The following is a 43,164-nucleotide window of genomic DNA, read 5'->3' as shown; positions in this document are numbered from 1 at the left end:
CATGGACTCCCTCCTCCGCCTTGCGATGCACGCACCCCAACGCCGCCCCGCCCGCCCTCCGGGCGGACGACGGGGGTTTGAAGACGGACCCTAGCTCTTGCAGGCGGGTTGGGCCGACAGCCAGGCGGTGGCGGCGTCCAGGGTGGGGTCGGTGCCCTTGCGGGCAGGGGTGTCTATCTCCTCGTCGGGGTGGATCGGGCCGTCGTGGACATGGCCGGTGCGGTCCGTCTCGGCGGCGCCGGTGAGGACGATGACGGCGCCGTCGGACAGGCGGTGGGGGGCGTTGCCGGTGGGCACCCCGAAGGTCTGCTGGCCGAAGCTTCGGGTGGCCGGTCGGCCGATGAACGCAATGGTGACGGCCTCGCCCGCGCTGCCGGTCCTCCGGGCGGTGAGCACGGCGACCGGCGGGTTGGGGACGGTGAGCGGGGTGACGCCCTCGGCGGAGGCCTGCGGGGTGTCGTCCTGGTAGGGCACACCGCCGCGGATCGACCACACGGCCCGCTTGCCGTCCGGGGTGACGAAGCCGCCGACCGGGCCGTCCCCGAGGATCGGCCCCGCCACCGCGAGCGGCGCCCACATCCCGCCGCCGGTCTCGTCGCGCAGGTCCACCACCCACCCGCAGGCGCCCGCCCGGTCGGTCGCGGCGGCCGCAGCGCGACCTTGCCGAACGTACTCGGCGTAGGTGCGGTCCGAGCCCTTCACCGAGGGAAGCGCCAGGTAGCCGATCCGGTTGGGGAGTTGGCGTGCCGGCGGTGCGTCGACGACGTCGGGGTCGCCGTCGACCTCGCCGGCCTCGGCAGGTGGAAAGAAGTGGCTGTGGCGGTCGCCGAGTGCGCCCAGGGCGCCGTTGATGGCGGGATATGTCTCGGCAGGGGTGCGGGCCTCGCCGACGCGGTCGAAGGCCTGGGCGCGGACTGTCTTCCAGTCCACCTCGGCCCTGTGCAGCGATTGCTGCTGTATGAGGTCCAGGGCCTCGGTGAGGTAGTCGCGAGCCTCGGGCGACAGGCGGGCGCCCTCCTGCGGCGACGGCGTCGAGGCGCAGCCGACGAGCAGTACTGCGGTGCAGGTGGCTATCGCCCAGCGGTGTTGTGACCTCATGCGTTCCCCTGATCGGTTCGTGTGTCCGCTGATTCTTCCCCAGGGGGCGATTCTCAGGGAGTGTCGAACTCGGCCTTGGCCGGCACGGTTCCAGCCGGAGTTCCGCCCCGGCCCGGGAGGTGACGCACAGGCCCTACGCCCTATCTGCACGGCGTTGGGGCTGCCAGGGTTGCGGCCTGCTGGAGCGCCCGCGCCCGGTGGATGACCTGTCGGTGCCTGCGGAGCGGGAGCGGCTGCGCAAGGTCGGCGGGTTCAAGCAGGAGGACCTGGCGAAGGCTCTGACGACCCGGCGGGAGACGATCGTGCGGTGGGAGGTCGGGGCGACGGAGCCGCGGCGGCCGAAGTGCGAGGCCTACGTCGCCTTTCCCGCCCGGCTCGCGCTGCGGCATGGCACGGTCGAGCCGAGTGCGTGGCTGCGCTGGGCGCAGGCCGTCGCCGCGCCGGCCCTGGCTCCCGACCCGGCGTGGCCGTGGGTCGGGCACCGGGTGGCGGTGGGTCCCCGCCCGTCGCCGTAGCGCGGCGCGGGCGGGGACGGGCCGCCTACTTGATGCTCTTCACCAGCGGGACTGCCAGCTGCATGATGTTCGGCAGCCGGCCCAGGATGTCGTCGCCGCTGAGGAACAGTACCCGGTCGCCGATCCGGGTCACCACGATCTCATCGCTGCTGTACGGGCCGGTGGGAACCTTCTTCATGTCGAAGGCCTCGTCACCGAGCCCCGGCACGGGCTTCAACGTCACGGTCATCGGGATCGGTTTGCCGTCCACGCTCTTCCCGGTGAAGGTCTTGCAGCGCTCCGCGTACGCCCGCAGGTCGGTGAGCAGCTGGGCCGCGTCGCCGGGGCGGTAGGCGCCAAGGTAGACCTGGACCATGTGATCGGCGACGGCCGCTACCGCCTGCGGTTCGCCGACGGCAGGCTCCAGGAGGTGGACGGCGCGCAGGCGGCCGTCGAGGCGATCGTCGACGCCCTGCCCGACGACGCCGTCCCGGCCTGACGCCACGCCGGCCCGCCCCGGCGGCCGCGAAAGCGCCGCGACCCCGGATCGCCGGTTCTTGCACGTCAGCGCACCTCCGGCGGATCCTTGCTGCGGTGTCTCGAAGCCGCCAACCCCCGCATCCGGCGCCTCATCGAGGAGAACCAGCAACTCCGTGACCAACTCGCCCGCGCACTCGGTGAACAACGCGCCGGGACAACGCGCCGGGACAACTCGCATCAGCCCACTCAAGCAGCGTGCCTCGCAGCGACAGCTGTCACGTCGCAGTCCGAACCGTCACCGCGCGCCCGTTCGAGCGGATCGGAGCCCAGCGCCCGCTGTCCTGTCGCTTACCGCTGATGGGCAACTGGTTGCGCAAGAGTGAGTCCGGTCCACTGTTCCAGCGCCTGCGCGTGGCTGCCTACCGCCGTCGCCCGGGCAACCGTCGCAACTTCCTCCGGCGTCGGCTCACCGTTGCGGGAGAGCAGAGCCAGTGGCCAGGCCGGGGCTCCGGAATGCTGACCGTCGAAGGGGTGCCAGTCCCAGGCCGCATCGAACCGCCAGACGCGCCCGTTCCTGTCGGCTACCTCATCGCCCGGTGCAAGGAATGCGTACGGGCGGAAGAGCAGCTCGATGCGGATCGGTTCACCGCCGGCCGGATCGAGTGCGCAAGCCTGGTCCTCAAGCTCGGGGTCATAGGTGTCACCCTGCCGCAGGAGGTCGAGACAGGACGCGGGCCGCGGCAGCATGCCGGTGACCTGGGGCGGATCGAAGTGATAGACCGCCTGGACGTGCACCACGGTCGCGGGGATCCCTACGAGGCATGTGTCACCCGCCCTGACCACGGTCTCCGCCGGTTCCGTTCGGAAGATCTCCCACTCACCGGCCTCAGGCGTTGGAAGCGCCCGCTGGCCGTTCCACCTGATGTTCTTGGCCTGCGGGTCCACCTCCAACCACGGCCACCGTACGGAAACGTAGTAGCGGGAGACTTCAGTGACCGTGGCCTCGGTGAACGGGCACTCCAGCATCAGCACATCACCGGCCCGGTAGTCGTCGATCATGGACGCATTCTGCACGAGAGACACCGCTGAGACTCCGGTGCACTTCCCCAGGCCGAGCGCGATCCGCGGTGACGACTACCAGTGCGAGGCACAGGCGGTCGCGAGCGATCCCCGGTCGACAACGATCGGCCCGTGCTGAAAGGACTCCCGATGCACCGACCGCACCGACCGCCCCCGCAGCCGTCTGCTCTGGCTCCGCGGCGGCGACGCGACCGAGCTCCTGCAAGCCCCGGCCGCCGGCACCATCCCGCTGTCCCACGAAGGCCTGCAGGAAGCACCCGGCTGGCGAACAGCCACCCTGCTGCGGGATCTGCTGATGGACAGCGGTGTCCTCGCCCGCATCGACCGCCAGATCTTCCTCTACGAGCGGTGGCTGTCCGACCAGGCCCTCGGCTGCACCGAGGTCACCACCGCCTGCGTCGCCACCGAGGTCGGAGCTCTGTGGAGCCGGTATGCCTCCGGTGACCACACGCCGTGACACCAGTCCCAGCCTCGCAGATCACCGGATGCCGGCGGGGCGGCGCAAGGTGGCGGAGGGGTAGTCGGCAGGCCAGGATCAGCACCTCATCGCCGTCACGCAGCCTCGACGATGAGGGCGATGCCGTCGAGGAGCGGCTTGAGGCCGAACTCGAACAGCGTGTCCAGGTCGAGGTCGTAACCGTCCTTGCAACTGCTGGCGATCCTGGTGAACACGGGGTACCGGGTCGCTGTGGTGATCGCCGCGAGGGCGGGGGCCTGAAGGTCCATCCACTGGTCCTCGGACAGGCCGGTGGCAGCCTCGGCCTGGGCTTCCCGTTCGAGGTGCACGGCGATCCCCTGGATGTAGCTGTAGAGCAGGACGTGCAGGTCGAGCATGGTCTCCGGATCGAGGCCGTGGCCGTCGAGGGCGGCGAGCGCCCATTCCGCGTGGCCCATCAGGGCCGGAAGCATCAGGGGGCGGGTGAGGGAGCCGACCTGCGCGAGCCAGGGATGCCTGCGGTGGATCCTCCACAAGGTGCGTGCACCGAGTTCCAGGCGGGCCCGCCACCCCTCCGGTGGCTCGACCGGGTAGGTCTCCTCGCCGAACGCCGCGTCCGCCATCAGGAGAACCAGGTCGTCCTTGCTGTTGACGTACCGATAGGGGGACATGGCGGCGACACCGAGCCTGGCGGCGACGCTGCGCATCGACACCGCGCTCAGCCCTTCGGCATCTGCGATGTCCACCGCGGCGCGGACGATCCGGTCGCGGCTCAGTTCGTGATCGGAGAGGGCCATGGACGCAGAGCGGCGCTTGGACGGGGCACTATGCTCCACCGATGCCGGGTTCTCTCTGGCCGTTACCACGGTACCGACCCGGGGGCGGGCCTCGACCAGCCCTTCCAGGCGGAGCGTGGTGAGGGCCTTGGTGGCTGTGGCGAGCGCGACTCCCCATTCACGGGCGATCCGGCGTGTCGACGGCACGCGCTCGCCCGGGGCGAGCGCTCCCTCGGCGATGCGGCGGGCGATCTCGTCGGCGATGCGCCGAAACGGCGGGTCGGACTGCGAGGCCATGCTGTCGGCTCCCTGGAAAATTTCTTTTGCGCCACCGAATCTGTACTAGTTCAGACCCTACCGGCGAGGGAGGCCGAAATGACCCTGCTGTCCTAGATCAGAGCAGGGAAAATGACAGTTGGCAGCGCTGCGCATACGCCGTACATTCAGGGCGCGTACAGCGTATGAAGGAGCTTGCATGAAGACTGTTCTGATCTCCGGCGCCGGTGTCGCCGGTGCCGCGCTCGCCCGTTTGCTGCACCGGGACGGCGTCGCCGTGACGGTCGTGGAACACGCACCTGGCCTGCGGCCCGGCGGCCAGGCGGTGGACATCCGTGGCGTCGCACTCGATGTCGTCGGGCGGATGGGGCTGCTGGACCAAGCCCGGGCCCACCGCACCCGGATGCGCGGCATGTCGGTGCTGGACGGCGACGGCAGGGAGATCCACCGCTCCACCGAGACGACCTTCAGCAGCGGCAGGCTCGCCAACGACGACATCGAGCTGCTGCGTGAGGACCTGGTCCGCATCCTGCACGAACACGCCGGCGCCGACGTCGAGTTCATGTTCGCAGACCGCATCACCGCGCTCGACCAGGACGAGGACGGGGTACGGGTCGCCTTCGAGCGCGGCCGCCCCCGGACCTTCGACCTGGTCGTGGGAGCCGACGGCCTGCACTCGGCCGTGCGACGGCTGGGCTTCGGGCCCGAGGAGCAGTTCACCCGCCACCTGGGCATGCATCTGGCGATCTTCAGCGCGGACAACTTCCTCGCTCTGGACGACTGGCAGCTGTGGCTCAGGGACGACGAGGCCGGCTACGGCATCTACCCGGTGCGCGACAACACCGAGCTGAGGATCACGTTCGGCTTCGCAGGCGAACCGCTTCCCGCCGGCCCCCGTGACGCCGAACAGCACAAGCAATTCGTCGCCGATCGGATGACGACGCTGCGCTGGCAGACCCCGAGGCTGCTGAAGGCCCTGCGGGAGGCAGACGACTTCTACTTCGACGCGATGACGCAGGTCCACATGGACCGCTGGTCGAACGGCAGGACCGTCCTGCTCGGCGACGCGGGCTACTGCGCCTCTCCGCTGTCCGGCCAGGGGACCAGCCTCGCTCTCGTGGGAGCCTACGTCCTGGCCGACGCCCTGCGACGGGCGGACGGCGACCACCGAACGGCCTTCGCCTGCTACGACAAGCGCATGCGCCCCTTCGTCGAGCTCAACCAGGCGCTCGCCACCGAGAATCCTGGCGGACCGGCTGCCGAAGCTTCCGTCGAACGGGCCAAGAACGCGATCGCACTCGACGACTGACTTCTCCGGCAGCCTCGAAACCGCCACCGCCATGATGCCAACTGGCATGCTGTGGGACCCGCCTCCCCAGCCGACGTCTTCCACCTGGCCGGTTGCAGGGCGATTCCAGCGGCGAGCGGTCAAAGTCCGGTGAGAGTGCTCAAACTTCGTGGAGACGGGTCACGGCCGCCACGGCGGCGTCCGTCCACCGCACCAGCACCGGACGATGCTCGTCCGGTCAGCCCAGCGATGCGCTCGCCGCACGCAGTTCGTCCAGGGCCGCCAGGGTGTACCCGGCGAGCTCGTCCTCGGCGCCACGGTCGTCCTCGGCCCATTCGGCGTACCCCCGTTTGAAAGCGAGGACGCCCAGCTCGCCCGCGAGAGCCGCAGTCGGATCGGGTACGCCGCGGGCGACCAGAGCGGTTGTCATCGCGGCCGCGAGACTGACGGTCTTGAGGGCGTCACGCTCTTGAAGCTCGGCGCTGGCGGCGACGGCCGCCTTCAGTCGGGGGGCGAGCTCGCGACTCCCGGGGCCCATCGCGGTCGAGGCGCGCTCGAGACCGGCAGCGACTGCCTCGAGCGGGCTGGCGTTACCAGGCGCGTCGGCGATCCCCTCGGTCAGCAGCCGGCTCAGCGTCTCCTGCCCGGCGACCAGCAGCTCGCGCTTGTCGGGGAAGTGCCGGAAGAAGGTGCTCTTGGTGACCCCGGCACGCTCGGCGATCTGCGTGACCGTCGTGGCGTCATACCCCTGCTCCGTGAACAGGTCGACCGCAGCCACGACGAGGCGTTCACGCGCACCTGGTTCCCATCTACCCATGGGTTCAGCATACGCGATGGGACTCTTGTCCCATCACTCTGCTAGAGTGAGTGACGGGACAAGAGTCCCATCACTTCTGGGAGGGCTTCCATGCGCGTCTTCGTCACCGGCGGCACCGGTCTGATCGGTTCCGCCGTCGTCGCCGAACTCCTCGGCAACGGCCACACCGTCCTCGCACTCGCCCGCTCTGACGCCTCCGCACAGGCCGCCGAGGCAGCCGGCGCCGAGCCGTTGCGGGGAGGCCTCGCCGATCTGGACGTCCTGCGCTCCGGCGCCGCCCAGGCCGACGGGGTGATCCACCTGGCCTTCGGCAACGACTTCAGCAGCCCCGAGGCCCTCGCCCAGAACGTTGCCGAGGAGACCGCCGCCCTCACCACCCTCGGCGAGGAACTCGTCGGCAGCGACCGCCCCTTGGTCACCGTCTCGGGTACGCCCTGGGTGCCGGGCCGTGCCTCCACCGAGGCCGACCCGGTGCCGACCGACGGGCCGGTCGGCGGCCGCGGTCGCACGGTCACGGCGGTCCTGGGCCTGGCCTCGCGCGGGGTCCGGAGCACGTCCGTACGCATGCCGCGCACGGTTCACAACGAGGGCACGGGCGGGTTCGCCGGTCTGCTGACCAACATCGCACGCCAGAGCAGGATCTCCGGCTACCCCGGCGACGGCACGCAGCGCTGGCCCGCCGTCCACGCGCTCGACGCGGCCGTTCTCTTCCGGCTCGCCCTGGAGCGGGCGGAGGCCGGTACCGCCTGGCACGCCGTGGCCGACGAGGGGGACAAAGTACGGGACATCGCGGCCGTCATCGGCCGACGGCTGGGCCTGCCGGTCGAGTCGGTGCCGGAGGAGACCTACGGCCCGCTCGGCCCGATCTTCAAGGCCGACCAGCCCTCGTCCAGCACCCGCACCCGGCAGGCGCTCGGCTGGGAGCCGAAGCACCCCAGCCTTCTGGAGGACCTGGAGAACATCCAGCCCTGATCGGCGACCGACGATCGGGGCGGACCCGCTGCCGGCGCTCACGTCGGCAGCGGCCAACCCTCACCTACGTCACTCGCGACCGACCGTCTCGCCGCAGCGACATCTCGTACCCGCACATCCCGCGGTCGACGCGCTCCGGCTCCCGACGTGTTCCCCACACCATCGCCAACAACCAGGCCCGCCGGCGCCGGTCCGCCACCCGCGTGGCAGCGACACATCTCGCACCACCCGCGCCAATGCGGCAATTCATGTCCACAACAAACAGGAGGTTCCATCATGGTGGCAGTTGTCTTCGGCGCTCGCGGTAACGTCGGTCGTCATGTGGTCGACGGCCTGCTGGTCGCCGGTGAGCAGGTCAGAGCAGTCACCAGGACCCCAGCCGCGGGCTTGACGCCTGGGTGCGAAGCAGTCGTCGCCGACCTGGATCGTCCCGAGACGCTGCCCGCAGCGTTCGACGGTGCCGACAAGGTGTTCCTGTACGGAATGCTCGACCCCCAGAAGCCCTACGACATCGAGAAGGTCGCTGCGGCGGCCGCAGCTGCGGGGATCCGGCAGGTGGTTCTGCTCTCGTCGGTGTCGGTCGTCCTGGACCTCGACGCCGACCACCCGGTCGCCCGCCTGAACCGCACGATCGAGCAGACCGTCCAACGGTCCGGCATGGACTGGACGTTCCTCAGGCCGGGGACATTCGCGACCAACACCCGCACCTGGTGGGCCGAATCGATCCGCACGGACAACGTCGTCCGCCTTCCCTATCCGCTCGCACAGTCGGCACCGGTGAACGAGAAGGACATCGCGGCGCTGGCGGTGACCGCCCTGACCGAACCGGGCCACTCGCACCAGGCCTACACCATCCACGGGGCCGAGTCCCTGACCCTGCAACGCCAGGTCGAGCACATCGGCGAGGCCATCGGCCGTCACATCCGGGTCGAACACGTCTCCGCCGAGCAGGCTCGCGCGGAAGTCGCCAGGACGATGCATCCGGTCGTGGCCGAGGCGATCGTGAGTCAGTGGGCCGCCACCGACGGCGTCGCGGCCGTGACCTCCGTCATCGCCGAGAAGATCACCGGCGCTCCGGCACACACCTACGCCCAGTGGGCCGTCGACCACGCCGACGACTTCCGCTGAGCTTGTCGTGCTGACCAGCCATACGGGGCCCGGTCTGCCCGGCACTCCGGCTTCTCCGCCCCAGCTGTTCTGACCCGCCCGGCCGCGCGACCTGCCACCCGATCAGGTGAACCCTGCTGTCGCCGTCCGCCGAGGCGTCGGAACCGGCCGGGTGGCAGGCCGTGCCGGCGGACGCGGCCGGACTGCCGGGATCCCTCGCCCGCCCCACCAGGGCGGACGAGGGATCCCGGGGGAACCTGCTAGCAGCCGATCAGAGACCGTCGCCCGGCTGCACCGTAAGGTCCGCCGTCAACGGCTCGACCATGCCCACAAGACCGCCCTCGGTTTGGTCCGCGCGCATGATCTGATCGCGCACGAGGACCTCAGGATCCGTAGCATGGTCAGGGCTCCCGCGCCGAGGCCTGACCCCGAGCGGCCGGGTGCCTTTCTCCCCAACGGGGCCGCGGCCAAGGCCGGACTCAACCGCTCGATATCGGATGCCGGATGGGGGGTGTTCCTTGCGATCCTGCGTGCCAAGGCTGAAAGCGCCGGGCGGGAAGTGATCGCTGTGGCCCCCCGCAACACCTCCCGGACATGCCCCACATGTGGGCATGTTGCGGCGGAGAACCGGCCCCCCAGGACATCTTCCACTGCACCGGCTGCGGCCACCGGGCACACGCCGACACGGTGGGAGCCGTCAACGTCCTCCGGGCCGGGCAGGCCCGTCGCAACACCCGGAAGGGCTAGCGAGAAGCCCCCGGCATCAGCCGGGGGAGGAGTCACTGCCCTACTGGTCCCTCCCCTCAGCCGTCTGCTCCGTTCCGCCCGGCTCGGTCGGCGCCTCGGACGCGCGCGTGCCGTCCAGGCGGATGCCGCGTGTCGAGGCCCACATCACCAGGGCGCTGCCGCACACCACGCCACAGTCGGCGAGGTTGAAGACCGGCCAGTGCGGCAGTTGGATCCAGTCCACGACGCGTCCCTCCCACGGAGATGGGTCCCGGAACAGCCGGTCGACGAGATTTCCGGCTGCCCCGGCGATGACCAGCCCGAAGGAGACCGCCCAGAGGGGAGTACGGATTCGGGGCGACACCACCAGCATGAGGACGACGACCATCATCTTCACCGTAGTGAAGAACCATGTCTCCCCCTCGCCGATGGAGAATGCTCCACCCGAATTGAAGACCAGCGTGAATTTCAGAAGCCCGCCGAGTGTCTCTGTCGGATCGGTCCCCGAGAAATGTGTCAGCGCTATCTGTTTGGTGATGAAATCCGACGCCAGCAGCGCGAGTGCCACGGCTGTCATGGTTCCCAGTCGTCGAGGCGTGTCACCGGGTAAGGAAGCTCCTCGCGCAACCCGTAGGCGTAGTAAGCCAGTCATGGCCGCATTGTAGGTGACGGCTGCTTGTGCACGAGCGTTCCCAGGAACGGGAGCACACCGTCAGAACGGGAGCGCACCCTCGCCGTTGCCGCGCGTCGGCGAGCCACGACGGGCACTTGAAGATTTCGGCGAGGCGTGCCAGCCCTTCCCTGACCGTCCCGGAGGGGTGTTTGGTGAACGAGAGCCGCAGGGTCGCCGGGCCGACCTGGTCCGCGGAGAACGGCGCGCCGGGCACGTAGGCGACGTCATGGACCGCGGCCCGGGGCAACAGGGCGGTGGCGTGGTCGCCAGTGGTTTTAGCCACGCCAGCGAGCAACAGCACATCCACAGCACAATCGCAGCACGTGCCGGCCTTGATCCACGCCCGTACTGGACGTGCCTCGAACCGGCCCCATACGTTCGGCACATGGGTGATGTTCCTCGTCGGCGCTTGATCACGCTGGACGTGCTGGCCGCGCTCGGGTTCGTACTCCTCCCGCAGGTGTCGGTGCTGCGTCCGGCCGACGGCGGCGAGGTGAGTGCCACCGCGGTGTGGCTGCTGTCCCTGGGCACCGCGCTGCCACTGGTCGTACGGAGGCTGTGGTCGGTCCCGGTGTTCGTGGTCGTGTTCACTGCCGCCTGTGTGGCGCTGGCCGCCGGGCTCGGGCCGACCCCCTTCCTCGCCGCCGCCTACGCCCTGTACCTGGTGGCGACCACCAGGAGGGGGCGACCGGGGCTGTCCGCGGCCCTCGTCGCCTGGCCGTGCGCGGCCGGCGCGATCCTGATGACGGTGTCGGGAGGACAGGGCTACCGGGGCGGGAGCAGGGCCGTACAGATCGTGCTCGGACTGCTCGTCCTCGGCGCCACCTGGGCGACGGGGGCCGCGGTCAGGGAACGGCGGGAGAGCCTGCGTCGCACCATCGAGCACGCGGCCGAGCAGGCGAAGGTCGAGGAACGCCTGCGCATCGCCCGTGACATCCACGACGTCGTCACCCACAGCGTGGGCCTGATCGCGATCAAGGCGAGCGTCGCCAACCACGTGGTCACCATCCGCCCCGACGAGGCGAGGGAAGCCCTGGCGGTGATCGAGGACATCAGCCGCCGGGCGCTGCGTGACATGCGGGACACCCTCAAGGTGCTGCGCCGAGAGCAGGACGGCGGCGCCGACGACCTGCGGCCGGTCCAGGGACTGACGGACCTGCCGGCCCTGGTGCGCACGGCCGAGGCGGCCGGAGTCCGCGTCGACCTGCGGACCGAGTACGAGGAGGAGCCCCCGAACGGTGTCGCGCTGTCCGTGTTCCGGATCGTCCAGGAGGCCCTGACCAACGTCGTCAAGCATGCCTCGCCCACCCGCTGCCAGGTCCGACTGGCCGCCGTACAGGGCACGTTGACGATCGAGATCACCGATGAGGGCCCCGGGCCCGGGCACCGGCCCACCGTGCCCGGCGGGGGAATGGGCCTGGTCGGGATGACGGAGCGGGTCGCCGCACACAGGGGCACCTTCAGCGCCGGGCCGCGGCCGGGCGGTGGCTTCCGGATCGTGGCGACACTGCCGTACTGAGCCCGACCGTTCGCGGGTTCCGGACCCGGACCGTTCGTGGGTACCGGAGCCGGACCGTTTGCGGGTTCCGGACCGTTCGCGGCTACCGGACTCATCCGCAGGTATGGGCTCGGCCCGCGCGGGCCGCCGCGGAATCCCGACCCCGGACCGATGCGGCCGACGGGCCCGCCCGACGAGACTCGTCATGTGATCGAAGTCCAGAACCTGACCAAGCGGTACGGGGAGAACACCGTCGTGGCAGGCCTCACCTTCACGGTGCGGTCGGGCGCCGTCACCGGATTCCTGGGCCCCAACGGGGCCGGGAAGTCCACGACGATGCGCATGATGCTCGGCCTCACCCGCCCGGATGCCGGATCCGCCCGCATCGGCGGCCACCCCTATCACGACCTGACGTACCCCGCCCGGCAGGTCGGCGCCCTGCTGGAGACGGCGGCCCCGCACCGCAGCCTGACCGCCGCCGACCATCTGCGCTGGATCGCGCAGAGCAACCGGATCGACCGGCGCCGGGTCGCGGAGGTCCTGGAGACGGTCGGCCTGACCGGAGTGGCCCGGCGGCGGATCGGCACGTTCTCCCTCGGCATGGGACAGCGGCTCGGCCTGGCCGCGGCCCTGCTCGGCGACCCGTCCGTCCTGGTGCTCGACGAGCCGGTCAACGGCCTGGACGCGGAGGGCATCCGGTGGCTGCGCGACCTGCTGCGCTCGATGGCCGCAGAGGGCCGGACCGTCCTCGTCTCCAGCCATCTGATGACCGAGATGTCCATGGTCGCGGACCATCTGATCGTCATCAGCCGCGGACAACTGCTCGCCCAGACCAGCACGTCGGAGTTCATCCGACGCCACGCACGGACCTATGTGCGGGTACGGACCTCCGAACCCCTGCGCCTGCACCAGGAACTGGAGCGGAAGGGCGCCTCGCTGCGCCTCGCACACGACGGCAGCCTGGAAGTCGACGGCATGACGGCGGCCGAGATCAACCGGCTGGCCGCGGCGGGCGATCTCCCGCTCGAAGAGCTGAGCACCCACACGGGATCGCTCGAGGACACCTTCCTCAAGCTCACCGGCAACGAAGGAAGCAGCACCCATGTCTGAGACGGCCGCGGCCATGCGGGCCGAGTTCACCAAACTGCGAGGCATCCGCGGCACGTTCGGCGCGCTGCTGTTGTTCGCTCCCGCCAGCCTCTTCCTCTCCGCCCTGGGCGGCTGGTCCGCGAGGAAAGCGATCGAATCCAACAGCGCACTGCTCCGCTCCGACTTCACCCCCGAGCAGACAGGCACGGACGGCGTCCTCTACGGCCAGCTGGCGCTGATCGTGTTCGCCGTGCTCCTCGTCTCGAGCGAGTACTCGTCCGGCATGATGCGGGTCTCGCTGCTCGCCGTGCCCCGGCGCGGCCGGCTCTACCTGGCGAAGGTGGCCGTCACCGCTGCCGCCGCGGTGGCCGTCGCGATCCCCGTCACCGTCCTCGGCTACCTGCTCACGCAGTTCGCCCTCGGTCCCCACGGCGCCGGCATCGATGCGAGTGGTGTCCCCCGCGCCCTCGCCGGCGCCGTGGTCCATCTGACGCTGATGAGCCTGTTCGCGGCAGGCGTGGCCGCGACGGCCCGCGGCGCCGTCGTCCCGCTGGCCGTCCTGCTCCCGATGGTGCTCGCCGGGTCCCAGATCCTGTCCACCATCGGAGCGACGAACGAGATGGTGCGCTACCTCCCCGACCGGGCCGGCATGCGGATGCTCACGGTCGGCTCGGACGACGCGTTCACCGGGTTCGTCGTCCTTCTCGTGTGGACCGTCGCGGCACTGGCGGTCGGCTGTCTGCGTCACCGGCGTTGGGACGGGTGACGGGACGGTCGTGAGGCACATGACCCATGACCATGGGACATGACGCTGCGTAGGTTCCCAGACAGGTCACGGGCCGAACAGGTCGGCCCGGACGATCCCACCATTGGGAGGAATCATGTCCGCCGTCTACGAGCCCCGGGCCCTGCACGAGGTCGGCGACTTCGACGAGCTCACCAAGTGCCTCGGCATCGGGCACTGCCAGGACTTCGTCGGCTGCGGCTACGCCGTCGTCTGCTTCTTCTGATCACTGGGGTGCCGGTGCGCTCAGGCGCACCGGCACCACCCAGGGAACGAGGCGACATGGAATTCGTAGTTCTTCCGGACAACGCGGCCGCCTTCACCAGGCCGGACCGACGCCGGAGACACCTGGTGAGTTCCTCGGTGGGTTCGCCCACCCGATGGTCGACGACGGCGTCCTGGGGGGCGACCGTCTCCACCCGGTCGACCGCGGCTTCGGCCGGTTGGTCCACCGCCACCCCGGCTGGCGGACCCTGCCGGCGCCGAGGAGATCCTCACCGACATCGCCCGGTTCGCGGAGCCCTATGGCACCGAGGTGACGGTCGGGGAGACCGGGACGGGTGAGCTGGTGCTCGACGGCTCGTGACAGGTGCGGCTGGCCGGGGGGGGCTTGGGTCTCCCGTCGGGCTGTCCTCAACAGGCGCTGTGAGCAAAGGCAGTTGAGGAAACGGAACAGGCGCTGCTGCTAGAATCGCGGACTTCGAGGGCTCGATGAGCAGTTTGCGAGGAATGCGGGATGGCCGAGGCGGTCCGGGTGCTGATCGCGGACGATCAGGCGTTGTTGCGCGGGAGCTTCCGTGTCCTCGTCGACTCGACACCGGGGATGGAGACCGTCGGCGAGGCCGGTGACGGCGCCCGGGCGGTGGAACTCGCCCGGGAACTCAGGCCCGACGTCGTCCTGATGGACCTGCGCATGCCCCTCATGGACGGCATCGCGGCCACCCGGGAGATCTGCTCCGATGAGACCATGACCGGCGTACGTGTGCTGGCCCTGACGATGTTCGACATGGACGAGTACGTCTACCCGGCCCTCCAGGCAGGCGCGAGCGGATTCATGCTGAAGGACGCCTCACCCTCGGACCTGGTCGCCGGTATCCGCGTCATCGCCACCGGTGAGGCCGTCCTGGCACCCACGGTCACGCGCCGCCTCATCGAGACCTTCTCCCGCGCCCGGAAGACGGCTCGGCCGGTCCCGCGGCTCGTCGGGCTCACCAAGCGGGAACAAGAGGTGCTCGTGCTGATCGCGAACGGGCTGTCGAACGCCGAGATCGCCCAGCAGCTGGTGATCAGCCTGCCCACCGTGAAGACCCATGTGAGCGGCGTCCTGGCCAAGCTGAACGCACGCGACCGTGCCCAACTGGTCATTATCGCCTACGAAAGCGGTCTTGCCGAGCCGGGGATGCCCGCCTGAGTCCGCTGTCACACCCGGTTACCATGGTCACTTCGTGCTAAGTGGGGCAGCTCTCCCAAATGCCCGGCCGCGAAAGCCGTTTCACCGGGATCTGGCCCGCTTCCTCACCGAACACCGTCTCGCCCACCCCGCCCGCTATCAACGGTTCGCGTTCAGATTCGGCATTTTCCACTGGTTGAGACGTTCATGAGATCGATGCGACGTGACTTCGATGTCGGTGGGGCACCGTATGTTGGCCCGATGGTTCGGAATGTGGTCGACGAGCGTGCCGTCGAGGCGGCGGTCATCGATGCCCGGCGGGCGGTGGCCGAGTTCGACGGGGCCCGCCAGTGGCTGGCCGCTGCCAGGCAAGGACCGATGGAGCCTCTTGGAGCCGAGGTCTGGGTGTTCGACGAGGACCTTGCTCGGGTGGTGCTGGTGAAGCACCAGTGGCGGGGGTGGGTCCCGCCCGGCGGGAAGGTCGAGGCCGGGGAGACGCCGCGCGAGGGCGCGATCCGGGAGCTTTTCGAAGAGACGGGCCTTCGGGCGGAACTGCTGCCCGAGCCGGCAGCCGTTGCGGTCCGCTCCTATCACCCGGACCTTCCTGTCACTCTCGGGTTGTCGTATGCCGCGGTCCTTGATGCAGCAACCCCATTGGTCGCAGAGGCCGGACAGCCGGTGGCATGGATGCGTCTGGACGAGGGCTGGGAAAGCTGCTTTCCCGACGATGTCTCCCGCATCCGTCAGCACGCGGCATGGATGGCTGATCGGGTCGGCATTCACTGAGCGGCTGCTGTGACTCCGCCGCGGCGGGCGAGTTCGCGTCGGAGGTCGAGGTTCTCGCCGTGGGCTTGCTCAAGTGCGTCCCGCAGGGCCTGTACGTCTACTCGGTGCTGCTTCTTCAGTCGGGTGATCTGGCCGGTCAGTGCGAGAACGAGCATGCTCTGCTCGTCCGCCGGAGGCGTCGGTGCGGGAACGGAGCGGGCTTGGGCCCGGAGTCGTTCGATGCGTCCTCGCAGGTCCGGGTGGTTGCAGAGGAAGGCGTGGGAGACGGCGGCCTCGCGCTGGACAGCCTGGAAGGTGATCGGCTCACCGCGTTTGACCAGGATGCGGATCGCCTTCTCTGCCGCGGCGGTCCTGGCCTGGGACTTGGCCTTCGCGGCGGTGGCAAGTGTCCGGGCGCGCTTGGCGCGGGCGTCGTCGGTCATGGCCGGGTCCTTCGGTGACGGTCGAGGCCGAGGGTGAGCGGGACGGGGCCGTTGGGGGCGGCGCCGCAGCCGGCGCCCTGGACGGCGCCTCCGGGCTCGGCGCGGAGGGTGTCCAGCAGCTTGGTGAGGGCCGTGTGCTCGGCCCGCCGCTGGAGGAACCGGACGTTGTCCTTGGGTATCGGATATCCGTGTGCCACCGTCGCCGTCACCGCGAACGTCGCGCCCGCGCCGAAGGACGTCGAGCACTTCGAGGCCGTGCTCGGCACGGCGCTCTGCGCCGGTGACGGCCGCTTCCGCTGCTCGCTAGAGCACCCCTCCTCCGGCCTGGTCGCCGTTCCCCGTACGGGCGGTGACCAGGCCGGATTCGTAGGCCGCGATGACCGCCTGGGCGCGGTCCCGGACCTCGAGCTTGCCGAAGATGCTGGTGATGTAGTTCTTCACGGTCGACACGCTGATGTCCAGGGCCAGCGAGATGGCCGTGTTGTCGAGGCCGGTGGCGATCAGCCGCCACACCTCGACCTCCCGGGGCGTGAGCTCGCCCGTTCCGACGGCGGCCGGCGGCGGGGAGGCGGCCGCCGGGGTCCGGACGTAGGCGGAGATCAGCCGGGTGAGCAGGCGCGGAGCGACCACCGCCTCCCCGGCGTGCACCGTCCGGATCGCCGCGCCCAGGTCCTCCGGGGAGACGTCCTTGGGCAGGAACCCGTGGGCACCGGCGCGCAGCGCGGCCACCACGTACTCGTCCATGTCGAAGGTGCTGAGGGCGAGCACGCGGCAGCCGGGCAGGACGCGGGCCAGCTCCTCCGTCGCGCCGACGCCGTCCAGGACGGGCATCCGGATGTCCATCACCACGACGTCGGGGCGCAGCCGCAGGGCGGCGGCCACGGCCCGCTCCCCGTCCTCGGCCTCGCCGACCACCGCGAGGGTGGGGTCGGGGGAGAGGATCAGCGACAGGCCGCGACGGACCAGCGGCTGGTCGTCCACGATGAGCACCTTGATCGCCGGGGCGGGCCCGGCGCCACTCGCCGTGCCGGTCACCGGAGGGCCCCGCCGTGCTGGAGGGCGGCCTCGGCCGATTCGGTGGGGGACAGCGGCAGTTCGGCCACCACGGCGAAGCCGCCGCCCGGCTGGGGACCGGTCTCCAGGGTGCCGCCGTGCAGGGCGACGCGTTCGCGCATGCCGATCAGGCCGTACCCCGCCCGGCCCGTGCCCGGGGCGCCCTCCGGTACGGGGACGCCGCCGCCGTCGTCCCGCACTTCGACGGTGATCCGGTCGGGGTGGTACGCCAGGCGGACGGACGCCCGGGCCGGGCCGGCGTACTTGCGGGCGTTGGTGAGGGCTTCCTGGACGATCCGGAAGACGGTCAGGCCGACGGTCGGCGGTAGCGGGCGCCGGGGCCCGTCGACGGTGTACTCGGTCGGCAGCCCGGCCAGGCAGGACTCGTCCACCAGCCGGTCGACCTCCTCCACCGAGGGCTGGGGCAGCGGCGGGGCGGCGTCGGGCTCGTCACCGGCCCGCAGGACGTTCAGCAACTGGCGCATTTCGCGCAGGGCCAGCCGTCCCGAGGACTCCAGGGTCACCAGCGCGTCCCGGACCACCTCAGGGTTGCCGAGGTTGGCACGGGCGCCGCCGGCCATCAGCTGCATGGTGGTGATGTGGTGGGCCACGATGTCGTGCAGTTCCCTCGCGATGCGGCGGCGCTCCTCAGCGACCGCGCGGTCGGCCAGCAGCCGGCGGTTGGCGGCCACCTCCCGCTGCCAGCGGGAGACCGCCAGGCCGGTACCGCCCACCAGGGCGGCGGACAGGGGCGCAGCGAGGACCCCCTCCCAGGTCAGGTCGTGGAAGTGGCCCTGGCCGAGCGGCGTCACCACCGCCGTCGCCGCGACGGCGGCCGCGGTCACCGGGAGGGTGCAGGTGCGGCCGACGGCGAACAGGGCCACGGTCAGTACGGCGCCGAAGTGGGTGCCGAGCGGGGTGCTGGAGAGGTCGATGGCCGTCTGGAGGAGCAGGACGGCGGCAAGCGCGGGCAGCGGGCGGCTGCGCCGGACGAGCAGCGGCAGGCCCGACAGGACGACCAGGGCGAAGACCGGCACGGTGATGCCCCGGCCGCCGGCCACCTGGCCGAGGAGCAGGTGCCCGAGCAGGTCGAGCGTGCCGGCGCAGACGGCCACCAGGGCGTCGGCCTGGGTCCACGGCAGCCCGTCCGTCCACCGTCCCGGCAGTCCGTCCGTCCACCGTCCCGGCAGTCCGCCGGGGCCGTTCCCCGCCCGCCCCCTCGGCGGGCCGTCCGTGTCCACGGCCGTCCCGGAGCGTTGACGCCCGTCCATCTGGTCCTCCTGGCTGATCACTGACGCAGCCATTCTGGCACCGGCCCGGTGGCCCGGACGTGGTCCCCTCGGCCGACGACGGGAGGACGGACCAGGACCACGGTCCCGGTCCCGCCCCGGGCGGAGGACCCCGGGCCCCGGCGCGGATCGTCCGCTGCCCGGACGCCCGGCACCCCCTCGTCCTGATGGTCTGGGGGTACGCCGGGAACCCCCGGCGCAGACACCGACGTTCGCGTCCATCAGCCGGAGGAATCGTGATCCGCGCACTGACCGGGTTCTCCACCAGACACGCATGGAAGGTCATCGCCGTCTGGGCGGTACTGGGCATGGGGCTGGCCGTCCTGGCACCGATGCTGATGGCCCGGGTGACCGGGTCCCAGAGCGGGGACTTCCTGCCGCGCAGCTACGACTCGGCGGCCGCGCTGCGGATCGCCGAGGAGAACTTCGGCGTGAACCCGGACGCCACCACGGTCACGGTGCTGGTCGCCCGGACCGACGGCTCGCCGCTGACCGCCGCCGACCAGCAGCAGGTCGAGGCCGAGGCGGCGAAGCTCGCCAAGCGCCGGGTCGTCATGCCGAGGAAGGAGGAGGAGCCGGAGCTCCTGGTGCTCGACCGCTCCCAGACGCCCCGGATCGCGCCCGCCGCGGTGGCGCCCGACCGGACCTTCGAACTGCTTGCGGTCGAGCTGACCGGCAACGCGATGGAGGAGGGGGTGCGGGGCGTCTACAAGGCCTTCCGGGACGACGCCCGCGCGCGGTTCGCCGACCTCGGGATGCGCACCGGGTTCACCGGGGGCCTGGCCCAGGCCTCCGACAGCGCCGACGCCAACCGGACCGCTGCCCTGGTCGGCAGCTCCCTCGTCACGGTGCTGATCGTGCTGCTCAACGTGCTGGTGTTCCGCAGCGTGCTCGCGGCCGTGCTGCCGCTGCTCGCGGTCGCCGTGATCGGCGGCGTGGCCGGCGGGGCCGTGGCCGGCGCCGCGGCGCTCACCGGACTGAAGCTGGACGCCTCCACCCCGAGCCTGATCTCCGTGGTCCTGCTCGGCATCGGCGTCGACTACCTGCTGTTCCTGCTCTTCCGGTTCCGCGAGCACCTGCGGGCACGGCCCGACCAGCCCGCCCGGGAGGCCGCCGCCGAGGTGTCGGCCCGGGTGGGCACCGCGATCACCTCCGCCGCGCTGACCATCGTCGCGGCCTTCGCCACCCTGGGCGTGGCGACCTTCGGCCAGTTCCGGTCGCTCGGCCCGGCGATCGCCGTCGCGGTGCTGGTCATGCTGCTGGGCAGCCTCACCCTGATGCCCGCCCTGCTGGCCGCCTGCGGCCGCCGGATGTTCTGGCCCTCGCGCGGTCTGCAGCGGGTTCCGCGGGACGGCGTCGCCGGCCGCTTCGGCGGCCTCGTCGCCCGCCGGCCGCTGGCGCTGCTGGCGGCCTCCGTCGCCCTGCTCGGTGCACTGGCCGCCGGTGCGGTCGGGGTCCGGATGGACTACAGCCTGGCGGACGGCACCACGACGGCGGCCACGGCCACCGCCGCCGAGATCTCCCGCGCCCTGCCGGCCGGCGTGTCCGACCCGACGAGCGTCTACCTCGTCGCCGCGGACGGCGGCACCCTCGACGCCGGCCGGTTCGACGGCCTCTCCCGCGCCCTGACGGGGGTCGAGGGGGTCGGCCAGGTGGGCCGGACCGTCCTCAGCGAGGACCGCCGCGCCGCCCGGATCGACCTCTACCTGAACGCCGACCCGCAGAGTCAGCGGGCCCGCGACCTGGCCTCCGGACCGGTCCGTGCCGCGGTCGCCGCGCACACCCCGGCCGGGACGAGCGCCCACGTCGGCGGCACGGCGGCGGTCTTCGCCGACATCTCCACCGCCGTCGACCACGACCTGCGAGTGGTCTTCCCGGTCGCGGCCGCCCTGATCGCCCTGATCCTGCTGCTGCTCCTGCGCAGCCTGCTCGCCCCGGTGGTCCTGATGCTCGCCGTCGGCCTCGGCTTCGCCGCCACCCTCGGTGCCGCCACGCTGCTGTTCCAGCACGGCCTGGGCAAGCCCGGCGTCGCCTTCACGCTCCCGCTGGTGCTGTTCCTGTTCGTCGTGGCCCTGGGCACCGACTACAACATCCTCATCACCGACCGGATCCGCGAGGAGATGCACCGACCGGGCCCGCCGCGCGCCGCCGTGGCCCGCGCCGTGCGGCACACCGCGCCCGCCGTCGCCACGGCCGGCATCGTCCTGGCCGGCATCGTCCTGGCCGGCTCGTTCGCGACCCTGGCCACCACCCCGGGCAGCGAGCAGATCGCCTTCTCACTGACCCTCGGCATCCTGCTCTCCGCCCTGGTCCTCTCCCTGGCGGTGGTTCCGGCCCTGGCCGTTCTCCTCGGCCGCTCCCTGTGGTGGCCGGCCCGGCCGGCCCCGGCCCCGGCGGCGGATGCCGCCCCGGCCCCGGTCGCCCCGCCGCGCCCCGCTCCGGACCACATCGGCGTCCGCTGAGGCGTCCGCCGAGGCATCCGCCGTGTACGGCTGCGCCACCCGGGCCGGGCGTCCCCTCCACGGGGCGCCCGGCCCGTCACTCGAAGCGCGCCGGGTCGCCGGCGCCGCGCCGGGTGATCTCGGCCCCGCCGTCGGAGAAGTCGACGACCGTGGTCGGCACCGTGCCCCGTCGACGAGTTCAACGCTTCTCGGCATGTCGGCGACGACTCCCCGGCCCTGCTGCCGCCGCCGACCCCGGAGCGTCCTCGGTAGTCCGGACGGCCCGGGCCCGTCGCGGAAGCCGGCGTCACCCGGTGCTGACGCCTGACGCCCCACGTTCCGGCCGCGCGGCCGTCCAACAGGTGCATCGGGTGCAGCTCCGCCGCCCGCACCTCGTCCACCAGGAAGGGCGCGGCAATGACGGTGACCAGTGCCCGACGGATGAACGTCGATACGGCGTGCCTCCTCGCGGAGCGATTCAAGCAGCCGTTTTTCACCGTACGCCGGCCAGGGGGCCAGCCCTTGTCGCCGAGGCCGCCGTTGTGCGGTGGGCTGGCATCTGTAATCCGGTTACGTTGATAGAGCACATGGTCAGAGGGGGTAACAAGCCGTAACCCACCGGGGACACTGTATGACTGGCCTGACCGTCATCCTGCTGCTCGTGGTCCTGGCCACGGCCGTGGCGACCGGTGCCCGGCGCTGGCGCTTGCCCGCTCCCTCGCTCCTCGTCATCGCCGGTCTGGTCGTCGGGCTCATTCCCTGGGTTCCCGAGGTCCGCCTGCCGCCTCACGTGATCAGCGTGCTGGTGCTGCCGCCCCTGCTCTACGCCTCGGCCGGGGAAATCTCTGTCCGCGACCTGCGCAGTGTGTGGCGGCCTGTGACCGGCCTGGTCTTCGGTCTGGTCCTGGCCTCGGCCGTCGCCGTCGCGTACGTCGCCCGAGCGATCACCCCGCTCACCATCGAGACCGCGTTCATCCTCGGCGCTGTCCTGGCCAGCACCGACCCCGTGGCCGTTACCGCACTCGGCCGGCGCCTGTCCCTCCCAGCGCGTGTGCAGGCCATGGTGCAGGCGGAGAGCCTGTTCAACGACGCCACGTCGCTGGTTCTGTACAAGGTCGCCGTGGCGACCGCGGTTTCCGGCAGCGCCATCACCGTGTCCGGGACCGTCGAGCAGTTCCTGATCCTCGCGGGCGGAGGAGCCCTCATCGGCGCGGCGGCCGCCGCAGTGGTGACCCTCATCCGCAGACGGACCGAGGAACCCGTGCTGGAGACCGTCATCGCATTGGTCACGCCGTACGCCTCGTACGTCATCGCGGAGGACTCGCACGCCTCCGGCGTGACCGCCGTCATCGTGTCCGGGGTCGTCCTCGGCAGCACCGGCCACAAGCTCAGCAACGCCCCCATCCGTCTCCAGATCCACGCCGTCTACGACACCGTGACCTTCCTGCTGGAGAGCGTCGTCTTCGCCCTCATCGGTCTCGAGCTCCCCTCCACCGTCCGTCACCTCGCGCACGACGAGCACGGCTGGCCGCTGTGGGTGCCGGTGATCGCCTTCACTGTGCTGGCCATCCGCCTGCTGTGGATCTTCCCGCTGTCCGCCCTGATCCAGTACCGGCACAAGGAGGGCGACAGTCGCCTCTCCTGGCGCGTTCCGGCCGTCCTGTCCTGGGCGGGCACCCGAGGCGTCATGCCGCTGGCTGCCGCGCTCTCCATCCCCCTGGTCACCCACACCGGGGCGCCGCTGCCGCACCGGGCGCTCATCCTCACGCTCACCACCGGTACCATCGCGCTCACCGTCGTTTTCCAGGGCTTCACCCTCGCTCCTGTCGTCCGCCGCTCGGGCATCGCTCTGGAACCGGAGCACACCGCCCGCGAGGAGGCCCGGACCCGCCGGCACATTGCCCACACCGCTCTCGAAGAGCTCAAACAGCTTGGCGATCTGGATGAGCTCGCCGAACTGGGCACCGCCGCTGAGGCCGCCTTGAAACAGGCCCGTCGCGATCTGGAAGCGCGCATCCACCAAGCGGAAGATGCCCACTACAGCGACCCGGACGCCCGTCCCGCCGACGCCTACCGCGAGATTCGCCGGACACTCATCGGCATCGAGGCGGCCGAGCTCCAGCGCCTCTACGAAGCAAACACGATCAGCAACGCCACCCGGCGCCGGATCCAGCGCGAACTCGACCTCGAGGAAGCCAGCCTCCGTGCCCGTGACTGACGGGTCTGTGCGGCAAGCGATACCCGCATCTGTGCTGCGCGAACTCGGTCGCAGTTACCACCACGCCCGGCACTACGGCTTCGGCGAACCCTTCAGGACGCGGACGGACCTCCTGTCCGGACCGCCGGGGCGGCTCCGGTCAGGACGGTGTCGACGGCACGCGTGGCGTAGTGCTCGTCGAGCGGGAGTTGATGGAAGACGATCCGGAGCCAGGCGGCTCCGGCCAGCAGGTCCGTCAGGAGCATCGGGTCCGTGTCCGGCGGGAGTTCGCCGCGGGTCACGGCACACCCTTGGTGAAGCGGGCCACGATGAGCGGGGCGGCGGTCGGCGGGGATGTCGGGCAGGGGCCGTGCCGGCCCCTGCAGACCTGGCCCACGGGCCTTGTACACCCGCAGGACTGACGCACCTGACGCACCACCGTGATCACAGGCGGCCGAACATCGAGATCCCCGACAGAGTCAAGCTCAGAGCCGGATGGGGAGGTGGCGCGGGCCGCGGAGCATGGCGGCGTGCCGGTAGGGGGGTGGGTCCTGGAGGAGGCCTGCGCCGGTGAGGCGGGGGATCAGTGCGCCGAGCGCGGCCTGGGCTTCGATGCGGGCGAGCGGTGCGCCGTAGCACAGGTGGATGCCGCTGCCGAAGCCGAGGTGCTGGTTGTCCGGGCGGGCGGGGTCGAACCGGTCGGGATCGTGGAACCGCTTGGGGTCGCGGTTGCCCGAGGCCAGCGCGAGCACGACGGAGGTGCCCTTGGGAAGGGTGGTGCCGGCGATGTCCACGTCGGCGAGGGGGATGCGTTGCCGCATGTGGACCGGGGACTCGTAGCGCAGCAGCTCCTCCGTCGCGGCCGGTAGCAGGCCGGGTTCGCGGCGCAGCCGGTCCAGTTGGTCGGGGTGGCGCAGCAGGGTGAGGACTCCGTTGGTGATGAGGTTGACGGTGGTTTCGTGTCCGGCGATGAGGAGCAGTACGGCCGTTTGCGCGAGTTCCTCGTGGGTGAGCCGCATGGCCGGGTCGGGTTCGTTGATGTAGGCGGAGAGCATGTCGCCGGTGGGCTGGCCGCGGCGCTGTTCGGCGAGGTTTACCAGGTACTGGCCCATCTCGATCCGCGCCTGCTCGCCGGCCCGGTCCCGCTCGGCGGAGGACTCCTCGCCGGGTCTGACGTCGGCGGAGGCCACGATCGCGTCGGACCACTGCCGGAACTGTGGTTCGTCCTCCTGGGGGACGCCGAGCAGTCGGCAGATGACGGTGACGGGCAGCGGGTAGGCGAAGTCGTCGACGATGTCGATCTGGGTGCGGTCCTGGAGGTTCTGGAGCAGTTCCTCGGTGACTTCGGTGATCTGGCTGCGCATGGCGTCGACGCGGCCGGGGCTGTGCGGCGGGCCGAACGGTCGCATGGCCAGGCTGCGCAGTCTGTGGTGCTCGGGGTCGTCGAGCCGTAGGAACGGCGGCTTCGGTGTCTCGTGGGATGGCTGCGCGGATGGGGCGGTGAGGCTGCGGGGGTCGGCACTGATGCGTGGGTCGTGGAGGAGCGCGGCGATCTCGTGGTAGGTGCCGATCAGGTAGCTGCCGTCCGCCTGCTGCACGACGGGACCGGCTTCGCGCAGTTCCGCGTAGAGGGGGTAGGGGTTGGGGCGGTTGGCGTAGTCGGTGATCCGTTCCAGGAGGGTGTCGGCGGCGGCCATGGGGTACGGCTCCTCGTGCGGTGGGCGGGATGTGGGTCAGGTGGGCTGCACCACGGTCAGTCGGCGGTCGGGCAGGTGGCCGGTGAGCGCGACGGTTGGGCCGTGGGAGAGCCCCTTCGGATCCGGCACGTCGGAGGGGAGCGGGATCTCGGCCGCGAGCGGGCGGTCGGACGCGCCGGGCGCGGGTGGGAAGGGGGCGGCGGTCTCGATCAGGTGCGTGTAGTAGTCGAGTGACTTGGCCATGTTGACGGTGACGGCGGCGGTGACCCGTCCTCGGTAGCCATAGACCATTGCCAGGCGACGCTCCTCCAGCGTGCCTTGGGCGATGACCACGTGGTCGGAGAAGGTGGGCACGCCCACGGACTTGATGTTGAGCCCGAACTGGGTCGACCAGAACGTCGGGAGGGCAAGGTGCGGGCGGCGCAGGGGGCCGGGATTGATCATGTTGTGGGCGGCGACTTCGGCCTGCGCGACTGCGTTGCCCCAGTGCTCCAGGGAGAGCATCTGGTAGCCGAACAGCGGGTGGGGGAAGCGGGAGACGTCACCGGCCACGAAGACGTCGTCGGTGACGATGCCGTACATGTCGAAGGCCCGGCACCCGGCGTCGCAGGCGATGCCGCGCGGGCCTGCTGCCAGTCCGGAGTCCGCCAGCCATTCGACGTTGCGGACCGCCCCCAGGGCCGCGACGCACAGGTCCGCCTCCACGCGGCTGCCGTCGGACAGGTCCGCACCGGTGAACCGGCCGTTCCCGTCGCCGCGCAGGGCGGTGACGGTCACCCCGCAGCGCAGGTCCACCCCGTGGTTGCGCTGCATGGCGGCCGCGAGCTTCGACAGGGTGCCGCCGAGCGCGCCCACCAGGGGGGCGGGGCCGCGTTCGGTGACTGTGACGTCGAGACCGCGTTCCCGGCAGGCCGAGGCGATCTCCGAGCCGGTGAAGCCACCGCCGATCACCAGCACCCGCCGTGGCCCCGCGGCCAGCCGCTCGGCCAGCCCGGCGGCGTCCTCGCGGGTGCGCAGGGTGAACACTCCGTCCAGGGCTGCCTCCTCCGCCTTGGGCCAGGGCCTGGCCCGGGTGCCGGTGGCGATCAGCAGCCGGTCGAACGGCAGCGATTCGCCGTCGGCCAGCACCACCCGTTTCCCGAGAGGGTCCAGGCCGGTGGCGCGCACCCCGAGCCGCCAGTCGGCGTCCGGGTTCCGGCGCATCGGCAGAGCGGTGGACTCCGCTGCGGCCTGGCCGAGCAGGACCTGTTTGGACAGCGGCGGCCGGTCGTAGGGTGGATGGGGCTCGTCCCCGATCACGGTCAGGGAGCCGGTGAAGCCCTCCTCGCGCAGCGTCTCGGCGGCCCGCAGCCCGGCCAGCGACGCGCCGACGATGACGATCCGGCCTTCTCGAAGGTCAGCGGCCACCGGAGCTCACCTCCTTTCCGAGGAGGATGGCCTGGACCGGGCACGCCGCCGCGGCCTGGCGCACACGCTCCAGCTGGTCGTCGGGGACGGCCGGTGCGTACAGCAGCCCCTCCTCCCCGTGCAGCTGGAACACCTCCGGCGCGAGGAACACGCACTGCGCATAGCCCTGGCAGCGTGTGAGGTCCACAACGATCTGCATCCCACTACTCCCTCCGTCGCCTCCCCTCTGTGTTCCAGAGTGAGGGAGAGGCCGGACCTTCGCATGGTTACCGCGCCGGTCGCCAGGTGGGAGAGGCCGACGGCCGGCCGCTTCGGATGAACGTCCAATGCCCGGTCCAGGGCGCGCTGCAAGCAGGGGCGCCGGCCCTGGTCCACCTCGCCGTCGAGGCGGACGACCTCGGCCCCACCGGAGGTGTGGGCGGTGATCCGCAGCAGCGGAACGGGCGCTCGCCTTTGCCGAGGTCGAGCGGCGGCACCTCACGGGCGGGGCCCATGTCCAGCAGCGACCAAGCCAGGCCACTGTCCCATCCGGCCTCCTGGCGGGCCCAGCCGGTCATCGCCGCAATCACGACCTCAGGCCCGTTGGCCATCGCCTGGAAGTGCCGGTCAGCGGCACCGTCGCGGTACTCCAGCGTGTAGTCACCACCGGTCTTGTGCCAGACCTGGGCGAAGACGTCAGGCAGGTCGGGTATGCGCTGGACCACCAGGAACAGGTCACCGTCGCCACCGATTCGCCGGACCAACCCCGCCAGCTCCTCGGCGGACACACGGACGTGCCGTTCCCAGTTCTCCGTCCTCACCACGATCTCCAGCATGCGCAGACTCTGACAAACCCCTCTGACGGCAGACCTCCCGGGACCCGCGACGCAACTGCTGCTGTGACAGCTCAACCAGTCGTGTTCCTGGTGGTCGTTGGCCGAGGGTTGACGACAGTCCCTAGGGCAGCAGGAGTTGCTGGGTCGGTCCGGAGAGGCTGAGCAGGTGGTCGATGATGGCCGCCACCGGGTCCGGCTGCGGGTCGAGGGCGGTGAAGAACCGGTCGATCTCCGCCGGGCCGGCCGGGGGCGGCGCGTCGAGGCAGTGTCTGGCCTGGGTGCGGGTGTGGGCCAGGGCAGCCGTCCAGGCGGCCTGCTCCGCGGCGACCGGGACGGGGAAGTAGGCGTGGGCCCGGTCGGTCGCGTCGAGCAGCTCCGTGCAGGCGCGCCGCAGCGCTGCCGCGTCCACCCGGCCGTCGGGGCCGACACTGCGGTCGGCGGCGGCGAGGGCGTACTCGTACTGTTGCATGATGCTGCGCCCCCCGAAGTAGCCCCAGGCCCAGACCTGCAGACCGGCGGTCAGACTGTCCACCGGTCTGCGCTGCACTTCGGTGAGGAGCGGGTCCGCGCCGGAGCCGACCGCGCCGGACCCGGTGCCCCCGGGCACGGTGTAGCCGACCAGGCCGATTCCGAGCAGGATCAGGCAGCCGACGGCGCCGCAAGTGCGCCGTAACAGACGGTACTTGGGGCCTGGCCCGGCCTTCGGGCGACGGCAAGCGGCAGAGGCCCGACGGCGGAACAGTGCAACGGCGGCGGCGACCGGGAGTGCCGCCACGATGCTCGCCATCGCCGCCACGGCGAGGAACTGGGGCAGGAAGAAGGCGAGCAGCTGCCGGCCGTTCCCGACGGGGAAGCCGCAGGAGGCCCGCACCGTCTCCAACCCGGGCACACAGCCGTCGGTCGCGTTCACGGCGAGCAGGACGGTCAGGCCGACGGCCGTCGCCGTGCCCGCACCGACGGCCGCCGCCGCACCGCTGCCCCGGCCCAGCAGTGCCGCGGCCACCGCCGCGAGGACCGCACCGCACAGCAGCAGCACGAAGAGCCAGCCGCTGTAGATCGTCAGGGTCGGGACGAACACCTGCTGGTCCCGCCAGATCCACACATGGGCCCGGTACGTGAGGACGAGGGCCCCGGCGGCGACGGCCGCGCCGCACAGCAGACCCGGCAGGACGCCGGCGGCGCGGGCGCGTACCCCGCCGAGCAGCGGGATGGCCAGCGGGACGAGCCACAGCCCGACGGTCAGCCAGACGGTCCACCGGAAGAGGGCCAGGATGACGACGATCAGCGTGAGGTTGGCGATGACCTCCGAGGTGGTCGAGGGCGCCAACTGCTCCGAGGGCTCGAAACCGGCGTTCAGGAACGAGAGGGCGGTGGCGGAGGAGTACGGCATCCCGGCGGCGAAGGAGGTCCCGGCCGCCTGCCACCAGCCGTACCACCAGGCGAAGGCCGCAGCGGCGACGCAGACGGTGGCCGCCCCGGCCGCCGACCGCCGCAGCCCGGGCCGCAGACCGGCGGAGAGCGCCGCGCAGCCCGCCGTCCACCAGAGCACGGCGGCGGGCACCAGCACCGGCAGCAGGAGCAGGAGCGCCTCGGGGAAGCGGGGTGCCCAGTCCAGCCCGAGGAACTGGTTGCAGACCAGCTCGCCCAGCAGGTTGCCGGCCCCGAACCAGAGCCCCGCCCGCAGACCGGACGGGCGGATGGCCCCCGGTGGGCCGTGGACCACGCTGCGCCGGACGGAGCCGGCTGCCACGGCGGCGGCCAGCACGGCCGCCGGCCAGACCCCGGGGTCGCCCGGCCCGGTCGGCAGATAGGTGTTGAGGCCGGGGGTGAAGGTGAGCAGATAGCCGAGGACCACGACCGACACCCCGGTCAGCACCAGCTGCGGCGGCCGGACCGCGACCGGCGCGGAGGCGTCGGCCAGCGCGGCGACCCGGGCCTCCCAGGACGGGTGGGTGCGCAGCAGCGCCCGCACCGCCCGCACTGCCCGCACTGCCGGGCGCACCGCCGCCGGGCCCCGGCGCTGCTCGGCGGTCCGGCGACGTCGCTGCGCCGTCCAGTAGGCCGGGTCGGCGCCGTGTGCGACGGCGTCGAGATCGGCGTGGATCTCGCGGGCCCGCAGCAACTCGGCGGTGGTGAGGTGCATCAGCACCACCATGACCGCCGCCAGGGCCAGGTCCCGGGCCAGCGGCGCCGGCGGGGGCGAGTGGAAGGTGGGCGCGAGGACGGCGGGCAGCAACTCCCGTCCGACGACCACCACGAAGGGGAGGACCACGCAGACCAGGAACACCCGCCAGAGCGCGATGGTCAGGTAGGTCAGGTCGACGTCCCGGTTGCGGAGGTGGGCGTACTCGTGGAGCAGCGTCGCCTCGAAGGCCCGGCGGTCCGTCCGGTACAGCGTCACCAGGCCCAGGTCCAGGCGGAGGCTGTACCGTCCGAACCGTCCGAGGGCGACGGCGTTCGCGGTGAACGGCGTCGCCTGGTCCACCGTGAACGCGGGTGTTCGCGGGAGCCCGCAGCGGGTCGCGAGCGCGGTCAGCCACTCGGTGAGCTCGGGGTGGTCGAGCGGGACGGTCCGGACCCGGTGCTGCTTCCAGCGCGGGATCAGCAGGTGGACCACGACCGCGAGGACCAGGACCACCGCGGTGGCGAGCAGTGGCAGCCCCAGCAGCTTCCACCGGCCCACGTGGGTGTCGAGGCACCGGCGGTAGGCTGGATCGCTCAGCGGCAGGTAGTTGGCCAGGCTGGTGTGGTTCGGGTCGGCGCCGGCCGCCAGCGCGCAGCCCGCGGTGGTGTTGCGCGGGTCGGTCACCAGGAGCAGCAGGTCCGAGAGCATGGACAGCGAACCGGCGGTGAACACCCCGGCCAGCAGCACGAAGCGCCGGGTCGTCCCCGCTCCGGGCCGGCGGAAGGGGAGCCGGGCGCTCCGACGCCCTGGTCCTGCCTCGGTCATCCGCTTGCCCGGCCGCTCCGCCGGGTCATCCCTCGCCCTCGGCGCTCCGCTCCGGTCCTTCCGCGGCGTGCGGCAGGAGCGCGAGCCGCCGTACCACGCCGTCGGCGATCCGCTCGGCCTGCTCGGGGGTCAGGCCGGTCTGCCGGGTCGCTTCCAGCACGCACTGTTCCACCGAGGCCAACTGCTCCTGGGCGAGGGCGGGAACGGTGATGGGCACCGGGGTCCGGCGGCGGAAGAGGCCGCGGCGGGCGAGGCCGGACCGGCTCGTCCGCTCCGCCACCGCGTCGACGACCCGCCGGACGGACTCGTCCACGGCGATCCAGACGGCGGGCGTCAGCAGGACGCCGATCTCCTCCAGCCCGAAGCCCAACGGCTCGCCCCGGGTGGGCCGGGAGCTGAGGCGCTCCAGCGCCGTCGCGGGGTCGAGCCCGTGCAGCGACTCGGCCAACGGCAGCTCCGCCGGGGCGAGTCGGGCGATCACTGCGGTGACGATGGCGTCCCGCAGGTCCCCGGTCGGCGGTGCCGGGAGGGGAACGGCGGCCGGCGGCTCCGGCTGGGGCTCAGCCGAGGGACTGGAGTTCATTCTGCTCCTTGGCGACCAACTGGTCGACGGCGGTGGGGTCGAGAGGATGGACAACAAGGTCGATCCGGTTCGCGTAGTCCCAGAACTCGGAGTGACCGGAGGCGTTCGCGTTGGCCTGGTTCTCGGCGGAGGCCTGGTCGAAGAGCGGGCCACCGGCCGGGTTGTTGCAGGTGAGCTTCCCGCTCAGGCTCGTCCCGGTCAGCTGGTAGGGCTGCAGGCCGCTGCGGCACCCGCCGGCCTCCCGGCCGCCGGTGGTGATGGAGCCCACCGTCAGCTCGATGTACACCTTGTCCAGGAGGTACGCCGCCGAGGAGGCGTTGTAGACGGGGCCGGAGAAGGCGACGTTCACCAGGCAACCCGTGTGACTGCAGACGACGTTGCTCGCGCCGTCGTTCTGCTGCAGGATCTGGACCGAGCTGCCGGTCGAGGCGGTGGCGAGCTCCTTGGTGTACTGCACGACCTTGCCGTACAGGCCGGTGGCGCCGGTGACCGGGGTGAGGTCGATGCCGAGCGAGTTGGTGAGCGGCGTGCGGGCCTCCAGCGACCTCGGCTGCCGGCCCGACGGGTCCTTCGCCATCGCCTTCAGCCCGGCCATCGCCGTGACCAGGTTCGGCGGTTCCCAACGGAGCACCCGGTAGGGGGCGTTCTTCGTGACGTACAGATAGCCCTGGACGGTGTCGGCCTGCCAGGCCGGCTGCCCGGCCACGGTGACGGCGGCGGCGGCCTGGTCGCCGACCACCGGGAAGCGGGGCTGCTGGTCGAGGGCCGTGCTCAGCGTCGCGGCGAGCTTCGCGGGCGTCGCGTAGGTCGCGAGCACCGGGCCCATGTTCTTCTCGTCGTTGCCCGGGTCGTAGGTCCAGCCCTTCAGCCGGGCGTCGTTCCGGTAGCTCAGGTAGTCGCGCCCGGCGACCGTCACCAGGTCCTGGGCCACCTCGTCCGAGAAGTCCGCGCTCTCGCCCACGGCGCCGTACCGCTCCGCCGTGGCCGTCACGGTGACGTCGTAGTAGCCGGTGTACTGGTCGTGGTCCTGGTAGCGCACCCCCGGCGTCCGGGCGAGCGCGGCCAGTGCCTGGGTGAAGGGCTCGCGCACCTCCTGCTTCGGGCCGTCCCCGTCCGGCAGCACCAGGACGACGGTCAGGGCGGCCAGCAGGGCGAGGACGACCGCGCCCGCCACCGCGAGCCGGTTCCGCCGGCGCCGCCACCACGACCCGGACCCGGCAGGCGCGGGGCCCGACAGCGGGTGGGCGGCGGCCGTCGCCCCGGCCGCGTCGGCGAGGAGGCGCGCGCCCCGCTCCGGCCACTGCGGGCCGTGGACCGCGGCGGCGGCCGCCTCCAGCTCCGTCAGGAAGGACCGGGCATCGGGGTACCGGACCTCCGGCGCCTCGGCCAGGGCCCGTGCCACCACCCGGCGCACCGGCTCGGGCAGGTTCTCGGGCGGTGCTGCGGCGGGGGAGGGGCGCCGGCCGGTCAGGCACTCGACGAACACCAGTGCGGCGGAGTACCCGTCGAAGGCGGGCGAGGCGGGCGCGCCGAGTCGCAGCTCAGGGGCGCGGTACGCCGCGTCCGGCTCCGCCGGATCGGCGGGCGGGCGGCCGGTGTTGAGCAGCCGGCAGTGCCCGGTGAGGTCCACCAGGACGTCGCTCGGCCGGTACCTCCCGTGCGGCACGCCCTGCTCGTGGGCGGCGGCCAGCCCGAGCAGCGAGTCGCGCAGCACCGCGAGCGCGGCCTCGGGCGGGAGCGGACGGACGGCCAGGAGCGCCTGCAGACTCGCGCCCTCCACCGCGGCCATGACCACGGCGCCGCCCGTGCCGTCCGGCGAGGGGAGCAGCTGGTCGATCCGGACCAGGTTCGGGTGCCGCAGCGCAGTGCCGCCGGCGGGCGGCGCGAGGGAGTACTTGATCACGGCGAGCTCACCGGAGGCGTCCGAGCGGACCAGCACGACCCGGTTCCGACCGGAACCGAGTGGCCGGATCTCCGTCCATCCCGGTACCCGCCACCCGGGCACCGGCTGACCCGACGACGACCGGTCCTGGTCCGAACCCTCCGGCATGCCCGCTCCCCCGAATCGGCGGCATTTCGTGGCCACTCAGCGTAGGGCTGGCAGAACTCCTTTGTACATGGGGTCAAGTTGACGACCCATCAGATTCGATCGAACCCACTGGGGCCGGTGTGGGACGAGCGGTGGCTGCGGCGGGCGAACCGTTCTGTGACAGCTGGTTATTCCCCTGGATAGCGGCGATTTTCGGCCACCTTCGACGACGTGCGGTCCGGGCCGCGCCGCCGCCCGGATCGGCCTCCGCCGACGCTTGGCCGGGGAATCCACTGGCCACGCGTCAGATCGCCGGAAGTGAGGCTGGCCTAACCCGCGCCGCGACCGGATCGAAGGACGCTGTCCACTTCGGGGCACCGGCCGGATCCGGTGCTCCGTCGGCTCCTTGACAGGTACTCGCGGATCCGGTGAAGCTCATCGCGGCAACCAGCACGACTCCCATTGTTCTCCCGCTCCACTTCGGCCCTTTCCGCGAGGCGATCCCCCCGGCGGTGCCTTCGTCCGGGGGCGAGTGGGAGATGAGGGCGGGCGCAGGCTCCCCATCGGCCCGGACCATCGATCCGACCGTCGCATCCGGAGCCGCATCCGGAGCCGAATTCCGTACCACGGCGCCGGAATCCCGGAGCCCCCGACGGCGTCGCACCGGTCGGCCCGCCCCCCGAGGACCCGTGTGCCAACCCGTCGCCTCCGTACCACCGCACGGAAGGAACAGCCATGTCGCAGAGGACCTGGGACAACCAACCGCGCCCGGCCCGGCTGGAGGAGCGTCTGGACGACGACGTCGTCCGATGTCATCTCAGCCCCCGGAACTGCCGGATACGCCCCGGCCAGCACGGATTCTGCATGGTCCGGGCCAATCGGGACGGCCGTCTGGTGACCCTGAACTACGGGCGCTCCGTCCACGCCACCGAGGAGACCATCGAGACCGAGGCGGTGTTCCACTACGCGCCCGGCGCCCGGATCCTCTCCATGGGCAACGTCGGCTGCATGCTGAACTGCGACTACTGCCACAACTGGAAGACGTCGCAGGCGCGCCACGTGGAGGACAAGGACGTCTACCACTACACGCCCGAGGAAGTCGTGGACATCGCCGTCCGGCACGGCATCAAGGTCATCTCCTGGACCTACAACGACCCGGTGGTGTGGCACGAGTTCGTGGTCGAGACGGCGGCCCTCGCCAAGGCGGCCGGAATCGTCAACCTCTACAAGTCCGCGTTCTTCATCAGCGGCGAGGCGATCGAGGAACTGATCCCGGTCATCGACATCTTCTCGGTGTCGATCAAGTCCCTGGACCCGAAGTACTACCGGAAGATCACCAAGGGGTGGCTGGAACCGGTCCTGGAGGGCACCGAGCAGGTGTTCCGGGCCGGCAAGCACGTCGAGGTCTCCACGCTGATGGTCACCGACCTCAGCGACGACGAGACGACCGCCCGGGAGATGGCGACCTTCGTCGGCGAGCGGCTCAGCCCCGACGTGCCCACGCACTTCGTGCGCTTCCACCCGGACTACAAGATGACCGACACCATCCGCACCCCGGTCGACCGGCTGGAACGGGCCCGCAAGATCGCCCTGGACATGGGGCTGAACCACGTCTACCTGGGGAACGTGTACGACACCGAGTCGACCAACACCTGGTGCCACCGGTGCGGCCAGCTCCAGATCACCCGGTACGGCCTCAACGCCGACCTGGTCGGCCTGGACCGGGACGGCGCCTGCGTCGGGTGCGGTGCCCGCGCCCCGATCGTCCTGCTGCCCGACGCCCGGTCGCGGACCCGGGTGCCGGAACTCCCCGCCGAGGGCCTGGACCTGGCCCGCTTCGACTGGCACGGCGACGTCCGCGCCCTGCACGTCCAGGTGCGCAACACCTCCGACGCGCCGGTGCGGGCCTACCACCGCCGCTACGGCGACCCGGCCGCGGAGCAGTCGTGGCAGGTCATCGACCTGGCCCCGCAGGAGAGCTTCCGGTACATCGCCGCCAAGAGCACGGCGGGCGAGGTCGGCGTCCAGGTGGCCGTCCCCTCGCAGTGCACCTCCAGCCTCCACCAGGTCTTCGACCGCGCCCACTTCCCGACCGTGGAGGCCTCCGCCGGGACGCTGAACGAGGACGTCTCGCCGCTGCCCCTCTTCCAGCCCCGCACCAGGTCATGACCGGCCCCGCGCACGCGACGGAGCAGGGTGTGATGCGGCATGGAACCGACTACCGCGTCCTGCCGTTCAGCGACGACACCTCGGCCGTCCTGATCACCGGGAGCCACCGGCTGCTGCTCGCCCCGGCGGACACCGCCGAGCGGTTGGCAGCCGGCGTGGAGAACCTGCTGCTCGACGAGCGACGGGCGTGGGAGAGGCTGCAGGCCGGCGCCGAATCCGGGCGCGAGGCCAACCGCGTCCGCCTTCGGGAGGGCGCGCTGTCGGACGGCGCCGACTTCGCGGTCAACGTCAACCTGACGAACGTGTGCAACCTCGCCTGCACCTACTGCTTCGCCGAGGGCGGCGACTACGGCCGCATCACCGAGGCCATGGGCGAGCATTCGATCGCCTGGATCTTCGACTTCGTCGACCGCTACGCCGCGCCCGGGCAGCGCGTCCGCTTCGAGTTCTTCGGCGGGGAGCCGCTGGCCAACTTCGAGGTGATCCGCAGGATCTGCGAGCGCGCCCGCGACCTCACCGCACGCACGGGCACCGAGTTCGTCCACCGGATCTCGACCAACCTCACCCTGATGCCCCAGGGCATCGAGGAGCTCTTCCGGGACTACGGCTTCATCGTCTCGGTCTCGATCGACGGCGGCCGCGAGGTCCAGGATGCCAACCGCCCGTCCAAGAACGGGAAGGGGTCCTACGACCGGATCATCCGCAACCTGTTCCGGCTGCGCGAGGCCTGCGGCGACGACGTCACCCTGGTCGCGCGGATGACCATCGCGACCGCGGAGCCCAGCCTCACCGACAACGTGCTCGACCTCTGGAACCTCGACCTCTTCGACTACTTCCAGATCTATCCGGGCGTCTACCCCGTGGACCAGGGCACCACGGTGCCCATCGCCCTCACCCTGGGGGACCGCAAGCTCTCCGAGCCCAAGGGCATCCAGTACATCAACCACTTCCTCCAGCCCGGCATCGTGGAGCAGTTCAAGGACTTCCTGGTGCACTACCCGCAGCTGTTCGCCGCCGACAACCGGTTCAAGGGCGTGCTGGAGTACGAGCGCACGGTACAGATGATCACCGAGGGGTCGGCGGCGCTGGCGTTCTGCTCGGGCGGCCGGACGTACTACACCCACTCCCCCGACGGCAGCATCAGCCCGTGCCACCGCCTGGTCGGCGACCAGGGATTCGACGTGGGCACCGGGGCCGAGGGCCTCACCCGGGACCACCCCGAGTGGCGGCGCACCGTCGACGAGCACCGGGTGTGCGGGGCCTGCTGGGCCCGCTACCTGTGCGGCGGGGGCTGCCGACAGGAGAACCACGTGGCGTCCGGCGACGTGAACGAGCTCAACACCGAGTCCTGCCAGTACCAGCTGATGCTCGCCGAAGAGGTCGTCAAGATGCTGGCGAGGTCCGCCGCCGACTACCGCGAGCGGTCGCGGACGCGCTACGACGACCTCTTCGTCTCCTGCGGACGCCCGGTGGTCCCCAACGGCCGGCCGGCCCTCGACGCGTCCGCCGACGTCCGACCGTTCCAGGTCCTCTGCTGACGGGCTCCGGCCCCGGATCCGTCACCCACCACGCCAGGCCGGCCCCGACGAAGGAGCGACCGCAGATGGCCGAGAAGATCATCCGGCGGAACATCCACACCTATCCGTTCAAATACCGGCACCACGAGTACGACGAGTACTTCCGCCCCGAGAACGCGGTGCTGTACCTGCACGTCCCGTTCTGCATCACCAAGTGCGGATTCTGCGACTACACGGTCTACATCAACCGGAACGAGCAGCACTTCGCCCAGTACGTCGACGCGCTGGAGCGCGAGGTCCGCGCGTTCGCCGCCAATCGCGCCTTCCCCGCGTTCCGGGTCGACGCGGTGTACTTCGGCGGCGGCACGCCGGGCATCCTCACCGGCGACCAGACGGCACGGCTGCTGGACGTCTGCCGGGAGTCGTTCGAATTCAACGAAGGCGCGGAGATCGGCCTGGAATTCGACCCCTCGACGGTCGACGAGGCCAAGATCGCGTGCATGCGCGAGGCCGGATTCACCCGGCTCAGCGTCGGCGTCCAGGCCTTCGACGACCGGCTGCTGACGATCTGCAACCGCTCGCACGACCGCGCCACCGCGGAACGGGCCTTCCGCACCGTCGTCGACGGCGGATTCACCCACACCAACATCGACCTGATCTTCCCGCTCCCGGACCAGTCCGTGGACGACTGGAAGCGCAGCGTGGACCGCGCCATCGAACTCGAACCGGCCTGCATCACGGCCTACGGCCTGGAGATCTGGCCGAAGACGGCGTTCCACTCGCTCATCACGTCCGGCAAGATGGCGCTCCCCACGGCCCAGGACGAGCGGCGCATGTACGAGTACGCCATCGACGCCCTGGAGGCGGCGGGGTTCGTCCGGCGCAGCTCGACCGGCTACTTCCACCCCGACCGCTGCGCCGACTACTCGCGCTTCCTGGAGTACTACTGGCGGACCTGGCCCATGATCGGATTCGGCGTCTCGTCGAAGAGCGTGATCCACGACCGGCTGTTCGTCAACGTCAAGCCGCTGAAAAAGTACTACGAGATGGTGGAAGGCGGTCAGATCCCGCTGGATTTCGCCACCTACCTCACCAAGGAACAGGAGATGCGCCGCGTCATGATCCGCGGCCTCAAGATGTGCGAGGTCAACCGGCCGGATTTCCGGCAACGGTTCGGCGTCACCATGGAGACGGTCTTCGGACCGGAAATCGAACAGCTCATCGACAAGGGCTGGCTGGAGCCGCGCGGCACGGACGTGTACGCCCTGACCAGGCTCGGCCAGTTGTTGTCGACCAATGTGTACGAGCTGTTCTACGCGCCCGAAGACCTGAGCCCGGCCGAAGGCGATGAGGTACGGTTCGGCATATCGGAACTCGTCGAATGACCTGATCGGCGGGTGTTGTGACGAGAGGGCAGAGCGAATTGTCGCGCACGTGCTCGCACCAGGACTTAGGTCGGACCGGAATGACCCCGGTGACCAGCGGGGGCGGACGGTGAACATCCTCCCTGCGTGGTTCGCCGGGCTCAGCCTCGGCTTCCTGGTCGCTCTGCCCCTCGGCCCCATCGGTCTGCTGTGCGTGCGCAGCGTCCTGCGCGACGGCTTCCCGACCGGCTGGGCGATCGGCCTGGGCGCGGCACTGGTGGACGTCACCTACGCCGGCCTGGGCCTGGCCGGAGTCGGCAGGCTGCTGGACGTCCCGGCGCTGCGGACGGGTCTGGGCCTGGCCGGGGCGGCGGTGCTGGTGTACATCGGCGCGCGCTCGCTGCGCTCCGCCTTCCAGGTCAAGACGGCCGCCGAGGACGAGCGGAACCCGGAGGCGGTCCGCCCGCTGGCGGCGTTCCGTACCGCGCTGGCGGCCACCGCCTCCAACCCGGCGACGATCGGCTACTGGGCCGCCGCCTTCGCCGCGGCCACGGCGGCGAACGTCACCGGGACGCTGCCCGCCTCGGTCTCCATGCTCGTCGGTGTCGGCTGCGGCACGCTGCTGTGGTTCACCATGCTGAGCACCGGCGTGCTGGTGTTCCGCCGACGGTTCAGCGCCCGGCTGCTGAAGGGAGTCGACCTGGTCGCCGGGGTCGGCGTCATCCTCTTCGGCGGTTTCCTCGCCTACCAGTCGCTCGCCTGAACCCGCTCCCCGCCTCCGGGGTGATCGCGGGCCGGGCGCCCGCTCCCCTGGAGGAACCCATGACCACCCACCATCCCCTCGGCACCGCACCGGACGGGAACCCGCGCCGGCCGGGCGAGTTACTGCCCCGGGCCCTGGTGTACCTGGCCGGCTGCCTGGTCTTCTCGCTGGGCGCCCACTGCTTCATCCAGTCGAACCTGGGCACCGATCCGCTCGACGTCTTCTCGCTCGGGGTGCTCAGACACCTGCCGCTCACCATCGGGATCTGCCAGGCGGCCGTCGCGGTGGTGTGCATCGGGGTGTGGGCGGTGTGGAACCGCAAGCGCCCGGTGGTCTCGCCCTTCGTGACCTTCTTCCTGTGCGGCAGCCTGATCGACCTCTTCCAATGGCTGCGGCCGGTGGCCTGGTTGGGGCTGCGGAGCTACCCGCTGATGCTGCTCGGCGCGCTGCTGTGCGCGTACGCGTCGGCGCTGATCATCATGAGCGGCTTCGGGATCCGCGCCATCGACCTGCTGGCGATCACCATCCGGCAACGCCGGACCTGGCCCTTCTGGTGCGCGAAGGGACTGATCGAGGGTGTGCTGCTGCTCTCCGGATGGCTGCTGGGCGGGCCGGTGGGCGTGGGCACGGTGGCCTTCCTGGTCTTCGTGGACCTGCTCATCGAACCCTTCGTACGGTTCAACCGGCGCTTCCTCGACATCCCGGACCACGGCTTCGCGGTCGCCCTGGCGGCGCCCTGAGCCGGGCGGCACCACCAACGAGCCGTCCCCCGCGGGCAGTTGCCCGCGGGGGCCGGGTTCGCGTTCGCTGCCGGGACAAGGCCCGTGTCAAGGTCGCCCGCGCTCATGGCCGGGTGGCCGACGCACGGCGCGAGTTCCACCACCGGCTCTCCACCGAGTTGATCCGGGAGAACCAAGCGGTCGCTGTGGAAGACCTGGTGGTGAAGGGACTCGCCCGCCGCGCTCGTACTACCTCGGCGGGTGAAGTCGCTGCGGTGGCCGCCCGGCCGAACGGCCCCCGGCTCTCCCGAGCGCACCGTAGGGCGAGCGGCCAAGCGGTGGCGATGTCAGTACTGCGTTGCGCTTGCCGGGCGGTTCGAGAACGGAGCCGGATGTCGTTCTCGTTCGGGTCGGTTCTTGTGGAACCGTCGCCGGTGTCGAAGCCCCATCCCTGATCTTCGGAGGGTATCCCCGGCTTCAGTCGGGGAGGGAATCCGATCCTGGGATCGGTGGCGCGGAGCGCCGCCGCTTCCCTACGTGGCAGAACGCTCGTGGTGTGTTCTGTCGGTGGCGTGTGGCATGTTGGTTGCCGAGGCGGTGGAGGGGGTGGGTCGTGTTGATTCGTGCGTACAAGTTCTTGCTGCGGCCCACTGTGGGCCAGCAGCAGGCACTGACGGAGATGTTGCGGGATCACTGCTCGCTCTACAACGGGGCGTTGCAGGAACGTCGGGATGCCTGGCGGCATGTCTCCGGGACGACGGTCCGCTATGGCGAGCAGTCTGCGCAGCTGAAGGAGATCCGGGCGTTCGACCCGGAGTGTCAGGGCCGCTGGTCCTTCTCCTCCCAGCAGGCGACGCTTCGACGGCTGGACAGGGCGTTCGCGGCGTTCTTCCGCCGGGTCACGTCCGGCGGGAAACCGGGCTACCCGCGTTTTCGGGGCGTGAACCGGTTCGACACGGTGGACTTCCCCAGGGACGGTGACGGCTGCCGCTGGGACTCAACCCCGCACGGCCCGGTGACCCGTGTCCGTTTCCAGGGCGTCGGCCACGTCAGGGTGCATCGGTACCGGCCGGTGGTCGGCAGGGTCAAGACGATCTCGGTCAAGCGTGAGGGCAAGCGCTGGTACGTGGTGTTGACGGCCGAGCAGGCCCGGCCCGGGCCGCTGCCCGCGACCGGATCCGTGGTCGGCATCGACATGGGCATAGCCAGCTTCCTCGCCGACTCCGACGGCGGGTTCGTTCCCAGCCCCCGCCACGGCCGGAAGGCCGCGGCGAAGCTCGAAGCCGCCCAGCAGGCCCTCTCCCGGTGCAAGCGCGGGTCGAAGCGCCGCCGCAAGGCCGTGGAGACCGTCGCCCGGCTGCACCGCAAGGTCCGCCGCCAACGCCTCGACCACGCCCACAAGACCACCCTCGATCTCGTGCGGGAGCATGACTTCATCGCGCACGAGGACCTCAGGATCCGCAACATGGTCAAGGCCCCCGCACCGAAACCCGACCCCGACCGGCCGGGTGCCTTCCTCCCCAACGGGGCCGCAGCCAAAGCCGGACTCAACCGCTCGATATCGGATGCCGGATGGGGGGTGTTCCTCACGATCCTGCACGCCAAGGCTGAAAGCGCCGGACGGGAAGTGATCGCCGTGGACCCCCGCAACACCTCCCGGACGTGCCCCGCATGCGGGCATGTTGCGGCGGAGAACCGGCCCACCCAGGACACCTTCCACTGCACCGGCTGCGGCCACCAGGCGCACGCCGACACGGTGGGAGCCGTCAACGTCCTACGGGCCGGGCTGGCCCGTCGCAACGCCCGCCCGGGTTAGCGAGAAGCCCCCGGCATCAGCCGGGGGAGGAGTCACCAGGAGTCGGTTCACCGCTCGGCGTCGGCCTCCAGGCTCGCGCGCAGGCGCGACAGGCACTCGCTGGTGAAGCGGGGGTAGATGCCCGGGTAGTACGACACCCCGCTGATCCCGACGGCAACGGCCCACGCCCGGGCACGCAGCCATGTCACGTCGCCGAGGCTCAAGGCATCCCAGTACGTATGTCGAGCGGCGGGTGGGACTGGGCTTGATTCGCTTTGACGGACACCCCTGATCAGGGGCTTCGGTCCCGGTAAGGATGATGTCCATCATGGAGAGCATGGGGAAGAAGCCGCGCCCTCGCCGCTCGTTCACGCCGGAGTTCAAGGCCGAGATCGTCGAGCTGTGCCGACGCGGCGACCGCTCGGTCGGCCAGGTCGCCAAGGACTTCGACCTGACCGAGACCGCGGTGCGCGACTGGGTGAAGCAGGCCCAGGTCGACGCCGGCGAGCGCGACGGCCTGACCAGCGACGAGCGCGAGGAACTGGCCAGGCTGCGGCGGGAGAACCGCCGCTTGCGCGAGGACGTGGACATCCTCAAGCGTGCGATGGCTTTCTTCGCGACGGAGACCCGGTGACGGTGCACCCGTTCATCGAGGCGGAGAAGCAGGCAGGCCACAACGTCAAACGGGCGTGTGAACTGCTCAAGGTCTCCCGAGCCGCCTTCTACGCCCGCCGAACCGCCACCCCCGGCTCCCGCGCGGTCCGCGACGCTGAGCTGACCGAGAAGATCACCGAGGTCCACGCGACCTCGCGCGGCACCTATGGAGCTCCGCGCGTGCACGCCGTCCTGCAGGGCGACGGCGACCGGTGCGGCCGGCGAAGGGTCGCACGCCTGATGCGCCAGGCCGGCCTCGAGGGCCGGCACCGAAGACGGCGCCAGCACACCACGATCCCCGATCCCCGCGCCGTCACCCGGCCGGACCTGGTGCTGCGCGACTTCCAGCCCCACCCGGCGGCCCTCGATGCGCGCTGGTGCGGCGACATCACCTACATCCCCACCGACGAGGGCTGGCTCTACCTGGCCACCGTCATCGACATCGCCTCCCGTCGCGTCGTCGGCTGGGCCACCGCCGACCACCTGCGGACCGAACTGGTCGCCGGCGCCCTACGGGCCGCCTGCCACACCCGCCGCCCGACCGGGCCGGTGATCTTCCACTCCGATCGCGGCTGCCAGTACACCAGCCGTGAATTCGCCGACCTGGCAGGCGAGTTCGGAGTTCGGCTGTTGGTCGGCCGGACCGGCCAGTGCTGGGACAACGCACTCGCCGAGTCCTTCTTCGCCACCCTCAAACGGGAGCTACTGGGCGACCGCCCCTGGCTCAGCCGGGCCGCAGCACGGACCGCGATCTTCGAGTGGATCGAAGCCTGGTACAACATACGCAGGCTGCACAGCAGCCTTGGCTACCGCAGTCCCGCCGAATACGAGACCGTCCTGGCGGCCTGACCACCACACCAACGGTGTCCGTCAAAGCGGAGCAAGCCCAGACAATCCCACAGAGTCGAGTGCTCGGCGTAGGGAAAGCCGACCGAGAGGCACGGGGCCGTGTGGACAGCCACGCCCATGGGGGCACGACACCGGGCGGACCGGGGGAACACCGGTCCGCCCGTAGGCGGCTGCGCTCGCGGCTGTGGGTGCGCAGTGTCGCCGGGCAGGTGTTCCTGTGGATGCTGATCGTGGTGGTGCTGCTGGTCGGCGCCGCGCTGACGGCACTCATCCTGCAGGCCCGGAGCTATGCCACGAGTGATGCCGAGCACCGCACACGCGCCGTGGCCATCACCTTGGCGCAGGCCCCTACGGTGGCCGCTGCTCTCGACAGTGCCGATCCGACCGCGGTGCTGCAGCCGCTGGCCGTGGACGTGCAGAAGAGCGGCGGCTTCGACTACGTCGTGATTTTCGGCACCAACGGGATCCGCTACGCCTCCACCGACCATCCCGAGCTGATCGGACAGCACGTCTACGGCTCCTACCGGGGGCCCTGAAGGGGCCGGTCACCACGACCGAGGCCACACCGCTGGGACATGACATGGACACTGACCACCTGGGGCCTGGAGGACCTGACCTTCACCACCGAACTGATCCTCAGCGAACTCATCACCAACGCCATCCGCTACGGCACCGAACCCG

The 43,164-nt window shown here is 71.1% G+C and carries 40 protein-coding genes and 5 pseudogenes; 25 read left to right on the top strand and 20 right to left on the bottom strand.

The genetic code is table 11. The features are described from left to right. Positions 1 to 90: 90 nt before the first annotated feature. A complete protein-coding gene (locus tag AB0O11_RS35075) occupies positions 91 to 1,098 on the bottom strand; it encodes a S41 family peptidase (protein ID WP_363395232.1) in 1,008 nt (335 codons plus the stop codon). A 197-nt stretch (positions 1,099 to 1,295) separates the two neighbouring features. On the opposite strand from AB0O11_RS35075, the gene AB0O11_RS35070 reads away from it, so the two are divergent. Further along, a complete protein-coding gene (locus AB0O11_RS35070; RefSeq protein WP_363395229.1) occupies positions 1,296 to 1,613 on the top strand; it encodes a hypothetical protein in 318 nt (105 codons plus the stop codon). 25 nt (positions 1,614 to 1,638) lie between these two features. On the opposite strand, the gene AB0O11_RS35065 is transcribed toward AB0O11_RS35070, so the two are convergent. Continuing rightward, positions 1,639 to 1,968 carry a hypothetical protein gene (locus tag AB0O11_RS35065; RefSeq protein ID WP_363395226.1) on the bottom strand — a complete coding sequence of 110 codons (330 nt, stop codon included), beginning with the start codon at positions 1,966 to 1,968 and terminating at the stop codon, positions 1,639 to 1,641. Between AB0O11_RS35065 and AB0O11_RS35060 the strand changes: the two genes are divergently transcribed. Continuing rightward, complete coding sequence (locus AB0O11_RS35060) at positions 1,969 to 2,091, top strand: hypothetical protein (protein ID WP_363395223.1); 123 nt, start codon at positions 1,969 to 1,971, stop codon at positions 2,089 to 2,091. It begins immediately after the preceding gene. A 329-nt stretch (positions 2,092 to 2,420) separates the two neighbouring features. Here AB0O11_RS35060 and AB0O11_RS35055 read toward each other — a convergent pair whose 3' ends face one another. Further along, on the bottom strand, positions 2,421 to 3,131 hold the full coding sequence (locus tag AB0O11_RS35055) for a hypothetical protein (protein ID WP_363395220.1): 711 nt from the start codon (positions 3,129 to 3,131) through the stop codon (positions 2,421 to 2,423). Positions 3,132 to 3,447: 316 nt separating this feature from the next. Between AB0O11_RS35055 and AB0O11_RS35050 the strand changes: the two genes are divergently transcribed. Next, positions 3,448 to 3,609, top strand: coding sequence for a hypothetical protein (locus AB0O11_RS35050; RefSeq protein ID WP_363395217.1), 162 nt, complete (start codon positions 3,448 to 3,450; stop codon positions 3,607 to 3,609). A 95-nt stretch (positions 3,610 to 3,704) separates the two neighbouring features. Here AB0O11_RS35050 and AB0O11_RS35045 read toward each other — a convergent pair whose 3' ends face one another. Continuing rightward, entirely contained in the window at positions 3,705 to 4,661 is a 957-nt protein-coding gene (locus AB0O11_RS35045; RefSeq protein ID WP_363395214.1) for a TetR/AcrR family transcriptional regulator C-terminal domain-containing protein, read from the bottom strand. 178 nt (positions 4,662 to 4,839) lie between these two features. On the opposite strand from AB0O11_RS35045, the gene AB0O11_RS35040 reads away from it, so the two are divergent. Then, positions 4,840 to 5,949 carry an FAD-dependent monooxygenase gene (locus AB0O11_RS35040; RefSeq protein WP_363395211.1) on the top strand — a complete coding sequence of 370 codons (1,110 nt, stop codon included), beginning with the start codon at positions 4,840 to 4,842 and terminating at the stop codon, positions 5,947 to 5,949. A gap of 217 nt (positions 5,950 to 6,166) precedes the next feature. Here AB0O11_RS35040 and AB0O11_RS35035 read toward each other — a convergent pair whose 3' ends face one another. Continuing rightward, positions 6,167 to 6,745, bottom strand: coding sequence for a helix-turn-helix domain-containing protein (locus AB0O11_RS35035; protein WP_363395208.1), 579 nt, complete (start codon positions 6,743 to 6,745; stop codon positions 6,167 to 6,169). 90 nt (positions 6,746 to 6,835) lie between these two features. Here AB0O11_RS35035 and AB0O11_RS35030 point away from each other — a divergent pair, with 90 nt between their 5' ends. The 3 genes and pseudogenes from AB0O11_RS35030 to AB0O11_RS35020 all read left to right on the top strand — a co-directional run. Continuing rightward, positions 6,836 to 7,717, top strand: a complete 882-nt coding sequence (locus tag AB0O11_RS35030; RefSeq protein WP_363395205.1) for an SDR family oxidoreductase — start codon at positions 6,836 to 6,838, stop codon at positions 7,715 to 7,717. Positions 7,718 to 7,993: 276 nt separating this feature from the next. Then, positions 7,994 to 8,845, top strand: a complete 852-nt coding sequence (locus tag AB0O11_RS35025) for an NAD(P)H-binding protein (RefSeq protein WP_363395202.1) — start codon at positions 7,994 to 7,996, stop codon at positions 8,843 to 8,845. Positions 8,846 to 9,104: 259 nt separating this feature from the next. Then, positions 9,105 to 9,571, top strand: a pseudogene (locus tag AB0O11_RS35020) (transposase); the annotation flags it as partial. A gap of 40 nt (positions 9,572 to 9,611) precedes the next feature. Here AB0O11_RS35020 and lspA read toward each other — a convergent pair. After that, positions 9,612 to 10,118 carry a signal peptidase II gene (gene lspA / locus AB0O11_RS35015; RefSeq protein WP_363395199.1) on the bottom strand — a complete coding sequence of 169 codons (507 nt, stop codon included), beginning with the start codon at positions 10,116 to 10,118 and terminating at the stop codon, positions 9,612 to 9,614. A 490-nt stretch (positions 10,119 to 10,608) separates the two neighbouring features. On the opposite strand from lspA, the gene AB0O11_RS35010 reads away from it, so the two are divergent. The 6 genes from AB0O11_RS35010 (at position 10,609) to AB0O11_RS34985 (ending at position 15,770) form a co-directional block, all read left to right on the top strand. Continuing rightward, positions 10,609 to 11,742 carry a sensor histidine kinase gene (locus AB0O11_RS35010; protein WP_363395196.1) on the top strand — a complete coding sequence of 378 codons (1,134 nt, stop codon included), beginning with the start codon at positions 10,609 to 10,611 and terminating at the stop codon, positions 11,740 to 11,742. 186 nt (positions 11,743 to 11,928) lie between these two features. Next, a complete protein-coding gene (locus tag AB0O11_RS35005; protein WP_363395193.1) occupies positions 11,929 to 12,831 on the top strand; it encodes an ATP-binding cassette domain-containing protein in 903 nt (300 codons plus the stop codon). Next, on the top strand, positions 12,824 to 13,576 hold the full coding sequence (locus AB0O11_RS35000) for an ABC transporter permease (protein WP_363395190.1): 753 nt from the start codon (positions 12,824 to 12,826) through the stop codon (positions 13,574 to 13,576). The genes AB0O11_RS35005 and AB0O11_RS35000 overlap by 8 nt, the downstream gene beginning before the upstream one ends. A 115-nt stretch (positions 13,577 to 13,691) precedes the next feature. After that, positions 13,692 to 13,820: an aborycin family tricyclic lasso peptide gene (locus AB0O11_RS34995; RefSeq protein ID WP_363395187.1), complete on the top strand. Its 129-nt coding sequence runs from the start codon at positions 13,692 to 13,694 to the stop codon at positions 13,818 to 13,820. Positions 13,821 to 14,330: 510 nt separating this feature from the next. After that, a complete protein-coding gene (locus AB0O11_RS34990; protein WP_363395184.1) occupies positions 14,331 to 15,005 on the top strand; it encodes a response regulator transcription factor in 675 nt (224 codons plus the stop codon). Between the two features lie 252 nt (positions 15,006 to 15,257). After that, positions 15,258 to 15,770: an NUDIX domain-containing protein gene (locus AB0O11_RS34985; protein ID WP_363395181.1), complete on the top strand. Its 513-nt coding sequence runs from the start codon at positions 15,258 to 15,260 to the stop codon at positions 15,768 to 15,770. Here AB0O11_RS34985 and AB0O11_RS34980 read toward each other — a convergent pair. From AB0O11_RS34980 to AB0O11_RS34965, 4 genes are read right to left on the bottom strand one after another with little or no spacing between them, the layout of a single operon-like run. Beyond that, positions 15,764 to 16,192 (bottom strand): DUF6262 family protein, encoded by a 429-nt coding sequence (locus tag AB0O11_RS34980; protein ID WP_363395178.1) that lies wholly within the window; start codon positions 16,190 to 16,192, stop codon positions 15,764 to 15,766. The genes AB0O11_RS34985 and AB0O11_RS34980 overlap by 7 nt on opposite strands. Then, on the bottom strand, positions 16,189 to 16,458 hold the full coding sequence (locus AB0O11_RS34975) for a hypothetical protein (RefSeq protein WP_363395175.1): 270 nt from the start codon (positions 16,456 to 16,458) through the stop codon (positions 16,189 to 16,191). The genes AB0O11_RS34980 and AB0O11_RS34975 overlap by 4 nt, the downstream gene beginning before the upstream one ends. Before the next feature lie 37 nt (positions 16,459 to 16,495). Further along, complete coding sequence (locus AB0O11_RS34970; protein WP_363395172.1) at positions 16,496 to 17,227, bottom strand: response regulator transcription factor; 732 nt, start codon at positions 17,225 to 17,227, stop codon at positions 16,496 to 16,498. Then, positions 17,224 to 18,549: a sensor histidine kinase gene (locus AB0O11_RS34965; protein ID WP_363395169.1), complete on the bottom strand. Its 1,326-nt coding sequence runs from the start codon at positions 18,547 to 18,549 to the stop codon at positions 17,224 to 17,226. The genes AB0O11_RS34970 and AB0O11_RS34965 overlap by 4 nt, the downstream gene beginning before the upstream one ends. Before the next feature lie 221 nt (positions 18,550 to 18,770). Between AB0O11_RS34965 and AB0O11_RS34960 the strand changes: the two genes are divergently transcribed. Next, entirely contained in the window at positions 18,771 to 20,996 is a 2,226-nt protein-coding gene (locus tag AB0O11_RS34960; protein WP_363395166.1) for an MMPL family transporter, read from the top strand. Positions 20,997 to 21,072: 76 nt separating this feature from the next. Here the strand turns inward: AB0O11_RS34960 and AB0O11_RS34955 are convergent. Further along, positions 21,073 to 21,162: pseudogene (locus AB0O11_RS34955) on the bottom strand (threonylcarbamoyl-AMP synthase); the annotation flags it as partial. Positions 21,163 to 21,606: 444 nt separating this feature from the next. Between AB0O11_RS34955 and AB0O11_RS34950 the strand changes: the two are divergent. Beyond that, positions 21,607 to 23,193, top strand: a complete 1,587-nt coding sequence (locus tag AB0O11_RS34950) for a Na+/H+ antiporter (protein WP_363395164.1) — start codon at positions 21,607 to 21,609, stop codon at positions 23,191 to 23,193. A gap of 92 nt (positions 23,194 to 23,285) precedes the next feature. Here AB0O11_RS34950 and AB0O11_RS34945 read toward each other — a convergent pair whose 3' ends face one another. From AB0O11_RS34945 to AB0O11_RS34910, 8 genes and pseudogenes are all read right to left on the bottom strand, one after another. Then, on the bottom strand, positions 23,286 to 23,474 hold the full coding sequence (locus AB0O11_RS34945; protein ID WP_363395161.1) for a TetR-like C-terminal domain-containing protein: 189 nt from the start codon (positions 23,472 to 23,474) through the stop codon (positions 23,286 to 23,288). A 183-nt stretch (positions 23,475 to 23,657) separates the two neighbouring features. Next, entirely contained in the window at positions 23,658 to 24,869 is a 1,212-nt protein-coding gene (locus AB0O11_RS34940) for a cytochrome P450 (protein ID WP_363395158.1), read from the bottom strand. Positions 24,870 to 24,905: 36 nt separating this feature from the next. Further along, positions 24,906 to 26,276: an FAD-dependent oxidoreductase gene (locus tag AB0O11_RS34935; protein WP_363395155.1), complete on the bottom strand. Its 1,371-nt coding sequence runs from the start codon at positions 26,274 to 26,276 to the stop codon at positions 24,906 to 24,908. Beyond that, positions 26,266 to 26,475, bottom strand: a complete 210-nt coding sequence (locus AB0O11_RS34930; RefSeq protein ID WP_363395152.1) for a ferredoxin — start codon at positions 26,473 to 26,475, stop codon at positions 26,266 to 26,268. The genes AB0O11_RS34935 and AB0O11_RS34930 overlap by 11 nt, the downstream gene beginning before the upstream one ends. Positions 26,476 to 26,722: 247 nt before the next feature. After that, positions 26,723 to 27,091 (bottom strand): annotated as a pseudogene (locus AB0O11_RS34925) (hypothetical protein); the annotation flags it as partial. A 121-nt stretch (positions 27,092 to 27,212) separates the two neighbouring features. Beyond that, complete coding sequence (locus tag AB0O11_RS34920) at positions 27,213 to 30,041, bottom strand: M48 family metalloprotease (RefSeq protein ID WP_363395149.1); 2,829 nt, start codon at positions 30,039 to 30,041, stop codon at positions 27,213 to 27,215. A 25-nt stretch (positions 30,042 to 30,066) separates the two neighbouring features. Continuing rightward, positions 30,067 to 30,624: a hypothetical protein gene (locus AB0O11_RS34915; protein ID WP_363395146.1), complete on the bottom strand. Its 558-nt coding sequence runs from the start codon at positions 30,622 to 30,624 to the stop codon at positions 30,067 to 30,069. Further along, on the bottom strand, positions 30,602 to 32,563 hold the full coding sequence (locus tag AB0O11_RS34910; RefSeq protein WP_363395143.1) for a hypothetical protein: 1,962 nt from the start codon (positions 32,561 to 32,563) through the stop codon (positions 30,602 to 30,604). The genes AB0O11_RS34915 and AB0O11_RS34910 overlap by 23 nt, the downstream gene beginning before the upstream one ends. 825 nt (positions 32,564 to 33,388) lie before the next feature. Here AB0O11_RS34910 and amrS point away from each other — a divergent pair. The 7 genes and pseudogenes from amrS to AB0O11_RS34875 all read left to right on the top strand — a co-directional run bounded on the left by amrS (position 33,389) and on the right by AB0O11_RS34875 (position 41,001). Next, on the top strand, positions 33,389 to 34,822 hold the full coding sequence (amrS, locus tag AB0O11_RS34905) for an AmmeMemoRadiSam system radical SAM enzyme (RefSeq protein ID WP_363395140.1): 1,434 nt from the start codon (positions 33,389 to 33,391) through the stop codon (positions 34,820 to 34,822). A gap of 32 nt (positions 34,823 to 34,854) precedes the next feature. Beyond that, positions 34,855 to 36,360 (top strand): radical SAM protein, encoded by a 1,506-nt coding sequence (locus AB0O11_RS34900; RefSeq protein WP_363395137.1) that lies wholly within the window; start codon positions 34,855 to 34,857, stop codon positions 36,358 to 36,360. 65 nt (positions 36,361 to 36,425) lie between these two features. Further along, complete coding sequence (locus tag AB0O11_RS34895) at positions 36,426 to 37,724, top strand: coproporphyrinogen-III oxidase family protein (RefSeq protein ID WP_363395134.1); 1,299 nt, start codon at positions 36,426 to 36,428, stop codon at positions 37,722 to 37,724. A 109-nt stretch (positions 37,725 to 37,833) separates the two neighbouring features. After that, on the top strand, positions 37,834 to 38,466 hold the full coding sequence (locus tag AB0O11_RS34890; protein WP_363395131.1) for a LysE family transporter: 633 nt from the start codon (positions 37,834 to 37,836) through the stop codon (positions 38,464 to 38,466). A 59-nt stretch (positions 38,467 to 38,525) separates the two neighbouring features. Continuing rightward, entirely contained in the window at positions 38,526 to 39,206 is a 681-nt protein-coding gene (locus tag AB0O11_RS34885) for a hypothetical protein (protein WP_363395128.1), read from the top strand. A gap of 71 nt (positions 39,207 to 39,277) precedes the next feature. Further along, positions 39,278 to 39,424 (top strand): annotated as a pseudogene (locus tag AB0O11_RS34880) (transposase); the annotation flags it as partial. 377 nt (positions 39,425 to 39,801) lie between these two features. Further along, on the top strand, positions 39,802 to 41,001 hold the full coding sequence (locus tag AB0O11_RS34875; protein WP_363395235.1) for a transposase: 1,200 nt from the start codon (positions 39,802 to 39,804) through the stop codon (positions 40,999 to 41,001). A 47-nt stretch (positions 41,002 to 41,048) separates the two neighbouring features. Here the strand turns inward: AB0O11_RS34875 and AB0O11_RS34870 are convergent, their stop codons facing one another. Continuing rightward, a complete protein-coding gene (locus AB0O11_RS34870) occupies positions 41,049 to 41,189 on the bottom strand; it encodes a hypothetical protein (RefSeq protein WP_363395125.1) in 141 nt (46 codons plus the stop codon). 107 nt (positions 41,190 to 41,296) lie between these two features. Between AB0O11_RS34870 and AB0O11_RS34865 the strand changes: the two are divergent. The 3 genes and pseudogenes from AB0O11_RS34865 to AB0O11_RS34855 all read left to right on the top strand — a co-directional run. Next, positions 41,297 to 41,593: pseudogene (locus tag AB0O11_RS34865) on the top strand (transposase); the annotation flags it as partial. 17 nt (positions 41,594 to 41,610) lie between these two features. Next, entirely contained in the window at positions 41,611 to 42,483 is an 873-nt protein-coding gene (locus AB0O11_RS34860) for an IS3 family transposase (protein WP_363395122.1), read from the top strand. A gap of 221 nt (positions 42,484 to 42,704) precedes the next feature. Next, positions 42,705 to 43,019 (top strand): hypothetical protein, encoded by a 315-nt coding sequence (locus tag AB0O11_RS34855; RefSeq protein ID WP_363395119.1) that lies wholly within the window; start codon positions 42,705 to 42,707, stop codon positions 43,017 to 43,019. Positions 43,020 to 43,164: the final 145 nt, after the last annotated feature.

Origin of the sequence: Kitasatospora sp. NPDC093102, assembly GCF_040683915.1 — a bacterium.
Taxonomy (GTDB): domain Bacteria; phylum Actinomycetota; class Actinomycetes; order Streptomycetales; family Streptomycetaceae; genus Kitasatospora.
The sequence above is the reverse complement of the archived record's forward strand: the minus strand, read 5'-3'. Positions and strand labels throughout refer to the sequence as shown.

Coding starts and splice junctions, on each gene's coding strand:
- AB0O11_RS35045 (WP_363395214.1), bottom strand. CDS start 4,661: ATGGCCTCGCAGTCCGACCCGCCGTTTCGGCGCATCGCCGACGAGATC.
- AB0O11_RS35010 (WP_363395196.1), top strand. CDS start 10,609: ATGGGTGATGTTCCTCGTCGGCGCTTGATCACGCTGGACGTGCTGGCC.
- AB0O11_RS35000 (WP_363395190.1), top strand. CDS start 12,824: ATGTCTGAGACGGCCGCGGCCATGCGGGCCGAGTTCACCAAACTGCGA.
- AB0O11_RS35030 (WP_363395205.1), top strand. CDS start 6,836: ATGCGCGTCTTCGTCACCGGCGGCACCGGTCTGATCGGTTCCGCCGTC.
- AB0O11_RS35025 (WP_363395202.1), top strand. CDS start 7,994: ATGGTGGCAGTTGTCTTCGGCGCTCGCGGTAACGTCGGTCGTCATGTG.
- AB0O11_RS34885 (WP_363395128.1), top strand. CDS start 38,526: ATGACCACCCACCATCCCCTCGGCACCGCACCGGACGGGAACCCGCGC.
- AB0O11_RS34950 (WP_363395164.1), top strand. CDS start 21,607: ATGACTGGCCTGACCGTCATCCTGCTGCTCGTGGTCCTGGCCACGGCC.
- AB0O11_RS34940 (WP_363395158.1), bottom strand. CDS start 24,869: ATGGCCGCCGCCGACACCCTCCTGGAACGGATCACCGACTACGCCAAC.
- AB0O11_RS35065 (WP_363395226.1), bottom strand. CDS start 1,968: ATGGTCCAGGTCTACCTTGGCGCCTACCGCCCCGGCGACGCGGCCCAG.
- AB0O11_RS34965 (WP_363395169.1), bottom strand. CDS start 18,549: ATGGCTGCGTCAGTGATCAGCCAGGAGGACCAGATGGACGGGCGTCAA.
- AB0O11_RS34980 (WP_363395178.1), bottom strand. CDS start 16,192: ATGACCGACGACGCCCGCGCCAAGCGCGCCCGGACACTTGCCACCGCC.
- AB0O11_RS34855 (WP_363395119.1), top strand. CDS start 42,705: ATGCTGATCGTGGTGGTGCTGCTGGTCGGCGCCGCGCTGACGGCACTC.
- AB0O11_RS34930 (WP_363395152.1), bottom strand. CDS start 26,475: ATGCAGATCGTTGTGGACCTCACACGCTGCCAGGGCTATGCGCAGTGC.
- AB0O11_RS35055 (WP_363395220.1), bottom strand. CDS start 3,131: ATGATCGACGACTACCGGGCCGGTGATGTGCTGATGCTGGAGTGCCCG.
- AB0O11_RS34895 (WP_363395134.1), top strand. CDS start 36,426: ATGGCCGAGAAGATCATCCGGCGGAACATCCACACCTATCCGTTCAAA.
- AB0O11_RS34920 (WP_363395149.1), bottom strand. CDS start 30,041: ATGACCGAGGCAGGACCAGGGCGTCGGAGCGCCCGGCTCCCCTTCCGC.
- AB0O11_RS35075 (WP_363395232.1), bottom strand. CDS start 1,098: ATGAGGTCACAACACCGCTGGGCGATAGCCACCTGCACCGCAGTACTG.
- AB0O11_RS34990 (WP_363395184.1), top strand. CDS start 14,331: ATGGCCGAGGCGGTCCGGGTGCTGATCGCGGACGATCAGGCGTTGTTG.
- AB0O11_RS34915 (WP_363395146.1), bottom strand. CDS start 30,624: ATGAACTCCAGTCCCTCGGCTGAGCCCCAGCCGGAGCCGCCGGCCGCC.
- AB0O11_RS34995 (WP_363395187.1), top strand. CDS start 13,692: ATGTCCGCCGTCTACGAGCCCCGGGCCCTGCACGAGGTCGGCGACTTC.
- AB0O11_RS35050 (WP_363395217.1), top strand. CDS start 3,448: ATGGACAGCGGTGTCCTCGCCCGCATCGACCGCCAGATCTTCCTCTAC.
- AB0O11_RS35035 (WP_363395208.1), bottom strand. CDS start 6,745: ATGGGTAGATGGGAACCAGGTGCGCGTGAACGCCTCGTCGTGGCTGCG.
- amrS (WP_363395140.1), top strand. CDS start 33,389: ATGTCGCAGAGGACCTGGGACAACCAACCGCGCCCGGCCCGGCTGGAG.
- AB0O11_RS35040 (WP_363395211.1), top strand. CDS start 4,840: ATGAAGACTGTTCTGATCTCCGGCGCCGGTGTCGCCGGTGCCGCGCTC.
- AB0O11_RS34900 (WP_363395137.1), top strand. CDS start 34,855: ATGCGGCATGGAACCGACTACCGCGTCCTGCCGTTCAGCGACGACACC.